At 67.4% G+C, this 57,671-nt stretch carries 51 protein-coding genes and 1 tRNA gene (2 of these 52 only partly in view); 23 read left to right on the forward strand and 29 right to left on the reverse strand.

What is annotated here, in order from left to right:
- The 5 genes in view from thrB to argS are tightly spaced (at most 53 nt apart) and all read right to left on the reverse strand, a layout consistent with a single transcriptional unit that may run on beyond the window.
- Nucleotides 1-528, reverse strand: the 5' portion of a protein-coding gene (gene thrB, locus ACLBYA_RS00305) for a homoserine kinase (RefSeq protein ID WP_447707364.1). The gene continues 426 nt to the left of window position 1, outside the view; 528 of the gene's 954 nt are visible here — the first part of the coding sequence; the start codon lies at nt 526-528; its stop codon lies off the left edge, out of view.
- Between the two features lie 4 nt (nt 529-532).
- Complete coding sequence (gene thrC / locus ACLBYA_RS00310; protein ID WP_447707365.1) at nt 533-1,636, reverse strand: threonine synthase; 1,104 nt, start codon at nt 1,634-1,636, stop codon at nt 533-535.
- Entirely contained in the window at nt 1,633-2,952 is a 1,320-nt protein-coding gene (locus ACLBYA_RS00315; RefSeq protein ID WP_447707366.1) for a homoserine dehydrogenase, read from the reverse strand. The genes thrC and ACLBYA_RS00315 overlap by 4 nt, the downstream gene beginning before the upstream one ends.
- Nucleotides 2,949-4,283: a diaminopimelate decarboxylase gene (gene lysA / locus ACLBYA_RS00320; protein WP_447707753.1), complete on the reverse strand. Its 1,335-nt coding sequence runs from the start codon at nt 4,281-4,283 to the stop codon at nt 2,949-2,951. Before lysA ends, ACLBYA_RS00315 begins: the two co-directional genes overlap by 4 nt.
- 53 nt (nt 4,284-4,336) lie before the next feature.
- A complete protein-coding gene (argS, locus tag ACLBYA_RS00325; protein ID WP_447707367.1) occupies nt 4,337-5,989 on the reverse strand; it encodes an arginine--tRNA ligase in 1,653 nt (550 codons plus the stop codon).
- A gap of 112 nt (nt 5,990-6,101) precedes the next feature.
- Between argS and ACLBYA_RS00330 the strand changes: the two genes are divergently transcribed.
- The 4 genes from ACLBYA_RS00330 (at nt 6,102) to ACLBYA_RS00345 (ending at nt 8,815) form a co-directional block, all read left to right on the forward strand.
- Nucleotides 6,102-6,174, forward strand: a tRNA-Arg gene (locus ACLBYA_RS00330).
- 244 nt (nt 6,175-6,418) lie between these two features.
- The gene (locus ACLBYA_RS00335) at nt 6,419-7,348 is read left to right on the forward strand and encodes a hypothetical protein (protein WP_447707368.1); all 930 of its coding nucleotides are present in this window, start codon (nt 6,419-6,421) and stop codon (nt 7,346-7,348) included.
- 110 nt (nt 7,349-7,458) lie between these two features.
- On the forward strand, nt 7,459-8,091 hold the full coding sequence (locus ACLBYA_RS00340; protein WP_447707754.1) for a TetR/AcrR family transcriptional regulator: 633 nt from the start codon (nt 7,459-7,461) through the stop codon (nt 8,089-8,091).
- A 79-nt stretch (nt 8,092-8,170) separates the two neighbouring features.
- Entirely contained in the window at nt 8,171-8,815 is a 645-nt protein-coding gene (locus ACLBYA_RS00345; protein ID WP_447707369.1) for a YncE family protein, read from the forward strand.
- Here the strand turns inward: ACLBYA_RS00345 and ACLBYA_RS00350 are convergent, their stop codons facing one another.
- From ACLBYA_RS00350 to ACLBYA_RS00360, 3 genes are all read right to left on the reverse strand, one after another.
- Entirely contained in the window at nt 8,816-9,574 is a 759-nt protein-coding gene (locus ACLBYA_RS00350; RefSeq protein ID WP_447707370.1) for a glutaminyl-peptide cyclotransferase, read from the reverse strand.
- A 46-nt stretch (nt 9,575-9,620) separates the two neighbouring features.
- Nucleotides 9,621-11,147, reverse strand: coding sequence for an NCS1 family nucleobase:cation symporter-1 (locus ACLBYA_RS00355; protein ID WP_447707371.1), 1,527 nt, complete (start codon nt 11,145-11,147; stop codon nt 9,621-9,623).
- A 104-nt stretch (nt 11,148-11,251) separates the two neighbouring features.
- Entirely contained in the window at nt 11,252-15,397 is a 4,146-nt protein-coding gene (locus ACLBYA_RS00360) for an Ig-like domain-containing protein (protein ID WP_447707372.1), read from the reverse strand.
- Nucleotides 15,398-15,587: 190 nt separating this feature from the next.
- On the opposite strand from ACLBYA_RS00360, the gene ACLBYA_RS00365 reads away from it, so the two are divergent.
- The 4 genes from ACLBYA_RS00365 (at nt 15,588) to ACLBYA_RS00380 (ending at nt 21,004) form a co-directional block, all read left to right on the forward strand.
- On the forward strand, nt 15,588-16,721 hold the full coding sequence (locus tag ACLBYA_RS00365; protein ID WP_447707373.1) for a serine hydrolase domain-containing protein: 1,134 nt from the start codon (nt 15,588-15,590) through the stop codon (nt 16,719-16,721).
- Nucleotides 16,722-16,867: 146 nt separating this feature from the next.
- Nucleotides 16,868-17,215 (forward strand): hypothetical protein, encoded by a 348-nt coding sequence (locus ACLBYA_RS00370; RefSeq protein ID WP_447707374.1) that lies wholly within the window; start codon nt 16,868-16,870, stop codon nt 17,213-17,215.
- A 179-nt stretch (nt 17,216-17,394) separates the two neighbouring features.
- Nucleotides 17,395-20,367: a PQQ-dependent sugar dehydrogenase gene (locus tag ACLBYA_RS00375; protein ID WP_447707375.1), complete on the forward strand. Its 2,973-nt coding sequence runs from the start codon at nt 17,395-17,397 to the stop codon at nt 20,365-20,367.
- A 277-nt stretch (nt 20,368-20,644) separates the two neighbouring features.
- On the forward strand, nt 20,645-21,004 hold the full coding sequence (locus ACLBYA_RS00380) for a hypothetical protein (protein ID WP_447707376.1): 360 nt from the start codon (nt 20,645-20,647) through the stop codon (nt 21,002-21,004).
- Here ACLBYA_RS00380 and ACLBYA_RS00385 read toward each other — a convergent pair whose 3' ends face one another.
- Nucleotides 21,005-21,910, reverse strand: a complete 906-nt coding sequence (locus tag ACLBYA_RS00385; RefSeq protein WP_447707755.1) for an LLM class flavin-dependent oxidoreductase — start codon at nt 21,908-21,910, stop codon at nt 21,005-21,007. It lies immediately after the preceding gene.
- A gap of 128 nt (nt 21,911-22,038) precedes the next feature.
- On the opposite strand from ACLBYA_RS00385, the gene ACLBYA_RS00390 reads away from it, so the two are divergent.
- From ACLBYA_RS00390 to ACLBYA_RS00400, 3 genes are read left to right on the forward strand one after another with little or no spacing between them, the layout of a single operon-like run.
- Nucleotides 22,039-23,346, forward strand: a complete 1,308-nt coding sequence (locus ACLBYA_RS00390; protein WP_447707377.1) for a sensor histidine kinase — start codon at nt 22,039-22,041, stop codon at nt 23,344-23,346.
- On the forward strand, nt 23,334-23,978 hold the full coding sequence (locus ACLBYA_RS00395; protein WP_447707378.1) for a response regulator transcription factor: 645 nt from the start codon (nt 23,334-23,336) through the stop codon (nt 23,976-23,978). Before ACLBYA_RS00390 ends, ACLBYA_RS00395 begins: the two co-directional genes overlap by 13 nt.
- Nucleotides 23,979-24,015: 37 nt before the next feature.
- Nucleotides 24,016-24,888, forward strand: coding sequence for a DUF4097 family beta strand repeat-containing protein (locus ACLBYA_RS00400; RefSeq protein WP_447707379.1), 873 nt, complete (start codon nt 24,016-24,018; stop codon nt 24,886-24,888).
- A gap of 11 nt (nt 24,889-24,899) precedes the next feature.
- On the opposite strand, the gene ACLBYA_RS00405 is transcribed toward ACLBYA_RS00400, so the two are convergent.
- Together ACLBYA_RS00405 and ACLBYA_RS00410 are read right to left on the reverse strand one after the other, a co-directional pair.
- Nucleotides 24,900-25,553 carry a maleylpyruvate isomerase family mycothiol-dependent enzyme gene (locus ACLBYA_RS00405; protein WP_447707380.1) on the reverse strand — a complete coding sequence of 218 codons (654 nt, stop codon included), beginning with the start codon at nt 25,551-25,553 and terminating at the stop codon, nt 24,900-24,902.
- The gene (locus ACLBYA_RS00410) at nt 25,540-26,442 is read right to left on the reverse strand and encodes an alpha/beta hydrolase (RefSeq protein WP_447707381.1); all 903 of its coding nucleotides are present in this window, start codon (nt 26,440-26,442) and stop codon (nt 25,540-25,542) included. The genes ACLBYA_RS00405 and ACLBYA_RS00410 overlap by 14 nt, the downstream gene beginning before the upstream one ends.
- Before the next feature lie 80 nt (nt 26,443-26,522).
- Between ACLBYA_RS00410 and ACLBYA_RS00415 the strand changes: the two genes are divergently transcribed.
- Nucleotides 26,523-27,152: a TetR/AcrR family transcriptional regulator C-terminal domain-containing protein gene (locus ACLBYA_RS00415; protein WP_447707382.1), complete on the forward strand. Its 630-nt coding sequence runs from the start codon at nt 26,523-26,525 to the stop codon at nt 27,150-27,152.
- On the opposite strand, the gene ACLBYA_RS00420 is transcribed toward ACLBYA_RS00415, so the two are convergent.
- Together ACLBYA_RS00420 and ACLBYA_RS00425 are read right to left on the reverse strand one after the other, a co-directional pair.
- Nucleotides 27,145-27,621, reverse strand: a complete 477-nt coding sequence (locus ACLBYA_RS00420) for an Rrf2 family transcriptional regulator (protein WP_447707383.1) — start codon at nt 27,619-27,621, stop codon at nt 27,145-27,147. The genes ACLBYA_RS00415 and ACLBYA_RS00420 overlap by 8 nt on opposite strands.
- A gap of 29 nt (nt 27,622-27,650) precedes the next feature.
- On the reverse strand, nt 27,651-28,388 hold the full coding sequence (locus ACLBYA_RS00425) for a GntR family transcriptional regulator (protein WP_447707384.1): 738 nt from the start codon (nt 28,386-28,388) through the stop codon (nt 27,651-27,653).
- Nucleotides 28,389-28,439: 51 nt separating this feature from the next.
- Between ACLBYA_RS00425 and ACLBYA_RS00430 the strand changes: the two genes are divergently transcribed.
- On the forward strand, nt 28,440-31,250 hold the full coding sequence (locus ACLBYA_RS00430; protein ID WP_447707385.1) for an FAD-binding and (Fe-S)-binding domain-containing protein: 2,811 nt from the start codon (nt 28,440-28,442) through the stop codon (nt 31,248-31,250).
- Here the strand turns inward: ACLBYA_RS00430 and ACLBYA_RS00435 are convergent.
- A complete protein-coding gene (locus ACLBYA_RS00435; protein ID WP_447707386.1) occupies nt 31,244-31,906 on the reverse strand; it encodes a pyridoxamine 5'-phosphate oxidase family protein in 663 nt (220 codons plus the stop codon). The two genes, ACLBYA_RS00430 and ACLBYA_RS00435, sit on opposite strands and share 7 nt — an antisense overlap.
- A gap of 42 nt (nt 31,907-31,948) precedes the next feature.
- The gene (locus ACLBYA_RS00440; RefSeq protein ID WP_447707387.1) at nt 31,949-32,524 is read right to left on the reverse strand and encodes a hypothetical protein; all 576 of its coding nucleotides are present in this window, start codon (nt 32,522-32,524) and stop codon (nt 31,949-31,951) included.
- Between the two features lie 39 nt (nt 32,525-32,563).
- On the opposite strand from ACLBYA_RS00440, the gene ACLBYA_RS00445 reads away from it, so the two are divergent.
- A complete protein-coding gene (locus tag ACLBYA_RS00445; RefSeq protein WP_447707388.1) occupies nt 32,564-33,025 on the forward strand; it encodes a DinB family protein in 462 nt (153 codons plus the stop codon).
- Here the strand turns inward: ACLBYA_RS00445 and ACLBYA_RS00450 are convergent.
- From ACLBYA_RS00450 to ACLBYA_RS00475, 6 genes are all read right to left on the reverse strand, one after another.
- Entirely contained in the window at nt 33,022-33,762 is a 741-nt protein-coding gene (locus ACLBYA_RS00450; protein ID WP_447707389.1) for a 3'(2'),5'-bisphosphate nucleotidase CysQ, read from the reverse strand. The genes ACLBYA_RS00445 and ACLBYA_RS00450 overlap by 4 nt on opposite strands.
- A complete protein-coding gene (gene cysN, locus ACLBYA_RS00455; protein ID WP_447707390.1) occupies nt 33,759-35,609 on the reverse strand; it encodes a sulfate adenylyltransferase subunit CysN in 1,851 nt (616 codons plus the stop codon). The genes ACLBYA_RS00450 and cysN overlap by 4 nt, the downstream gene beginning before the upstream one ends.
- A 1-nt stretch (nt 35,610) precedes the next feature.
- Nucleotides 35,611-36,540, reverse strand: a complete 930-nt coding sequence (cysD, locus tag ACLBYA_RS00460; RefSeq protein WP_447707391.1) for a sulfate adenylyltransferase subunit CysD — start codon at nt 36,538-36,540, stop codon at nt 35,611-35,613.
- A gap of 96 nt (nt 36,541-36,636) precedes the next feature.
- Nucleotides 36,637-37,965, reverse strand: a complete 1,329-nt coding sequence (locus tag ACLBYA_RS00465) for an MFS transporter (RefSeq protein ID WP_447707756.1) — start codon at nt 37,963-37,965, stop codon at nt 36,637-36,639.
- 115 nt (nt 37,966-38,080) lie between these two features.
- Complete coding sequence (locus tag ACLBYA_RS00470) at nt 38,081-38,422, reverse strand: 4Fe-4S dicluster domain-containing protein (RefSeq protein WP_447707392.1); 342 nt, start codon at nt 38,420-38,422, stop codon at nt 38,081-38,083.
- Nucleotides 38,419-40,041 (reverse strand): FAD-dependent oxidoreductase, encoded by a 1,623-nt coding sequence (locus ACLBYA_RS00475; RefSeq protein ID WP_447707393.1) that lies wholly within the window; start codon nt 40,039-40,041, stop codon nt 38,419-38,421. The genes ACLBYA_RS00470 and ACLBYA_RS00475 overlap by 4 nt, the downstream gene beginning before the upstream one ends.
- 155 nt (nt 40,042-40,196) lie before the next feature.
- Between ACLBYA_RS00475 and ACLBYA_RS00480 the strand changes: the two genes are divergently transcribed.
- The 8 genes from ACLBYA_RS00480 (at nt 40,197) to ACLBYA_RS00515 (ending at nt 48,405) form a co-directional block, all read left to right on the forward strand.
- The gene (locus ACLBYA_RS00480) at nt 40,197-41,243 is read left to right on the forward strand and encodes an ABC transporter substrate-binding protein (RefSeq protein ID WP_447707394.1); all 1,047 of its coding nucleotides are present in this window, start codon (nt 40,197-40,199) and stop codon (nt 41,241-41,243) included.
- Nucleotides 41,221-41,934 carry an IclR family transcriptional regulator gene (locus ACLBYA_RS00485; protein ID WP_447707395.1) on the forward strand — a complete coding sequence of 238 codons (714 nt, stop codon included), beginning with the start codon at nt 41,221-41,223 and terminating at the stop codon, nt 41,932-41,934. Before ACLBYA_RS00480 ends, ACLBYA_RS00485 begins: the two co-directional genes overlap by 23 nt.
- A 95-nt stretch (nt 41,935-42,029) precedes the next feature.
- Nucleotides 42,030-42,992, forward strand: coding sequence for a TauD/TfdA dioxygenase family protein (locus ACLBYA_RS00490; RefSeq protein ID WP_447707396.1), 963 nt, complete (start codon nt 42,030-42,032; stop codon nt 42,990-42,992).
- 92 nt (nt 42,993-43,084) lie between these two features.
- A complete protein-coding gene (locus tag ACLBYA_RS00495) occupies nt 43,085-44,155 on the forward strand; it encodes an ABC transporter substrate-binding protein (protein ID WP_447707397.1) in 1,071 nt (356 codons plus the stop codon).
- Nucleotides 44,152-44,970 (forward strand): ABC transporter ATP-binding protein, encoded by an 819-nt coding sequence (locus tag ACLBYA_RS00500; protein ID WP_447707398.1) that lies wholly within the window; start codon nt 44,152-44,154, stop codon nt 44,968-44,970. The genes ACLBYA_RS00495 and ACLBYA_RS00500 overlap by 4 nt, the downstream gene beginning before the upstream one ends.
- Nucleotides 44,963-45,823, forward strand: coding sequence for an ABC transporter permease (locus tag ACLBYA_RS00505; protein WP_447707399.1), 861 nt, complete (start codon nt 44,963-44,965; stop codon nt 45,821-45,823). The genes ACLBYA_RS00500 and ACLBYA_RS00505 overlap by 8 nt, the downstream gene beginning before the upstream one ends.
- A gap of 6 nt (nt 45,824-45,829) precedes the next feature.
- Entirely contained in the window at nt 45,830-47,173 is a 1,344-nt protein-coding gene (locus ACLBYA_RS00510) for an LLM class flavin-dependent oxidoreductase (RefSeq protein ID WP_447707400.1), read from the forward strand.
- Entirely contained in the window at nt 47,170-48,405 is a 1,236-nt protein-coding gene (locus ACLBYA_RS00515) for an MFS transporter (protein WP_447707401.1), read from the forward strand. Before ACLBYA_RS00510 ends, ACLBYA_RS00515 begins: the two co-directional genes overlap by 4 nt.
- On the opposite strand, the gene ACLBYA_RS00520 is transcribed toward ACLBYA_RS00515, so the two are convergent.
- The 8 genes from ACLBYA_RS00520 to ACLBYA_RS00555 form a co-directional block, all read right to left on the reverse strand.
- Nucleotides 48,392-48,886 (reverse strand): beta-class carbonic anhydrase, encoded by a 495-nt coding sequence (locus ACLBYA_RS00520; RefSeq protein WP_447707402.1) that lies wholly within the window; start codon nt 48,884-48,886, stop codon nt 48,392-48,394. The genes ACLBYA_RS00515 and ACLBYA_RS00520 overlap by 14 nt on opposite strands.
- Before the next feature lie 119 nt (nt 48,887-49,005).
- Complete coding sequence (locus ACLBYA_RS00525) at nt 49,006-50,886, reverse strand: ArnT family glycosyltransferase (RefSeq protein WP_447707403.1); 1,881 nt, start codon at nt 50,884-50,886, stop codon at nt 49,006-49,008.
- Between the two features lie 22 nt (nt 50,887-50,908).
- Nucleotides 50,909-52,129, reverse strand: a complete 1,221-nt coding sequence (locus ACLBYA_RS00530) for a glycosyltransferase (RefSeq protein ID WP_447707404.1) — start codon at nt 52,127-52,129, stop codon at nt 50,909-50,911.
- A 55-nt stretch (nt 52,130-52,184) separates the two neighbouring features.
- Nucleotides 52,185-54,041: an ArnT family glycosyltransferase gene (locus tag ACLBYA_RS00535; RefSeq protein WP_447707405.1), complete on the reverse strand. Its 1,857-nt coding sequence runs from the start codon at nt 54,039-54,041 to the stop codon at nt 52,185-52,187.
- A gap of 52 nt (nt 54,042-54,093) precedes the next feature.
- Complete coding sequence (locus ACLBYA_RS00540) at nt 54,094-55,656, reverse strand: sensor histidine kinase (RefSeq protein ID WP_447707406.1); 1,563 nt, start codon at nt 55,654-55,656, stop codon at nt 54,094-54,096.
- Nucleotides 55,653-56,357, reverse strand: a complete 705-nt coding sequence (locus ACLBYA_RS00545) for a response regulator transcription factor (RefSeq protein WP_447707757.1) — start codon at nt 56,355-56,357, stop codon at nt 55,653-55,655. Before ACLBYA_RS00545 ends, ACLBYA_RS00540 begins: the two co-directional genes overlap by 4 nt.
- 120 nt (nt 56,358-56,477) lie before the next feature.
- The gene (locus tag ACLBYA_RS00550) at nt 56,478-56,687 is read right to left on the reverse strand and encodes a hypothetical protein (protein WP_447707407.1); all 210 of its coding nucleotides are present in this window, start codon (nt 56,685-56,687) and stop codon (nt 56,478-56,480) included.
- 125 nt (nt 56,688-56,812) lie between these two features.
- Complete coding sequence (locus ACLBYA_RS00555) at nt 56,813-57,067, reverse strand: hypothetical protein (protein WP_447707408.1); 255 nt, start codon at nt 57,065-57,067, stop codon at nt 56,813-56,815.
- Between the two features lie 147 nt (nt 57,068-57,214).
- Here ACLBYA_RS00555 and ACLBYA_RS00560 point away from each other — a divergent pair, with 147 nt between their 5' ends.
- A protein-coding gene (locus ACLBYA_RS00560; protein WP_447707409.1) for an ABC transporter permease crosses the window boundary here: on the forward strand, nt 57,215-57,671 show its 5' portion. Its footprint extends 521 nt past the window's final position; 457 of the gene's 978 nt are visible here — the first part of the coding sequence; it begins with the start codon at nt 57,215-57,217; its stop codon lies off the right edge, out of view.

Consider the following 57,671-nt stretch of genomic DNA (forward strand, 5'->3'; position numbering starts at 1 on the left):
GGGATGCAGTTGCAGGTGCGCGGCGTCGTAGCGGGCCGGATCGCTGCCGTCCACGGTCCAGGACACCACGGCGCCACCGAGGACGGCCGCCGCGGCGTTGTCGGGGTGCCCTTCGAACTCCGAGGACAACTGCACCAATTCATCGCGGGTCAGCTCAGGTGAATTCAGCTGCGCCGCAAACCCATTCGCGACGGCAAGGCCACCGACCACGGCAGCTGCCGAGGAACCCAGTCCCCGTGAATGCGGAATCACGTTGTGGCAGTGGACCTTCAGACCGCTCGCGCGCAGGCCCGCGGCCTGCATTCCTACCGTGATCGCCTTCACCACCAGGTGGTCGGCGTCCAGCGGCACCTGGCCCGCACCCTGCCCCTCGACATCGATGATCAGCCCGGAATCCGTTGTCTCGACCTCGATCTCGTCGTACAGGCTGAGCGCGAGGCCCAGGCTGTCGAAGCCCGGGCCCAGGTTGGCGCTGGACGCCGCGACGACGGCGCCGGCGCGCAGGCCGGCCGGCAGGGTGTGGGTCACGCGGTCAGCCCAGGTCCAGCGCAGCGACGACGGCGGCCGGGTCGACCGGGATCGGCGTCACGTCGGGCATTGTCTTGAGCGCGGTGTCGGGATCCTTGAGACCGTTGCCGGTCACGGTGCAGACGACGGTCGAACCCGGCTTGACCCAGCCGTCCTCGATCGACTTGAGCAGACCGGCGATGCTGGCCGCCGATGCCGGTTCCACGAACACACCCTCGGCCTTGGCGACCAGACGATAGGCCGCCAGGATCTCGTCGTCGGTGGCGGCCAGGAAACGGCCGTCGGACTGCTGCTGAGCCTCGACGGCGGTGTTCCAGGAGGCCGGTGACCCGATCCGGATGGCGGTGGCGATGGTCTCCGGATTGGAGACCGGTTGGCCGGACACCAGCGGGGCCGCGCCGGCGGCCTGGGTGCCGAGCATGCGCGGCAGCCGGTCCGACAGTCCGTCGCGGTGGTATTCGCGGTAGCCACGCCAGTAGGCGGTGATGTTGCCGGCGTTGCCGACCGGCAGCGAGTGCACGTCCGGTGCGGTGCCCAGCGCGTCGACGATCTCGAACGCCGCGGTCTTCTGCCCTTCGATGCGCACCGGGTTGACCGAGTTGACCAGCCCGATGGTCGGGTAGTCGGCGGTCAGCTTGCGGGCCAGCTCCAGGCAGTCGTCGAAGTTGCCTTCGACCTGAATGATCTTGGCGCCGTGCATGACCGCCTGGGCGAGCTTGCCCATCGCGATCTTGCCCTGCGGGATCAGCACTGCGCAGGTCATTCCCGCCACGGCGGCGTACGCCGCAGCCGAGGCGGAGGTGTTACCGGTGGAGGCGCACAGCACGGCCTGCTGGCCGCGGGCCAGCGCATCGGTGACGGCCATGGTCATACCGCGGTCTTTGAAGGACCCGGTCGGGTTCAGACCCTCGACCTTGAGATGCACCGTGCAGCCGGTCTGCTCGGACAGTCGCTTGGCGTGGATCAGCGGAGTCCCGCCCTCCAGCAGGGTGATCGGGGTCCAGTGGTCCTCGATCGGCAGCCGGTCCCGGTAGGCGGCGATCAGGCCGGGCCACGGGCGGTGAACCGCACTCTTCCCCGTCGCTTCGCTCGCCCCTGAGTTGCTCATGCGGTTGCACCTTCCATCCGGAGCACGCTGTTGATCTTCTGCACGACATCGAGTTCGGCCAAGGCCTTGACTGTGTCCGACAGCGCGGCGTCGGTGGCCTGGTGGGTCACCACGACGATCCGGGCGCCGCAGGGCTCGCCCTCGTGATCGGTCATACCCTCCTGCCGCACCTCGGCGATACTCACCTCGTGCCGGCTGAATTCCGCTGCGACAGCGGACAGTACGCCCGGCTGATCCTTGACGTTCATGTTGACGTAGTAGCGGGTCGGGATCGCCCCGATGGATGCGATGGGCAGCTTGGCGTACTTGGACTCGCGCGGGCCGCGGCCGCCCTGGACCCGGTTGCGGGCGGCCATCACGAGATCGCCCATCACCGCCGACGCGGTCGGGGCGCCACCGGCACCCTGGCCGTAGAACATCAGCCGGCCGGCGGCCTCGGCCTCGACGACGACCGCGTTGAAGGCGCCGTTGACGGTGGCCAGCGGATGATCGAGCGGGACCAGCGCCGGGTACACCCGGGCCGAAACCCGCTGCTTGCCTTTGCCACTGGTGAGTCGTTCGCAGATGGCCAGCAGCTTGATGTTGCAGCCCAGCGCCTTGGCCGAGGCGAAATCCTCGGCACTGACCTCGGTGATGCCCTCGCGGTAGACGTCGTCGGCGGTGACCCGGGTGTGGAAGGCGATGGAGGCCAGGATCGCGGCCTTGGCGGCGGCGTCGTAGCCCTCGACATCGGCGGTCGGGTCGGCCTCGGCGTAACCCAACGCGGTCGCGTCGGCCAGTGCGTCTTCGTAGGTGGCACCGGAGTCGTTCATCGCCGACAGGATGTAGTTGGTGGTGCCGTTGACGATGCCGGCCACGCGCAGCACCGAGTCACCGGCCAGCGACTGGGTCAGCGGGCGGATCACCGGGATGGCGCCGGCGACGGCGGCCTCGAAATACAGGTCGGCGCGCGCCTTTTCGGCAGCCTGGGCCAGCTCGCCGGTGGACTGCGCCATCAGGGCCTTGTTCGCGGTCACCACAGACTTGCCCTTCTCCAGGGCGGCCATGATGGCCTTGCGGGCCGGTTCGACCGGTCCCATCAGCTCGACGACGATGTCGACGTCATCGCGTGAGACGAGCTTGTCGATGTCATCGGTGAGCAGGTCGACCGCGACGCCCCGGTCCTTGGCGACTCGGCGCACACCGACACCGCGCAACTGCAGCGGTGCTCCGATTCGGGCCTCGAGGTCGGCCGCGCTCTCCTCGATGATGCGCACCACCTCGGTGCCGACATTGCCCAGTCCGAGAACGGCTACACCGATCGGCTTTTCACTCATTTACTTACCTCCAAGCTCAGAAGATCCTCGACGGTTTCCCGGCGCAGGATCAGCCGCGCGTTTCCGTCCTTCACTGCGACCACGGCGGGGCGTGCCAGCAGGTTGTACCGACTCGACATCGAGTAGCAGTAGGCGCCGGTGGCGGCGACCGCCAGCAGGTCACCCGGAGCCAAGTCCTCGGAGACCCAGGTGTCGCGGACGATGATGTCCCCGCTCTCGCAGTGCTTTCCGACGATGCGGGCCAGTACCGGGCCGGCGTCGCTGAGCCGGGACACCAGCCGGGCATCGTACTCGGCGTTGTACAGGGCGGGCCGGATGTTGTCGCTCATGCCACCGTCGACGCTGACGTAACGGCGGTGCTTGTCGGCGGAGACCGCGACATCCTTGACGGTGCCGACCTCGTAGAGGGTGATGGTGCCGGGCCCGGCGATGGCGCGGCCCGGTTCGACCACCAGCGTCGGGGTCGGCAGTCCGACCGCGGCCGACTCCTTCTCGACGATGACCTTGAGCTTGTCGGCCAGGTCCTTCATCGGCGGAGGATTGTCATGAGGCAGGTACGAGATGCCCAGGCCCCCACCGAGATCGAGGATGTTCATCTGGGTGGTCTTCTCGACGCCGAACTCGGTGACGACATCGCGCAGCAGCCCGAGCAACCGGCGGGCGGCGATCTCGAAGCCGGACACATCGAAGATCTGCGAACCGACATGGCAATGCAGCCCGACCAGACGCAGGTTGTCGGTGGCGAAGACCCGGCGCACCGCCTCCAGCGCGGCCCCACTGGCCAGCGAGAGCCCGAACTTCTGGTCCTCGTGTGCGGTGGAGATGAACTCGTGGGTGTGCGCCTCGACACCGGGTGTGACACGAACCAGGACGTCCTGCACGACACCGGCGGCGCCGGCGACTGCCTCCAGGCGTTCGATCTCGATCTCGGAGTCCACCACGATGTGCCCGACGCCGGCTTCAACCGCGGTGGTCAGTTCGCCGACCGATTTGTTGTTGCCGTGCACGGTGATTCGTTCAGCCGGAAAGTCGGCGTGCAGCGCGATCGCGAGTTCGCCGCCGGTGGCCACGTCCAGCGACAGACCCTCCTGGTGCACCCAGCGAGCGATCTCGCTACACAGGAACGCCTTGGATGCGTAGTGCACCTGCTCGCCGCCGCCGAAGGCCTGCGCGATCTCGCGGCAGCGGCCGCGGAAGTCGTCCTCGTCGATGACGAACAACGGAGTGCCGAACCTGACCGCCAGGTCTGCGACGGAAATGCCGGCCACCGACACCATGCCATCGGCGTCGCGGGTCAGGTTCTGCGGCCACACATTCGGGGCGAGCAGCATGATCTCGTCGGCGTTCTGCGGCTTGGGCGGCACGCCACTGCCAGGTTGCGCGCTCACATCCGCTCCGGGGCGCTGACGCCGAGGATGGCCAACCCGTTGGCGATGGTCTGGCGGGTGGCCGCGCACAGCGCCAGGCGCGCGGCGTTCAGGTCACGGGCCGCCTCGTCGCCCTGCGGCAGCACCCGGCAGGAGTCGTAGAACCGGTGGTAGTCACCGGCCAGGTCTTCCAGGTAGCGGCACACCCGGTGCGGTTCCCGCAGTGAGGCAGCGGTTTTCAGGACCCGACCGAACTCCCCCAGGTTGCGCATCAGGGTGGCTTCCCGCTCGTGGGTGAGCAGATCCAGGTGGGTGGCGTCGGCGGTGAGGCCCAGTTCGCCGGCGCTGCGCGCCAACGCTGACAGCCGGGCGTGCGCGTATTGCACGTAGTAAACCGGGTTTTCGTTGGACGCGCTGGCCCACAGCCCGAGGTCGATATCGATAGGGCTGTTCACCGAGGACCGGATCAGGACGTACCGGGCGGCGTCCACGCCGATGGCGTCGACCAGGTCGTCGAGGGTGATGACGGTGCCGGCACGCTTGCTCATCCGGACCGGCTGCCCGTCGCGGACCAGATTGACCATCTGCCCGATCAGCACCTCGACGGTGTTCGGGTCGTCGCCGAGTGCGGCGGCGGCGGCCTTGAGCCGGGCGATGTAGCCGTGGTGGTCGGCTCCGAGCATGTAGATACACAGGTTGAAGCCGCGCTCCCGCTTGTCCAGGTAGTAGGCGAGGTCACCGGCGATATAGGCCGGGTTGCCGTCGCTCTTGATGACCACGCGGTCCTTGTCGTCACCGAATTCGGTGGTGCGCAGCCAGGTTGCGCCGTCCTTCTCGTAGATGGCGCCGTTGTCGCGCAGCCTCTGGATCGCCTGGTCCACCCTGCCCGAGGTGTGCATCGAGTCTTCGTGGGTGTAGACGTCGAAATCGGTGCCGAATTCGTGCAGGGACTTCTTGATGTGGGTGAACATCAGGTCCACGCCGATCTCGCGGAACGTCTCCTGCTGCGCCTCGGCGGGCAGGCTCATCGCATCGGGCGCCTTGGCGAGCACCGCGGCGGCGATGTCGTTGATATAGCTGCCGGCGTAGCCGTCCTCGGGAGCGGGCTCGCCCTTGGCTGCGGCGACCAGCGAGCGGGCGAACCGGTCGATCTGCGCGCCGTGGTCGTTGAAGTAGTACTCCCGGGTGACCGCGGCACCCTGGGTGCTCAGCAGTCGTCCCAGCGCGTCTCCGACGGCGGCCCAGCGGGTGCCGCCGATATGGATGGGTCCGGTCGGGTTCGCCGAGACGAACTCGAGGTTGATGACCTGATCGGCCAGATCGGTCGAGTTGCCGTAGGCGGCGCCGGCGGTCAGCACGTTGGTGACGACGACACCCTGGGCGGAGGCCTCGATGCGCAGGTTGACGAAGCCGGGGCCGGCGATCTCGGCGGCGGCGATACCGTCGGCATCGGCCAGCGCGGTGGCCAGCCAGCCGGCCAGTTCGCGTGGGTTGACCCCGACCTTCTTGCCGAGTTGCAGCGCGATGTTGGTGGCGTAATCGCCGTGCTCAGGGTTGCGCGGCCGCTCGACGGTGATGGTTTCGGGCAGCGCGCTGGTGTCGAGGCTGTGCTCGGCCAGCACCGCGGCGGCGGTGGCCTTGAGCAGGGCAGCCAGATCGGCAGGTGTCACGGGTGTCCATCCTATGGTCTGGCATGGTCGGGACCCGAATCCATTCCGATTCTCGGGTCGGTCGGCGGATGCGCTAGTCTGACCAAGCCCTTATGGCGCTGAGTACCACAGCGCCCCCGTAGCTCAGGGGATAGAGCGTCCGCCTCCGGAGCGGAAGGCCGCAGGTTCGAATCCTGCCGGGGGCACTCACATCACTCCAGCTCAAGAGCTGTTTTTACATTCTAGCTTCGGTCGTGTGACCTATGCCTACCGTCGTCATCATGGGGCCGATGATTGCACCGAAGCACTCCGGGTGTCGCTGAGCAAGGGAGTGTCGTACGCGCGTGATTCACTCACGCCATGCGTTCGGGGAGTAGACACTCGCACCTATGGCGGATCCGTACCGCGCTGTATGTGCCAAAGGCGAGCGAATCGGGTCCGGACGGGCGCATGCCGGAAACAATTGTGTTCCAGAGTAGGTTGCCGGCTCAGCTCAAGGTGTATGGCGACATTAAAGTAGCCATCCGAAAGCCGTCATTGGAGATTCCCCACCCTGCTCTGGGACCGAATCCTCGGATCGAGCACATCGAGCTGGTTGCTGACGTTCCCGCGGATGGTGACGATCACATGGCTGTCGACAGGTTCGCCCCGGTGTTTGTTGCGGCCGTTGACCTGTTGTCTTTCCAAATGGCGACGACAATTTATTCGGGCCAGATGGAAATCTTCGATGTCACTCCGCCGATAAAGGTCGGCGAAGAGAGGCCGCATTTCATGTGGTCATCGCCTCCATTTGACCGCCAGCGTTTCATCGAGATGTTAGCGATTCGGGGTAATCTTCTGGGCGCGCTGCCCGAGTCTGTCGACCTGAAGGATTCGAAAACGGCAGCGGTGCTGAGGTGGTTTGTAAAGTCGCTATCAACCGATGTTCTGGTGGACCAGTTCATGTTCCTCTGGATCGCACTGGAGATCCTTTTTGATGCATCTGCGATTCGAGTTGAAGAGCCGTATCGCGGTAGATGCCAGCACCTCATCGCGCATTGTCCCGAGTGCGGTGAGAAAACCACGAGAATGGTCAGAGGTTCGTCGCTGAAGGCTTTCCTACAGGCGCATGAAGGTATCACCGAGGAACACGCGACTGGTCTCTGGAGAATCCGCCAGTTGATGCACGGTCATATACCTTTTGATTCGAAGAAACTTGAGAACCTGCCGGCGCTGATGAACCCGCTCCGCTCGGTCGTCGCAGCGCAGCTCAAAGACAAACTTGGCATGTCTCAGACCGAACCACCGTTCTTCGCATTGTCTGGCTCGTGGGTTTTGCCAGCAATGGGAACCGCTGGGACCGGCGTCGTTGAGGACATTGATGTCCAACCGTTGGTGTAATCCGACACAAGGCACTAGGCGCGGGCGCGGCATTGTCTTTCGCGCAACCGCGCCGATCTCGCCCCCGCGACGCCATCGACAGTAGATCCGCTGCGGTCGATCGGCCGGTTATCCGCAAGAGATTCACGTTCAGCGAACCGCCACCTACCCAGAAACAGCAACAGGGCGCGGACTCGCGTGAGCTGATCCTCGATGCCACCGAGAAGCTGATGGCCACTCAGGGTTACGCGGCCACCTCCATCAGTCACATCCGCCGCGACACCGGCCTGCCGGCCAGTTCCATCTACTGGCACTTCGGATCCAAGGAGGGCGTCCTGGCTGCCGTCATGGAGCGCGGCTCCCAGCGCTACTTCGCGCAGATCCCCCGGGACAGCCCCGATATCGAAACCCAGCGCGCCGCAGCCGCGAAGCTCATGGTGGCCAACCCCGACTTCTTCCGGCTGACCTACATGTTGTCGCTGGAACGCAGCGACGATCCCGCAGTGGCCGCCGCGATCCGACGGGTCCGCGACACCGCCATCGACGGCTTCGGCGTCGTAATCCGCCGGATGCTGCCCGACGACGTGGCACCGCGTACCGCCGATCGCGTCGTGGCCGAACTGTCCGCCGTCGCCACCGCGATGTCGGACGACATCTTCGTCGCCGACCACCTCGAACCCGACACCACCGATGTCGACCGCATGTACCGCCGGCTGGCCCAAGCCATCGCCGCCTTGATCCCAATCCTGTTGGAGGAGAGATGAACACCCGATCGGTCATCATCACCGGCGTCAATGCCGGACTCGGCCTGGAATGTGCCCGTGCCATCCTCGCCACCGATTGGTGCGCGTGATCAACGTCGAGAACCCGCACAACCCGTACCTGGAGCCGGGACAGATCATGGTGGGCTACACGCCCACCGACATCGCGTTCAGCCCCGACGGCAAGTATGCCTACGTGCTCAACGGAATCGATGACGGCTACAACCGGATCATCCTCGGCGTGAACCCGTACGGACCGGGACGGCGGATGGGTGTCACCATCATTCGCACCAGCGATCGGGCGGTCATCAAGACGGTGGCGGTCGATGACAGCGGAGACGCGTCGAGGTTCGCGTTGAGCCCGGACGGCAGCACGCTCTATGTGGCCGGGTACGGCCAGGCGAACACCCGGTTGATCAGTGTCATCGATATCCCGGAGGATCCCGAGAGCGCGATGCTGCGCACCGGGACCCGGCTGGACAACGATGTCGACTACGGGTTCGACGTGGTGATCGAAGCCTTGGTGTTCAGCGCCGACAATTCGGTTGTGTACGGGCTCAGCGGAAGACAGCTGTACGCCATCGACGCGGCAACCTGCACCATCATCAGTTCGGTGGAGTTGCCCGTCGCGGTGCAGCCGTCAGATATCCGGGTGATCGGAAATCAGCCGGTGCTGTCCACCACCACCAACGGTGACGTGGTGGAAGTGGACATCATCACGCTCTGATCAGAACCGCACCCGGTAACTCTGCGGCCAATCCTTACCGCTGAGCAGGTATTCCGAGCCGCCGATGTGGGCGATACCGCTGACCACCTGACGACTGGTGTTGCGTTCGGGGGAATTCCACAGCGAGGACACATCGGCAACCAGGTTCACCGTGCCGGTGCCGGGATCGATCCGCACGAAGCTGTCGTTGGGCCAGGCCGCGGCCCACACCTGCCCGTCGACACATTCGAGTTCGTTGAGCCCACGGGCAGGCTGACCGTCGCGGGTCACGTTGACGGTGCCGATCTGAGTGAAATTCGTGTCGTAGAAGCGCAGCCGGTCGGTACCGTCGCTGACGATGAACCGTCCACCGTCGAAACACAGGCCCCAGCCCTGCCCCTCCAGCGGTAGCTCCCGGATCGGGGTGAGGGACGCCTTGTCCCACTCGATGACGACACCATCCTTGTAGGTCAGCTGCCAAATGCGGTCGCCGACGACGGTGATGCCCTCGGCCCAGTAGTTGTTCGGCAGCGGTACCGCACGGATCACCCCACCGGTGGCCGGGTCGACCTGGCGCAGCTCGGATTTACCCACCTCACCGGTCGCCTCGTACAACGCCGGACCGTCGAACTCCAGCCCTTCGCTGTAGGCGCCGGGGTCGTGCGGAATGACACCGACGATGGTGGGTTCGATGATCGGCACCGGTTCGGCGTGCGCCGACGGGGCGATCATCACCCCGCCGATGAACATGGATGCGACCACAGCCCCGAGACGCCTCATGGTTCCGTTCTACCTGGCATCGTCGCCGATGCACAGTTACGCGCCGTCAGGCCGGTGTCAGCGTCGAGCCACTGACCGACTGGTTGCGCATGACCAGCCAGTGCAGGGCCGCGCCGAGAATGGCCCCGAGGATCCAGGAGAACCCGGCCAGCGAATGCAGCACAGGCACCCAGACCGCAGCGACCGCGAACACCGCGGCAACGGCAAATGCCCACAGCGCCCGGACATTCCAGCCCTTGGTGAAGTAGTAGATGCCACCCTGATTCAGGGTATACAGATCCTGGATCTCCAGCTTCTGCTTCCGGATCAGGAAGTAGTCGGCGATCATCACGCCGTACAGCGGGGCCAGCACCGCGCCGAGCGTGTCGACGAACTTCGGCAGGCCGGCATTGCCGATCACCGATACCCACAAGGCACCGATGACAAAACCGGCCGCCGCGGTGATGAACCCGGCGATCTTGAAATTCAGCTTGTCCGGCTTGAGATTGACGATGTCATAAACCGGCGGGATGAAATTGGCCACCAGGTTGATACCTACGGTCGCCACGAAGAACGTGATGGCCGCGATGATGCTCAGCCACACGTTGCCGGTCTGGCCCACGATATCGGCGGGGTTGGTCAGCGGGTCGCCCTGCCCGTCCTGGTAGACGATGTAAGCCCCGGCCGTGATGAACAGCGACAGAAACGTGAAGAACGCCAGGCTCACCGGCAGGCCCAGCAAGTTGCCGAGTTTCATCTCCTTCTCGCTGCGGGTGAAGCGGGCGAAGTCACCGAAGTTGATGATGACCGCGGCGAAGTACGCGATCATGGTGCCGACCACACCGACGAACGCACTGACCGCCGCGATACCGGACTTCTCCCCGGCGAACAGATCGCCCACCGCGCCCAGCAGACCCGACCCGGCCTGCCACCAGATCGCCACCAGCAGCGCGATCATCACGACGTAGACGGCCGGCCCGGCAAAGTTGAGGAACTTCACGATGCCGTCGAGACCGCGGACGAACAGCCAGATCTGGAAACCGGCGACCACGGTGTAGGACACCCAGTCGACCCAGGTCATGCCCAGGAACTTGCCCTCCGGCGCCGATCCGAGGATCGCATTGATGGCCAGTGCGACGGCCGTCGAGGCGAAATACGTTTGGGCTCCGTACCAGAAGATCGCCACGATGCCGCGGATGGTGGCGGGGAACATACCGCCGCGTACCCCCATCGAGGCGCGGGCGATCACCGGGTAGGGCACCCCGTACTTGACGCTGGGCTGACCGGACCAGTTGACGAACACCATGACCAGCGCACCGGCCAGGATGATTGCGGCGATGACGAACCATCCGTTGATCCCGGCGGTGATGAACAGGCTGGCCGCCAGGGTGTAACCGGCGAGGCTCTGTACATCGTTGGTCCAGACGTTGAAGATCTCGAACCAGCCCCATTTACGTTGTGACGGCGGGGTGGGCGCGAGTTCTTCGTTGTGCAGGCTGCCGTGACCGTCGGTGATCACAAAATCCTGATCGACGATCACCGCTGCCGGAGACGAGGCGACGATTCCGGTTTCCGGAGTGTGCGGTTCGGTCATGAGGGGACCCTTCCGATCTGGGACTGGCCCTAAAATAGGCAGCCGCTGTTTCGGGGAGGTGAGCCGGGCGTTGCGGCAGGGTCACCGGCGAAACATGCATCCGGTCACACGGCGTTGATCGCCGTGTTCTCCGCGATCACCTGGGCCACCACTGCCACCACCGGCTTTGGCGTCCAGTCCGCACGGAACAGGCCCATGGTCGCCTGATCGGGATAGTCGTGCGGATAGTCGGCGATGGTGTGGATGAAGGCCGGTCCGGCGAATTCGAGTGTGCGCCAGGCACGCAGGAAGTCGCCGACATAGGCGGCCTGGGTCGCCTCGCCGCCCTCGGAGGCGGGCTGGCCGTATTCGGTGGCCCAGATCTTCTTGTGCCCGTCCCCGTTGGCCACCATCACCGCGTACAGCTGCTGCGCCTGGGTGAACGGCACCCCGGCGTGGCCCTGTTGCACCGAGAACGGCACCGAGTACAGGTATGGATGGAAGGCCAACGCGTCGAAGTAGCCCGCCGCGCCCGCGGCATACATCTGCGACAAGTAGGTCACCGGGTTGACGCCGGGACCGCCCGGCCCTTCGGCCACCGCCGCCACCGACCCGCCGATCACCGTCGCGTCCGGGTCCGCGTTCTTGATGGCGGTGTAGGCGATCCTGAGCAGAGCGGTATAGGTGGCCGCGTCCGGGGTCGGCGCCCAGAACCCGTTGTAGTTGGGCTCATTCCAGATCTCGTAATCGGCGATCCTGCCCTGATACCCGGAGGCGACCGCGGATACGAACTCGCCGAAGGCCACCACATCGGCCGGGGCGCCGGCGTAGGGCGGCTGCCCCGGGACGGCGGCCCAGTCCGGTGTCGAATTGATGGTGGCGAGCACCTTGATCCCGTGGGCCTTGGCGCTGTCGACCATCCGGTCCACCGCACCCCAGTCGTAGCTGTCGTTCTGCGGTTCGGCACCGGCCCACGGCAGCATGATCCGGATGGTGTCGACCCCGGCGTCCTTGAGCAGGCCGAGCGCCTTGTCCGTATCCGCCTGGGAGTAGAAGTACATCTGCTGGGTGTTGACGGCCACGGTGGTGGCGCGTTGGTCGATCGCCGCCGGTGCGGGCGGCGCGATGGCGACTGCGACTGTCGCGGTGGTGGTGCCACCGAAGTTGTCGGCGACGGTGACCGTGAAGGTATCGGTGTCCTCGTCGTCGGTGATCAGTGCCCGGTACCGCGCTTCCACGGTCGGCGTGTAGGTGAAAGCGCCTGTGCGACTCAGCGTCACGACACCGTGCGCCGGGCCGGTCTTCAGCGTATAGGTCAGGGTGTCCCCGTCGGCATCGTCGGCGTGCACGGTTCCGGTGACGGTACCGATCGCGGCCGAGGAATCCTGTTGGGTGTCATGGCCGTTGGTCGGGGCGCTGTTGGTGAGTGGGTTGGGTGCGATGGCGAGTTTGACCGACGCCGTGGTGGTGCCGCCGAAGCCGTCGCGCACCGTGATGGAGACGGTCTCGGACTTGGTGGCCGCGCTGGCACCCTTCTTCGAGGCGGCTGCCCGGGCGGCGGCCGTCGGAGTGTAGCTGAAGGTGCCGTCGGCGTTGATGGTGATGGTGCCCTTGGTGGTCTTGCCCGCGGTGTAGCTGACCGGGTCGCCGTTGCCGTCGGTGGCCGTGAACACGCCGTCGATGAGCCCGGAGCGCGAGTTCGGGATGCCCGTCACGGGAGTGGCCCAGACCGGTTTGACGTTGGCGGCGCCGATCCGGACGTTGACGGTCACCGGCACGACACCGCCGAACCCGTCGTCCACGGTGACGGTGAACGAGTCCATCCGGGCGGCATAGGAGGCGCCGGGCGCCAGTGCTGCGGCGCGGGCGTCCGGTGTCGGGGTGTAGGTGAAGGCCCCGTTCGACGCGAGGGTGACGGTACCCCTGGCAGGGAGAGCAGAGACGGCAACGGTGCGTTTGTCACCGTCCCCGTCGGCGGTTTTGATGGCTCCCTTCACCACACCCGCCGATCCGCTGGGATTACCCACCGCGGTGGTGACCGTCGGCACCTTGTTGGCCGGGGCGATGGTCACCGTGATCGTCTGGGCCAGTGTGCCGTTGCGGCCATCGGAGACCAACACCGTGAAGGTGTCGGTCGCCGCGGCGGCACCGGCCTTCGCGGCGGCATGCCGGGCGGCGGCGGTGGGCGTGTAGACGTAGGTGCCGTCGGCGTTGAGCGTCAGCTTGCCCTTGGTCGGTTTGACGGTCAGAACATGGGTCAGCGGGTCGCCGTCGAAGTCGACGACACCGACCTTCCCGGTCAGTGCGCCGGTCGCAGGATTGCTGACCTGATACACGGGATCGTTGGAGAACGGTGCGATGTTCGGCGGTACCAGCGAGATGACCCGGACGGTGCCGGACACGGGATCGGTGACCAGCAGCTGGGTGCCGTCCGGACTCACCGTGAGGGCGGGATGGGCTGTGGTGGTGCCGATTCCGGCGACACCCAGGATGGCGCCGTCGGCGGTGCCGAGCGCCGCGACCATGCCCGATCCGGTGGTGACGAGCACCGCGCTGCCGTCATTGGTGATCGCCAAGCCTGAGAGCGGTTGACCGATCGGCACGACGCCGGCGATCTTGGTCACCGTGTCGTAGACGGTGAGATTGCCTGCGGCATCGGTGACATAGGCACGCTGCAGCGCCTGACTGAATACCAGACCTGTTGGCGCCGAGCCGGTATCGGCAAGGCGGGTGGCGACGCTCGCCGATGAACCGAACATCGCGAGCTCGCCGCCGGAGCCGTTGGCCCCGGCGACGAAGATCCGTTTGCCGTCGGCGCTGACGGTGAGCTCGGTCGGTGTCATCCCGGCCGACAGCCGGACGGTGCCGGCGGTTTTGTTGTTCCACGTGCTGATCTTGGTGACGGTTCCCGCGGCGCCGTTGGCGACGTAGACGGTGCTGCCGCTCGGGTTGATGGTGATGGCGGTCGGGTTGGCGATGGTGAGCGTGCCCTTCAGCACTCCCGTCTTGGCGTCGATGACGGTGACCTTGTTGCCGGTGGAACTCGACACGTACAGCCGGGTGCCGTCGCGTTTGGCGGTAATGCCATCGGGGTTGACCAGCCCGGCCTGGTAGGTGGTCAGCAGGGTGTTCTTGACCGTGTCGTACACCGCGACCGTGCCGGTCGCCCGGTCGGTGACATAGGCGCGGGTGCCGACGACGGTGAGCGCGGACGGATCGTCGGCGATCAGGTTGCCGGCGAAGAAGAACGGGGACGGGCTGACCGGGATGTGGGTCGGTACGTCGACGGCGGTCACGCCGTCGGTCACCCGGAGCGTGATGGTGACCGTGTCCTCGGGGGTCGCCGACGCCGAGGCGGCGAACCGTTGTGCGGTGGTCGGGGTGTAGGTGATGACGGCGGACTTGGCGTTGTAGGCGAAGGTCCCGGGGATCGCATTGCCGGTCACGGTGACGGCGACTTTCTTGCCCTCGGGGTCGGTGGCGAGGAGCTTGCCGACGACGGTGCCGGTGGTGGCATCGGGTCGGCCCCACACCACGGTTGCCGTCGGGGGTTGATTCGCGGCGGCGACGGTCGCAGCCCGGACCTGCGACCCGTCCGGTTCGGGCAGTCCGAGCTGACGGCGCGCCGCGGCGACCAGCGCCCAGGCCAGCGGGGACTGCGCCGACCAATCGTCGAGCACCCCGAGCAGCGAAGTCAGCAGGGGCCGTACCGCGGCGGCGAACAACGCTCCGACGGCCTGGATCGGGTTGGCGACGACGGGTTTCGCCGATGCCGCCGGGATGTCGATCACCGGCTGCTGAGTGGGCGCCACCGCAGCAACCGGGGTGTCGGGCGGCGCGATCGCTTCGTCGATCCGGGCGGAGGTGTAGGTCGCGGCCGGCGGGGCCTCGTGGCGGAGTGCATCGGGCCCGGCGGTGCGGACGGTGCGGGCCTTGCGCTTGCGGGTGGGCGCGGGCTCGTTCTCGGGGCCGAGCTCGCCGTCGTCGGGTGCGGCGGCAGTGTCGGGTGCCGACTCGTCGTCTTCGGTGTCCACCGGGTCGGTCGGTGCAACGGTGTCGGACTCGTCGGCGTCTGCCGGCTCGGAGCCGACGGTATCGGTCGCGGTTTCGGTGTCGGTATCGGTGTCGCGCGTGCTCTCGCTCGATGTGGCTGTGGTGTCCTCGGGAGCCGCCGACACCACCCCGGCCGGGGCGGCCACCGCCGACCCGATCCCGAGCGCGACCGCCAGTGCTCCGATACGTCCGACGTATCTGCCGTACCGCAGGTGCATGTTCACTCCCACTCGCCGGCCGACTTTGCCGAACTTTGCAATCGCTGCGCAGTGTAGGCCGCGGGAGCGGGCCCCGTTGTCACCTTTGTCAATTTGCTGAGACCTCGCAGGCAACCTGCGCGACCTGGCCGAACCCGCTTCCGCGCGGCTATGCTCAGGCCACTTCCCGGACATGCGGAACGAGGTCGCTGTGGGCATACGTCGACGTACCGTCAGCCTGGTTGCCGTGCTCGCCGTGATCGGGGCTTCGGCGGCTCCGTCGGCCACCGCCGAACCCGACCTGTCCAGCCGTCTGGACCAGGCGATCACCGCCCTGGTCGACGAGATGGGTGTGCCGGGTGCACTGGTGTCGGTGGTGGTGCCGGGCACCGTCGACTACCAGTCCGCCGTCGGTGTCGCGGACACTGCCACGGGCGAGCCGCTGACGTTGCAGCACCACACCCGGATCGGGAGTGTCACCAAGACCTTCACCGGGACCGCGGTGCTGCAACTGGTCGATCGAGGCCGGCTCCGGCTGACCGATCCGATCAGCAAATACGTCGCCGGAGTACCGAATGGCGATGAGATCACCCTGGACATGCTGGGCCGGATGCGCAGCGGCCTCTACAACTACAGCGATGACGAGGAATGGGTCGCCGATCTGATGGCCCAGGCCCCGGCGGGACCGGACGCATTCGCCTATACCCCAGCGCAATTGCTCGCGGTGGCCTTCGCCCATCCGCCCAACTTCGCACCCGGGGCCGACTATGAGTACAGCAACACCAACACGGTACTGCTGGCGCTGGCGGTCGAGAAGGTGAGCGGACTGCCGTTCGGGGAGTACTTGCGGCAGAACATCTTTGCCCCCGTCGGACTGAACCAGACGTCCTACCCACCCAACGGTGCGCTGCCCACCCCGTTCGCACACGGCTATGTCGAACCGCCGACCGGCGGGATACTGGATGCGACGTTCTGGAATCCGTCCTGGGCCGACGCGGCCGGCAAGATCGTCTCCACCACGGCTGATCTGAGATCGTGGGCCAAGGCACTGGGGACGGGCACACTGCTGCAGCCCGCCACCGCGGCCCAGCGGTTGGCCGATCCGAGCCCGGCCGCCCCCGGTGTCGGCTACAGCTTCGCGATCTTCGACACCCACGGGTGGCTGGGCCACAACGGCGACATCCCCGGCTATACGACGGTGCTCGTCTACCTGCCGGTGCGCGATGCGACGCTGACCGTCTCGGTGAACTCCGACATTCCCGAGAACCACGCCGCCGGGCAGATCGCGAGGGCGATCACCGCGATCGTGACACCGGACCATCCCTACGATCTCGCAGCGTCCTGACAGCTTTCCCCGGTTGTCTGGGGACTGGTCTCCGGTTTGCTGTGAGGTCGTTGGGAACGACTCCTCCGACCCGCCACGGAGCGGATTTCCGCCGTAGCGTCTTCGCCATCAGTCCCCCCGGACTGCATGATGAAGGGACACCGAACATGTACGGCACCACCAAGATCACGGCCCTGGGCCTGGGGTCGATCGCCGCCGCCGCGGCGTTGATGAGCCTCGGCAGTGCCGTCGCGAGCGCCGACGTCACCGAGGTCGCCCCCTCCCCCGCGGTCACCAGCCGCCAGGCGCTGCTGATCGACGAGAACGCACTGCGGTCAGCCGATTACGGCGAGGCCCGAGGACAGGGCGAGACCCGCCTCGCCGATGCCGGTGAGATCAGCGCCCAGGGCGAGGTCCGCGATACCACCAAGGCCGTCGTCGGATCCCGCGCCGCCCCGTTCAACCTGGAGAGCAACGGATCGTTCGTCTTCGATCCGCCGATCTCGGACTGGTGATCCGCCGGCGGGCCGCCGGATCACGGCGGGCTGCCGCCCATCGGAGTCCACTTCGCGACACGTCCGGTTAACCTTTTGGCAATTCATGCCGAACTAACTCACATATGTCCGACCCCTGGTGCAGAATCTAAGTCTGCACCTCAACTGGTGCGTTCACACGATCTCCGGGGGTCTTTGGGGTGGGTTCTGTCCTTTCGCGCCGTAGTTGCCTGCACGTCAGCAACAACGGCGATCTTCCTTCTGCAACAACGTACGCCAAGTACGTCGGCCGCGTCGGGGCGCTGGCCCTCGCGCTCGGGGTGTTCGGCGCCGTAGCGAGCAACGGCGGCGTCGCCTGGGCCGACACCACGGGCGGCACGACATCAACCTCGTCGAGCAGCGAGTCGACCGGTGGTGACACCACCGGGACCGGCACCGGCACAGGCACTTCGGGCGCCGGTACGGGTAGCGGAACGGTCAATACCCTCGGCACCGATGACGAGGACGATCTCGAATCCGAGCCCGAGGACGAGGACGAGCCCGAGCCCGAGCCCGAGCCCGAGCCCGAGCCCGAGCCCGAGGACGATACCGGCGAGGGCGAGGGGACCGAAACCGGTTCCGGGGGCGGCACACCCACCGAACCCACGACACCCGCAGAGCCCACGGAACCGGTCATGCCGACCGAACCCGAGTCCCCTGTCGACACCCTGCCCGAGTCGGCCGGTCCCACCGACCACGCCGAGGACACCACCACTGCGCTGACGGTCACCCAACCTGAGGCCGGCGGGCCGGACACCACCGGCCCGAACACCATGGCCGCGATGGTCACCCCGCTGCACGCCGCCGGCGCCGCCGCGCCGAATTCACTGGCGGACTGGGGCAAGGCGATCGGCACGGCGCTGCATCTGCCGACCCCAAATCAGGTGTTCGTGGGCACTCAGCGGGCCGTCATCACCTGCGCCTGCACCCTGATCAACGGCGCCCTGGGCTTCCTGAACAATCTGATGAACCCGGCCACCGCCACCGGCACCGCTCCGGCCAACCCTCTGCAGAACACTATTTTGTGGACGGTGCTCGGCTGGGCGCGCCGGCAGGTCGACTACGCCGTGGCCGCATTCAACCGCTCACTGTTGGGTCAGTGGGTCAACCAGGTCACCACAAATGCGACGCAGTGGGTCGCCGATATCGGCAATTCGCCGTGGGGACGCAACATCTCGGCTCAGGTGGGCGCATTCCTCGCCGAATGCCAGGAGCGGGTCGGCCTGCCCGACGAGTTCGACCGCACCACGCTGATCTCCGGGTTGCAGGAGCCGACGGATTTCGAGCTGATCACCCACGACGGTGACGACAGCCATGTGCATCAGATCCTGATCACCGAGAAGGGCGGTGCGATCAAGCTCTACGACACGCACACCCGCACCTTGACCACACTGACCAACCTCTCGGTGGTGACCGCGAACGGCGAGCGCGGCCTGATCGGCATCGAGGTCGACCCGAACTTCTGGGACAGCACCGCCGAGGGCTATCAGACCATCTACGTCGCCTACACCAACGCCCAGAACTACGATCAGCTGTCCAGTTTCAAATTGGTCGGCACGGTTTTGTCCGACGAGCAGACACTGGTGGAATCCACCTTGCTCGCCAACGATTTCCACCACGGCGGCGAGCTCGAATTCGACCCGACCGGCCAGTACCTCTACTGGGCCGTCGGCAACAACACCCGACCGAGCGAGAACTCGCAGGACCTGACCAACATCCACGGCAAGATCCTGCGCATCAACCGCGACGGGTCCGGTGTCGTCGACAACCCGTTCTACGAGGTCGGCGGCGACCCGAACACCAACCGCATCTACGCCCTGGGGCTGCGCAACCCGTTCCGGTTCGCCGTCGACCCGGAGAACGGCGCCGTGCTCGTCGGAGATGTCGGCGAGGCCGACTGGGAAGAGCTCAACCTGATCAAGCCCGGCGCCAACTACGGCTGGCCGTTGACCGAGGGCGCCGAACCCGGAAGTGGTTTCGCCGATCCGCTGTACGCCTACCCGCATGCCGAGGGCGCCGGGAACGGGTCCATCACCGCGGTCATGGTCTACGACGACGGCAACCCGGTGGCCGGCCAGAAGAAGGTGTGGATCGCGGACTACTCACTGGGCTGGATCCGGGAGCTGACCTTCGACGACGAGTACACCAGTCTGATCAGTGAGCGCACCCTCGATACCAGTGCCGGTTCGGCGGTCAAGCTGACCCAGGGTCCGGGTGGTGAGATCTACCAGCTGACGATCTATCCGGGCACCCTGTCGATCATCACGCCGTCCGGCGGCAACCGGACTCCGGTCGCGGTGATCGGTGCGTCGGCAACTTCGGGGGTTGGCAGCAGTCTCACAGTCAACTTTGACGCCGGCGGCTCCACCGACCCGGACAACGACACCCTCACCTACTCGTGGGACTTCGGTAACGGCCAGTCCTCGACCGATGTCGATCCGACCGCCACCTTCACCAACACGGGTTCCTACACGGCCTACACCGTCACCCTGACGGTCACCGACGAGGGCGGCAAGCAGAGTGTCGCCACCCAGCAGATCGTGGTCGGCAGCACCCCGCCGGTCGCCGATTTCGACGTGCCGGCCGGCGAGGACTACAAGTACAACGCCGGGGACACCGTGTCGTTCAGCGCCATCGGCACCGATCCGCAGGACGGCGATCTGGCGGACAGCGCGTTCTCCTGGAAGGTGGTCTTCCACCACGCCGATCACACCCACCCGTTCATCAACGAGGTCACCGGGCCCGACCTGAGCTTCGACATCCCGGTCGACTTCCACCAGCTGTCGAACACCTGGTACAACGTGGTGCTCACGGTGACCGACAGCAGCGGCCTGAAAACCGTGGTGGAGAAGGAGATTCACCCGAACCTGGTGACACTGACCTTCGGCTCGAATGTCCCGGGCGGTCGGTACACCCTCGACGGCATCCCGCACACCGGTACCTACACCGAGCAGGCCGTGGTCGGCGTGGAGCGGACACTGGGCGCGATCTCACCGCAGACCATCAATGGGCAGCAGTACGTGTTCGGCACCTGGGACCACGGCGGCGGCGCCACCCAGACGATCACCGCACCGGGCACAGACGGCAGCTTCACGGTCAACTACGTGCTGTCCCCCGCGGTGCTGCCCGTCTGATCCTGGGTGCGTTGGGATGCCGGCCGACGTCGGCCGGCATCCCGGCGCGCATTTGCCAAACTTTCCGGCGCCGATCCAGTCAGACACAGTACCGATCGCAATTCGCAGGTCACACAGCTGATGCGAAGCTCAGCCACAGATAACTAGGGATATCTGAGGTTTTGCGGTCGGCTTTGTGCGAGGTGGTTGAAAACGGCCGTTTCAGCTCGCGGCGGGCCCGATCGTCTCCGTACCGTCACGTCATCAATTCCGATGACAACGACGAACGGACCACCCGATGACCGTCACCAGATCGCTCACCCTGACCGCGCTCGGCATGATGGCCGCCACCGGCTTGATCAGTCTCGGCGCCGGCGTGGCCAACGCCGACATTGCCGAGATCTCCCCGACGCCGGAGGTCACCATCGACACCCCGGCGCACGACGGTGACAACGCCGTACGGGCCGCACCGTACGGCGAAGTGCAGGCCCAGGGTGTCGTGCGCGACTGCAAGATGGACGTGGTGTGCGCTCAGGGCAAGGTCGCCGACTCCATGGAGGCCATCCCGGGCTCCAAGGCGGCACCCTTCAACCTCGAATCCGATGGAGAGTTCATCTTCGATCCGCCGATCGGCGACTGGACACCGCTGGCCCCCTGATCACCCCGTGCCGGTCGCCGCCTGCGACTGCAGTTCGGCGACCACCTCGGCGGCGCGGTGCACCTGCCCGATGTCATCCGATGTCGGGATCAGGTGCACCTCGTCGGTGCCGATGGCGGCGAACCCGCGCAGGGTCTGCAGCAGTTCGTCCTGACTGCCCGACCATCCGGTCGTCGGGGCGATGGCGTCGACGAACTCCGCCGGAATCCAGTTCATATAGCGCAACAAGTGCCGATGCACCTGGGCCCGAGCGGCCTCGGGTTCGCCGATCGCGAACCAGAATGACGTCGCCAGAACAGGTTTGGGCTTGCCGGCGGCGGCCCAGGCGTCGCGGGCCACGTCGTAGAGTTCGTTCTGCTTGTCCAGATCGAGGTCCAGTGTGGTGCCGGCCAACCCCGAGGCCCAGCCGGCCGCGCTGCGCAATGTCTTGGGGCCGATGGTGCCGACCATCAGTTCGGGGCCGCCCGACTGCACCGGCGGCGGCCCGACCGGCAGCACCGAGTCGGTGACCTTCTCCCCCGCCCACACCCGCTGCATCACCGCCACCCGCTCTGCCATCCCGCGCATGGTCTGGGTCGCCGGATCCGCACCCGCGGCGTGGTAGTCCTCATGGCGGCCACCCACACCCAGGCCCACCGTGAGCCGGCCACCGCTGATCAGATCGCCGGTGGCCAGTGCCTTGGCCAACGCCACCGGGTGGTGCAACTGCGGGACGATGACCGTGGTGACCAACCGCACCCGGTCGGTCCAGGCGGCCAACGCGCCCAGCAAGGTCAGCGAGTCCGGATTGTCGAAAGCCATCCGTTCTCCCCAGCACAGCGCCGAGAACGGTCCGTCGTCGATCACCTTCGCCCAGGTCCGCAGGGTTGCCGCGTTCAGGTCCGGTTCCATCACCGGCATCGTCATTCCGACTCGCACGTCGGCGATTCTGACATGCACGCGGGCGCGGCCCGGGCATTTGCGGGGGTTATCCCCCACCAGGCTCGCGGGGAAACGCGGTGTCGCAGGCCGCTCCCGGTCCATAGGTTGGTCACATGGTCGCAATCACGTCCGATCCACCAGTCACCGTCACCTCAGATCAGCCGGCACGCCGCCGCATCGAGCACATCGGTGTCGTACCCACCGCGTCGATGGTCACCGGCGCCTTCCTCGCCGTGGTGTGGTTCTGGATTCCCCTGTCCATACTGATCATCGGGGTGTCGTCGATCTTCTCGATCGTCGGTTTCCTGATCGCCGCCGTGGTGTTCATCTACCTGATGCGCGGTGTGGAATGGGTGGAGCGGATCCGCAGCGAGGCCGTGTTCGGCATGCAGATCGCGGTGCCGCGCCGCCGGCTGACGCACTACACCGGCTTCCAGGGCTGGGCACACCAGCAGTGGCTGGACGCCGGCAGCGCCCGCTTCTGGAAATCGACGGCCCATCACTTCCTACGGATGACCTACGACATGCTGGCCACCGGGTTGGCCGTCGCGTCGCTGGTGTTTGTGTTCCTCGGCCCGGCCGCGGCCCTGGCGATCCGGCGCAGTGATGACGATGCCGGTCTGCGGTTCATCTCGCCGGCGCTGACCGGGGTGCTGGCGGTACTCGCCCTGGCGGTGGCCGTGACGATCCTGATCTTCGCGCCCGCATTGGATGCCAGGATCGACCGGTGGCTGTTGTCCGCGTCGCCGACCACGGCGCTGCAGCATGAGGTGAGCGCGCTGTCGCAGGCCCGCGAGGGTGCGCTGACCTCGGCACAGACCGAACGGCACCGCATCGAACGCGATCTGCACGACAGTGTGCAGCCGCGACTGGTGTCGCTGGCAATGACGATCGGGCTGGCGCAGACCAAACTGGACAGCGACCCGCCCGCGGCCCGCAAGCTGATCTCCGAGGCACATACCGAGGCCATGAGCACGTTGGCCGAACTGCGAAATGTGGTGCGCGGTATCGCCCCGACCATCCTGGCCGACCGCGGCCTGGACGCCGCGCTGTCGGCCGTCGTGCAGCGCACCGAAAACGCAGGGGTCCCGACGAAACTCGACATCCATCTGCCCGCCCGACTGCCCGCCGAGGTCGAGGCGTGCGCGTACTTCGTGGTGGCCGAGGCGTTGACCAATGTCGCCAAGCACGCCGGCGCCAGCCAGGCGGTGGTGACGGTCCGCGCCGACGAGGCGTCGAACTCGTTGTATGTCACGGTGTTCGACGACGGCCGCGGCGGTGCCCATATCGGTACCGACGAGGACGCCACCGGCCTGCGCGGGCTGGCCGAACGGGTCCGCGCGGCCCGCGGCACGTTCGAGGTGTCCAGCCCCGCAACCGGCCCCACCATCGTGACGGCGGTACTGCCATGCGCATCGTGATCGCCGAGGACTCGGCGCTGCTGCGCGCCGGGATCGAACGCATCCTGACCGACGCCGGACACGAGATCGTCGCCGGTGTACCCGATGCCACCGGTCTGCTGCGGATCGTCAACGAGCATCACCCCGAACTGGCAATCCTGGACGTGCGGATGCCGCCCACCTTCACCGACGAAGGGATCCGCGCCGCCGCGCTACTGCGTTCGCAGAATCCCGAATCACCGGTGCTGGTGCTCTCCCACTACGTCGAGGAACGGTATGCCGCGGATCTGATCGCCTCGGACACCAAGGGTTTCGGCTATCTTCTCAAGGATCGGGTGGCCGATGTGCCGGCGTTCCTCGATGCCGTCGAGGTGGTCGGTTCCGGGGGCACGGTGCTCGACCCGGAGGTGGTGTCCCAGATCCTGGTGCGCTCCCGGCGCCGGGCCGCCCTGGATGCTCTGACCACCCGCGAACGCGATGTGCTGCAGCTGATGGCCGAGGGTAAGACGAACTCGGCAATTGCTGCGGGCCTGCATATTTCGGTGGGGTCCGCCGAGAAGCACATCGCGTCGATCTTCACCAAATTGCAGTTGAGCCACGATGACAGCGAGAACCGGCGGGTGCTTGCCGTGTTGCGCTTCCTGGAATCCTGACCCCGCCGAACCGAGAGGCACACTCGTGACCACCGTTATGAACGAACCGTTTCCGCCCGCCGGCCCGCCGCCGCTGTCCCCGGGTGGACGCACCGCGGTCCGCGCCGCACTGATCGTGGCCGGGGTGGCGGTCATCGTCATCACGCTCGCGCTGCTGACCGCCGCCGCGGTGGGACTCAGCGCCTTCCGGCTGGTGACCGACCACCACACCCTGCCGGCCACCATGCGGACGCTGACCGTCGACACCGCCGCGTCACCGATGGCGGTACGGATCGTCTCCGACAGCAGTGCCACCGAACCCCGGGTGGACGTGCGGATGGTGACCACCGACCGTCGCGAGCGAGAGGAGTTGACGGTCACCAATGACGCCAACGGCACTCTGGTCCGGGTGGCCGCCCAGACCGGCTTCCTGGCCTGGGGCGATCCCGGCGAGGTCACCGTCACGGTCCCGCCGGAGCTGGGCCGCCAGTTGGCGGTGACCGTCCGGCAGGAGACCGGGGTGTTGCTCGCCGAGGCCGACCTGGACGAGCTGACCGCCACCACCGCCGACGGTTCGGTGCTGCTGCGCGGTGCGGTGCGCCGCATCGAGGTACGCGCCCAGGACGGCGATATCCGGGCCCGCCAGCCGATCTCGGTGGGTGAGTCGTTCATCGCGTCCACCCTGGACGGCGATGTGCAGGTGCGATTCTCGGACGCGCCGGCGCGCATCGATGCCAGCACCCGCGACGGTGACGTGTCCATCGCGCTGCCCCCGCCCGGGCCGTACCTTGTGCGCGCTCAGTCCGGTGAGGGCACCGCCCTGGTGCGGGTGCCCGAGACCACCGACGCCGCGCGCGCCGTCGCCGAGGTCACCGCCCGCTCGGAGAACGGCGAGGTGTCGGTGGAGACGAACCGGGCCGTCGGGCGCTGATCTGTGCGGGGCTACCGCCTCGGTACCTGGGCATCGAGGCGGTGGCGCAGCACCGCGACCCCGTCGCCGTGTAGCCGCGCCAGCACCGCGGGTCGGTGCCCCAACACCGTCACCAGTTCGGCGGCTCGGCCCGAAACGCCCGGCCCGCGGTTGCCATGCGACCAGTCCGCATCGGTGGCGCGAAGGCGCAGGCCACGGCTGTTGCGGAAGGCCGGCACGAACGGATTCGGCAGCGTCACTTGGGTGTTCAGCACCGCGACAACATCCTCGACCGGAATGTCGGGCTCGCGACCGAGTGCATAGAGCATATCGAGCTCGTGGGTGATGTGGTCGCCGAGCAGTAACCACTTCGGGAACAGCACACCCAGCCCGCGGGGTTGTGCGACCAGGCGGTGGAAGTCGTCGAGCAGTTCCCGCGGCGGACGGGCAGCGGCCAGTGTGGTGGCCAACGTGGTGTTGGCCGGGTCGAATGCCCAGCGGTGGCGCCGTAGCTCGGCGACGAAAGCCGCTACCCCGGTGCTCATTCCGACAACCAGGTGGGCGAGGACCTCATGGTTGGTCCACTCGTCGCACAGGCTGGGAGCCGCCCACTCGGCGGCATCGAATGTCGAGAGCACCTTGAGCAGCCGGGTGTCGTTGCGGCGCAGCCGGTCACGAACGGACATCGAGGTGCTCGCGCAGGAAGGCGATCTGGTCGGCCAGCACACCGTCGACCAATGGCGGATGGTAGATCGCGAAATGGTCCGACGGATACCGCTTGACCGTGCCGTTCGGGGCGTTCTCGGCCACCCGGATCGCGTACGCCGGGTTCATCAGGGTTTCTTGGTCACAGGCGCACACCAGGATCGGCGCCGCAACACGGCGTGCCGCCGGGAGTGCGGAGGTGGTGATCATCGTCAACGCATCCGAGGCGGTGATGCGGTTGTCGAACTCGCCGCCGGCCGGCACGGTGGAGTTCCATCCCTCCAGCGCGCCGGGCACCGTGACCAGCGCCGAGGTGCCGGGCGGCCCGACGATCGGGATGTGCCGGCGGCCGCGGCGGACGGCCCGGCGCAGCAGGTCCTCAAGGATGAACGGCGTCAGCCGCAGGGCGTGCCGGACACCGAGGCGCCGCGCGGCCCCCGGCCCGGACACGATGGGGCACTGGATGATCGCGGCCGCCACCTCGGGGTGGCCGGCCGCGGCGCGCACCACGTTCATCGCGCCCAGGCTGGTCCCCCAAAGCCCGACCCGGCGGGCGTCGATGCCCGGGTGCGCGGTGAGCCACGCAAATGCCGCGCGCACGTCGTCGCACTGCGCGGGGATCGAGATGCGTTGCCGTGGTTCACCGCCGGAGGCACCGGTATGTCGGTAGTCGAAGGCCAGGGTGGCGATTCCGGCGGCCGCAAAGGCCTGTTCGTAGGTGGCCAGCATCATGTCGTGGGTGGCACCGAGTCCGTGTGCGAGCACCACGGCGGGGTGCCGAACGGCATCCGGTGGGATGGTCAGCCAACCCGCACACCGTATACCGCGGGAGAGGAAGTCGATTCGTCGAGTGGGGATCGAGGTCAACATGACACCTACCTAATAAGTACGTTGTACGTATGAGGTAGATTCCAACACGTACGTCGTACTTGTCAAGAGGTCAGGTGATCATGCGCGCACGGTTCACCGCGGACGAGATCGCCGCGACCGCGTTACGCATCGTCGACGAGCAGGGACTCGGCGCCCTGAGCATGCGGGCGCTCGCCACCGCCCTGGGCACCGGACCGATGACGGTCTACAACTACGTCGCCGACAAGACCGGCCTGGAAGAGCTCGTCGTCGCCGCGGTCGTCGCGGACGTTTCGATCCCCGCTCCCACCGACGACTGGCGCGCCGATGTCCACGCCGTCGCCCATGCGATGTGGCGGGGCGTGCGCGCCCACCCCGCGGCGTTGCCGCTCGTGCTGACGCGGCGGATGTCCTCGGCGACCGGGTTCGCGGTCGCCGACGCGCTCGTCGCGGCGCTCAACCGCGCCGGCCTGTCAGATCGCGATCGGCTGGCCGCATTCCACGCCGTGCTGGGTTTGGTCACGGGCGCGGCGCAGGCCGAACTGGCCGGTCCACTCGGCCGGGGCGCGACCTCGGCACGGGAGGCCGCCGAACATATCGGGACGTTGGCGGGCAACGAGTTTCCGCATATCGCCGAGCTGGCAGGCGTGGCGATGGAGACCCCGGTCGAGCAGGATTTCGACCGCGGACTGCAGATGCTGGTGGCCGGGATCGCCGCAGCGGTCAGCTAGGCGCGTGTCCGCGATCGGACTCCTGGCCCAGATAATCGCGGGCAAGTGCGCCGACGTGATCCGGCAGGGCCCCACTGGCGACATCGGCCAGGCTGGTCTCCTCCAGCACCGACCGCATACTGGCCCGCAGGGCCCGCCAGACATCGGTAAGCGCCGCCGTCGGACCGGAGTACGGCAGATCGCCCAGTCCGATATCGCGGACGCTGGCCAGCGGGCCGTCGATACAGCGCAGGACATCGGCAATGCTGATCTCGGCCGCCGGCCGGGCCAGTTCGTAGCCGCCGTCGCGGCCGCGGTGACTGCGTACCAGCCGATCGGTCCGCAGATCAGACAGGATGTCGACCAGGAACTGCGCCGGGATGCCCTGCGCCTTGGCCAGATCATCGGTTTTCACCAGGTCACCGGGCGCGGCGGTGGCCAGCTGGACCATGGCGCGGACGGCATACTCCGCCTTCGCCGACATCCGCATACCGCGAATTCTGCCATTGCCCGCGGTCGTTACGGTGCAGCGCCGACGGCATCGGCCCAGATCTGGTCGGCTTCGACGTCATAACGCTGATCATGCACGGCCTGGGCGACCAGCAGCCGGCCCGTCGAAGTCAGGTGAGTTCGCATCGCGTGCAAGGCATCCGGTGGCCGGTTGCCGATGATCGCCGCGATGATCGGCCGGTGCTCGGCATCGATCTCGGCCATCGTGCGTTGCGTCGTGGCACCGAGCAGCCGCGTCGATTCGCGCATGGACCGCACGATGACCCGCGCCCGGGCATTACCGGCGGCGGCCAGGATGTCGTCGTGCAGCAGTTGGTCCTGCGCGGCGAAGGTGCGTACGTCACCGGCTGCCGCCGCAGCCTGAATCCTCTCCATCCGCTGCTGCAGCCGGGTCGCCAGGTCGCCATCGCAGCGCTGGGCCGCCCGGGCGACCGCCGGCAGCTCAAGGGCCAGTCGGATGGCGAAGATATCGGCGATCTCGCGTGGATCGGGCAGTTGGATGCGGAATCCCTGGCGCGCCTCGAAGCGGATGAGGCCGACTTCCTCCAACCGCAGCAGCGCATCCCGCACCGGGGTGCGCGAGATGCCCAGCGCGGCGGCGAGTTGGTACACCGAGTACTTCACGCCGGGCTGCAGGACGCCGGTGTCGAGGGCGGCACGCACCGCCTCCATGACCTGCTCGGTACGCCTGCCGTCCGCGGCGGGCAGGGGCGCCAGCTGCAGCGGGGCCTCCTCCGCCGTGCTCATGGCCGCACTCTAGCAATGTCGGGGCGTTTGTAGCATGCTAGGGTTTGTAGCATGCTACGTTCGGCGGCGGTGGACTCGCTTCGGGATGCGCTCCATGTGGCGGGCCTCGGTGACGTCCGCGTCGACGCCACCTCGCGGGCGGCCTACTCCTCGGACGCCTCGCTGTACCGGGTCACCCCCAAGGCAGTCGTCTTCCCCCGCGATGCGGGCGAGGTCGCGGCGGCACTGTCGGTCTGCCGAGCCGAGGGCGTCCCGCTGACCGCACGGGGTGCCGGCACGTCGATCGCCGGCAACGCGATCGGTGCCGGGGTGGTGCTGGACTTCAGCCGCTACATGAACACCGTCATGTCGGTCGATGCCGAGACCCGCACCGCCGTCGTACAACCCGGTGTCGTGCAGGCCGCCCTGCAGCGTGCCGCCGCACCGCACCGCCTCCGGTTCGGACCGGATCCGTCCAGCCACACCCGCTGCACCATCGGCGGGATGATCGGTAACAACGCTTGTGGGTCAAGGGCTCTGGGTTATGGACGCACCTCGGACAATGTCGTCGGTGTGCGCGCACTGACCGCATCGGGTGCCGAGTTGACGCTGGGCTCCGGACGTCCGGTGTCGCCGCTGCTCGATGAGTTGGAGGCACTGACCCGCACCGGACTCGGCACGATCCGCACCCAGTTCGGCAGGTTCGGCCGCCAGGTGTCCGGTTACGCACTGGAGAACCTGTTGCCGGAGCACAAATTCGACGTCAGCCGGTTGATCGCGGGTAGCGAGGGCACCCTCGCCGTCCTGACCGAGGCCACCGTCCGCCTGGTCGAGGAGCCCGCCCACCGCATGCTGGTAGTGCTGGGGTATCCGGATATCGCGGCGGCCGGTGACGCCACCCCCGCCATTCTGGAACACCACCCGACGGCGTGCGAGGGCATCGATTCGCGCATCGTCGATATCGTGCGGGAGCGCAAGGGCGTTGCCGCCGTGCCGCCGCTGCCCGACGGCGGCGCGTGGGTGTTCATCGAGGTGGTCGGCGACACGCTGGCGCAGGCCCGGGACCGCGCCGCACGGGTCGGGACGACCTGCGCCGCAATGGATTACCTGGTGGTCGAGGACTCCACCCGGGCCGCGGCGCTGTGGCGCATCCGGGAGGACGGTGCCGGCCTGTCGGCGCGCAGTGCTCGGGGCCGGCCCGCGCACGCCGGCTGGGAGGATGCCGCCGTCCCGCCGGAGCGTCTGGGTGACTACCTGCGTGACTTCGACGCGCTGATGGCCGATTTCGACGTCACCGGGATGCCGTACGGGCATTTCGGCGACGGGTGTATGCACATCCGGATCGACCTGCCGCTGGACCGCCCCGGCGGGACCGCGGTGTTCCGTGAATTCCTGTTCGCGGCGGCGCAGTTGGTCGCCGGTTACGGCGGGTCACTGTCCGGCGAGCACGGGGACGGTCGGGCCCGGTCGGAGTTGCTGCCACTGATGTACTCCCCCGAGGCGCTGGCCCTGCAGTCCGCGGTGAAGCAGACCTTCGATCCGGAGAATCTGCTCAACCCGGGGGTGTTGGTGGACCCGGCACCGTTGGACGCCGATCTGCGGATCCCGGCGGCGCCGTCGATCCGCCGCGATCTCGCGCTGGCATACGCCCATGACGGCGGTGATTTCACCCAGGCCGTGCACCGCTGCACCGGGGTGGGACGGTGCCGGGCCGACAACATCACCACCGGTGGGGTGATGTGCCCGTCGTATCTGGCCACCCGGGAGGAGAAGGACTCCACCCGCGGCCGCGCCCGGGTGCTGCAGGAGATGATCAACGGCACCGATGTCACCGGCGGCTGGCGCTCCCCCGAGGTGCATGAGGCGCTCGATCTGTGCTTGTCCTGCAAGGGATGTGCCTCGGACTGCCCGACCGGGGTGGACATGGCCTCCTACAAATCCGAGGTGCTGCACCAGAGTTACATGGGCCGGCTGCGTCCGATGTCCCACTATTCGCTGGGCTGGTTGCCGCGCTGGGCAATGCTGGCCGCCGTCGCACCCCGCGCTGTCAACGCGGTCACGCGGCGGGTCGGCGGCATGGGGCTCACCGCCGCGGGTGTCGATGCCCGCAGGCACATCCCGCCGTTCGCGCGGCAGACGTTCCGGTCCTGGTTCGCCGCCAACGTCCCTGCCGACAGTCCCGGTGACGAGGTCGCACTGTTCGTCGACTCGTTCACCAACTACTTCACCCCCGAGGTCGGGATCGCCACGGTGCGCGTCCTGCAGCACGCCGGTTATGCGCCGCGGCTCACCCACAAGCAGCAGTGCTGCGGATTGACCTGGATATCAACCGGTCAGCTCGACGCAGCGCGGCGCATCCTGGGCCGCACGGTCGATGCGCTGCGGCCCTTCGCCGACCGTGACGTGCCGATCGTGGGTATGGAACCCTCGTGCACCGCGGTGTTGCGCGCCGACGCGGCCGAACTGATCGGGCCCGCTGCGGCGCCGGTGGGTGCTGCGACGCGGACGTTGGCCGAACTGCTGACCGCGCGTGGCTGGCAGCCGCCGTCGCTGGCCGGCGAGCAGGTCGTCGCGCAGCCGCACTGTCACCACCACGCGGTGCTGGGCTGGAGTCCCGATGCCGCGCTGCTGCAGGCCGCCGGCGCCGAGGTCACCAAGCTCGGCGGATGTTGTGGCCTGGCAGGTAATTTCGGTGTCGAGAAGGGACACTACGAGGTGTCGGTCGCGGTGGCCGAGCAGCAGTTGCTGCCGGCGGTCCGTGCTGCGGGTGCCGAGACGGCGGTGCTGGCCGACGGGTACTCATGCCGGACACAGCTCGACGATCTGACCGACCGGCACGGTGTGCACCTGGCGCAGCTGTTGGCCGCGCGGCTGCCTCAGTGAACCCAGCTGCGCAACGGACCCGTCATCGACCGCACCGATGCCGGCTCCGGTATCCCCGGGTCGCAGTCCGGTGCCCGCTGCGGGTTGCCGTATTCGACCGTCAGCGGCACCACGCCCGCCCAGGCCCCGGCCGCGATGTCCTCGTCCGGGTCCTCGGGCCAGCCGTCGCTGACCTTCAGCGACCAGTTGTCGGCGGTGATCGGCAGCCGCAGCGCCAGGCTGGCCGACAACTCGCGGCGGGTGCTGGGGCGTAATTCGCCGACCCGGCCGGGGATGAAGGCGTCGGTCAACGCCTCCAGAGACTTCGGTTTGTCGGACACCGTCTCGAACACCCCGAACAGGGTGGCGCTGCGATAGTGGAACGAGGACTCGAACCCGCTGCGCGCCACCACGACTCCGTCCAGCGTCGTCACCGACACGGCGGCCGGCGCGCCGTCGGCGAGCGCCCGCAACCACGGCGAGCCGGTGGAGCCGTGGATCACCAGATCGTCACCGAGGCGGGCGAACCCGATCGGGAAGGCGACAGGATGTCCGTCGCGGATCAATGCCACCGTCGCCAACGGCGTGCTGTCCAGCAGCGCGTCCAAGCCCGCGCGATCGGTTTGTTGCTTCTCCCGCAGACGGGTCACCCGAGTTTGTGGCTGTTCGGTACTCACGGGTGACAGCTTGGTCGGTCGCGGCGTCTTTCGCACCGCGTTTTACCGCAGCGTCGGCGGTGCCGTGAGCTCGGTGTCGGTCCATCGGGCCGCCGAGGCGTGCCCGAGCAGCAGCTTGCCGTAGAAGACCGGCGCGAACCAGGGCATCGCGCTGGACGGCCCCAAAGCCCGATCCAGCGCGATACCGCCCACCGTGCCGGCCACACCCAGCAGCCGACGGTACCGGGGCACCGACCGGATCAGCGCGGTGGAGGCGAGCAGGTAGGCGTAGTGCGCGGCGGCCCAGACGGCCCTGCCGTCGCGCTCGCCGCGGTCCACCCAGGCGATCGCGGCCGGGTGCAGATGGGCGGCCGCGAACTTCAGATGGTCCCGGTCGGTCTGCCCCGGACGTTCGTACCACCGGGCGCAGGCCCGGGTGTTGTTCGCCCACAGTCCGCCCCACAGGTCACCGGCCAGAGCATCGACCACCAGTTCGTCGCCGGTGCCGAGCTTGTGCCGGGACAGCCGGTGCGCGGCGAGGCTGCCCACCGCGCCGAGGGTCAGGGTGATGGTGTTGTCGGTGCGAGTCGCCTCGGGTCCGACGAAGTCATTCCACTGTCTGCGTAGCCACGTGCGCACGGCTCCATTGTGCCGACGCCCGGCTGCCACACTGGTGGCATGGCTGACACCCCGCCCCCACGTACCGGCGGCAGCGAGGTCGAGACCCTGCGCGGTTTTCTCGACTACCTGCGGAACTCCATCGCGGCGAAGGTCGACGGGGCACCGGAGACGCAGGTGCGCACCGCGCTGGTGCCGTCGGGAACCAATCTGCTCGGCCTGCTCAACCACGTCACCGTCGTCGAACGGTGGATCTTTCTCGGCGCTCAGATCACCGACTGGCCGGCGACCTTCCGGGCGGCCGACGGGGACAGCGTCGCCGATATCGTGACGCGTTACCGGGAAACGGTGGCGCGGGCCAACGAGGTGCTCGATCACTGCACCGATCTGTCCGAGCCGGTGCCGGGCCGCAGATCGCCCAGTGTCCGTTGGGCGCTGACCCACATGATCGAGGAGACCGGCCGGCACGCCGGACACGCCGACATCCTGCGCGAGTTGATCGACGGCGCGACCGGACGCTAGTGCGCGGTGGTGACCGCCAGGACCGCGTCGGCCAGTTCCGGCCGGCACACGATCAGGTCGGGCAAGGAGACGTTGTCCTGGTTGTAGACCAGCGGCGACCCGTTGATGCGCGAGGTGAACAGGCCGGCGGCGCGGGCGACGGCGACCGGGGCCGCCGAATCCCATTCGTACTGCCCGCCGGCGTGCACATAGACATCGGAAATGCCCTGCACCACGGATGCGACTTTGGCTCCGGCCGAACCCATTTCGACCAGGGTGCCACCGAGCGCGTCCTTGACCGCCAAGGCGAGCGCCGGTGGCCGGGTGCGCGACACCACGACCCGCGGAGCCCCCGGCGCGGCCGACGGGGCGGCGACGGTCGGTGTGGCCAGGGTGATGCCCTGCGCTGGCAACGCGACGGCGCCGGCGATCAGCTCGCCGGCCTCCCACAGGGCCACGTGCACAGCCCAGTCCTCGCGGCCCAGCTCGGAGAACTCACGCGTGCCGTCCAGCGGATCGACGATCCAGACCCGGTTCGCCCGCAGTCGGGCCTTGTCGTCGGCCCCTTCCTCGGACAGCACGGCATCACCGGGCCGGTGTTCGGCGAGGGCGGCCATCAGGAAATTGTGGGAGCTCTTGTCCCCGGCCGCCTTCCGGTCGGCGGCCTCGGCGTCGGCGAACTCGACCCGCACCCCGAGCAGGAGTTCACCCGCTTCGGTGGCGAGTCTTGCCGCCAGCTCATGGTCGTTTTCGCTCATGACCGCTTGCTTAACAGGTCGACAACCTCCTGCGCCAACTCCTCACACGGCCGGTCCGGCGTCAGTCGCAGATCCGGGTTCTTCGGCCGCTGGTAGGGGCTGTCGATACCGGTGAAGTGGGTGATTTCACCACGGCGAGCTTTAGCGTAGAGACCCTTGGGATCGCGGCGTTCGCAATCCTCCAGCGGGGTATCGCAGAACACCTCGTAGAAGTCGAATCCCTGTTCGGTGTGCACCGTGCGGGCCAGCTCGCGATGCGACTCCAACGGGCTGATCGCCGGGACCAGCACGATCTGCCCCGAGTCGGCCAGCAGGGTCGCGATATGGGCCAGCCGGCGCAGGTTCTCGGCGCGGTCGTCCATCGAGAAGCCCAGATCGGCGTTCAGGCCGTGCCGCAGATTGTCCCCGTCGAGCACGTACGCCGGGCGACCGGCTGCCAGCAGCTTCTGCTCGACGAGCATTGCCACCGAGGACTTTCCGGATCCGGACAGACCGGTGAACCACACTGTGGACCCCTTGGACAGCCGGTCGTCGGCGGTCACCAGGTTCTGGTGGCGCACCGCATTGGGACTGGCGGCCCGATTGGCGGCGGGTTCGGTGTCACGCACCATGCCGGCGGCGACGGTGCCGTTGGTATCGGGGTCGATCAGGATGAACGATCCGGTCGCCGGGTTGCGGGAGTACTCGTCGAGCAGCAGCGGCACCTGGGTGCGCAGGGTGACGCGGCCGAGTTCGTTGAGCTTCAACGCCGTTGCGCTCTTGTCGCGGTGCAGCGTGTTGACATCGAGGCGGTAGTCCAGTGCGGTCACCCGGGCCCTGGTGGTGCGGGTGGTGTGCTTGATGACGTAATCGCGGCCGGGTTCCAGTGCGGCTCCGTCGGCCATCCAGCAGACGGTGGCGTCGAACTCACTCGTGACATCGGGCTGGTTGTTCGGCCGGGCGATCATGTCGCCACGCGAGATGTCGATATCGTCGGCGAGGCTGATCGACACCGCCATCGAGGCGAACGCCTCGTCCACCGGCCCGGACGGCCCCGCAATCGCGGTGATGCGGCTGGCTTTTCCGGCAGGCAGGACGACGACATCGTCGCCGATGCGCATGACGCCGCCGGCGACGGTACCCGCGTAGCTGCGGTGATCCGCATGCTCGTGGGTCTGCGGCCGGATCACGTACTGCACCGGGAAGCGGACATCGACGAGGTTGCGGTCACCGGCGACATACACCTCTTCGAGGTGGTTCAGCAGTGCCGGGCCCTCATACCAGGGCGCCACATCGGATTTGGAGACGACGTTGTCGCCGTTGAGCGCCGACAGCGGAATGGTGGTGACATCGTGGATGTCCAGACGGGCCGCAAACTCGTGGAAGTCGTCGCGGATCTTGTTGAACCGCTCCTCATCCCAGTCCACGAGATCCATCTTGTTGACCGCCAACACGATGTGCTGGATACCGAGCAGCGAGGCCAGGAAGGCGTGCCGGCGGGACTGTTCGAGCAACCCGTGCCGGGCGTCCACGAGCACGATCACCAGCTGCGCCGTCGAGGCACCGGTGACCATGTTGCGGGTGTACTGCACATGGCCCGGGGTGTCGGCGATGATGAACTTGCGCTTGGAGGTGGCGAAGTACCGGTAGGCGACGTCGATGGTGATGCCCTGTTCGCGTTCGGCGCGCAGGCCGTCGGTCACCAGAGCCAGGTCGGTGTAGTCGTTTCCGCGTTCCTTGGAGGTCCGCTCGACGGCGGCCAGCTGATCCTCCATGACGGCCTTGGAGTCGAACAGCAGCCGGCCGATCAGTGTGGACTTGCCGTCGTCGACGGAGCCTGCGGTGGCGATTCTCAGAAGCGTTGCCATGTCAGAAATACCCCTCGCGCTTGCGGTCTTCCATCCCGGCCTCGGAGATCCGGTCATCGGCGCGGGTCGCGCCACGTTCGGTCAACCGCGACACCGCGGTCTCGGCGATCACCTCGGAAACGGTGCCCGCCAACGATTCCACGCAACCGGTGCAGGTGACATCGCCGACGGTGCGGAATCGCACGGTCTTCTCGATCACCGGCTCGTCCTTGCGCGGCTGCAGGAATTTGTGCACCGCCAGCAGCATGCCGTCGCGCTCGAACACCTTGCGCTGATGTGCGTAGTAGATGGACGGCAGCTTGATCTTCTCGGCCCCGATATAGGACCAGATGTCGAACTCGGTCCAGTTCGAGATGGGGAACGCCCGGATGTGCTCCCCCTTCTTGTGCCTGCCGTTGTAGAGATTCCAGAGTTCGGGGCGCTGCGCCTTGGGGTCCCACTGGCCGAACTCGTCGCGGAAGCTGAACACGCGCTCCTTGGCGCGGGCCTTCTCCTCGTCACGGCGCGCGCCGCCGAACGCGGCGTCGAACTTGTTCTCCCGGATGGCGCGCAGGAGCGTGAAAGTCTGCATCGGGTTGCGCGACGGAATGGTCTCCACGACGCGGCCGGCATCGATGTCGTCCTGCACCTTGGCGACTACCAGGCGCACCCCACTCTCGGCCACCAGCTCGTCGCGGACCTGCAGGACCTCGTCGAAGTTGTGACCGGTATCGACGTGCATCACCGGGAACGGCAGTCGGCCGGGCGCGAACGCCTTCACGGCCAGATGCAGCATGACGATGGAGTCCTTGCCGCCGGAGAACAGCAGCACCGGCTTCTCGAACTCCGCGGCGACCTCGCGGATGATGTGTATGGCCTCTGCCTCCAGCGCACGCAGATGGCTCAGCTCGTACCGGGCGGCTGCGGGGTCGAGATCGGCGGAGGCCGTCATCGCATCTCCATAAAGTTGGTAGATATGACCAGAATTGCAATCATGGTTGGGTATTAAACCGGCGGAGCTGCCCCGATGTCAATGAAACGGTCGTCGTCAGCGGCCGGTGACGTGCGATCCGGCGCTGCCGGGCAGCCGCAGTGACTCGATCAGCGTCACCGCCAGCAAGCCACCGAGCACCAGGAATGTCACCGAGTAGGACGCCAGCAGGCTCACCAACAGGGCCGCGATCGCGATACCGAGTCCGGCGGCGAGTTCCTGCACCGAGGCGTTGAGGGTGTTGGCGTGGGTCAGGTCGTCGCCGTCGACATCGGAGAAGGCCAGACTGTTGTAGGCGGTGAACCCGATCGAGCGGAGCGCGCCGCTGACGTAGAGGATCACGGCGATGACGGCCACCGGCATGCCGGGCTGCACGAATGCCAGCAGACCGAAACACCCAACCGAGACGATGCCGTTGACCACCAGCACCGTGCGGATGCCGAAGCGGCGCATCAACGGGGTGGTCGCCGGTTTGATGGTCAGGTTGCCGATGAACAGTGCGGCCACCATCAACCCGGCCTGAAACGGCGTCCACCCGAACTCCAGGACGAACATCAACGGCAGCAGGAACGGGACCGCGGTGATGACCATCCGATAGAGCGACCCCGCGGTGACGGTGATCCGCAGCGTTCGGACACGCAACACCGGCAGCTTGATCAGCGGTGCCTCGGTGCGCAGCAGATGCCGTAGTGCCAGTCCCAGCAGCACCACACCGCCCAGACCACACGCACCGACCAGCACCCAGTCGGTACCGGAGATGCGGATGCTCTCCAGGGCCATCAGCGCCGCGGCGATACCTCCGCTGAGCAGCAGCATGCCCGACCAGTCCAGTTTCCGGGTCGATGCCACCGGGGCACCACGAACCAGCTTGAGCGCCAGGACAAATCCGAGGATGCCGAGTGGGATGTTGACGATGAATATCCACCGCCAACTGCCCACTGTCGCGATGGCCCCGCCCAGTACGGGCGCCAGCACCGGTGCTGCCAGCGCCGGCCAGGTGAGCAGGGCGATGGCCCGCACCAGATCGGTCTTCGAACTGTTGCGCAGCACCGCCAGCCGCCCGACCGGGACCATCATCGCGCCACCGATGCCCTGGGCAACGCGCATCCCGACCAGCATCGGCAGCGAGGTGCTCATCGCACAGCCGATCGAGGCGAGGGTGAACACGGCGATCGCGGCGAGGAACACCCGCCGGACACCGAACCGGTCGGCCATCCAGCCGGTGGCCGGGATCAGCACCGCAACCGTCACCAGGTACGCCGAGATCGCGACGTTGACGTCGACGGGTTGGACGCCGAACGAGGTCGCGATCAGCGGGATGGCCGGCGCGATGATGGTCGCGTCGAGGATCTCCATGAAGAAGGCCCCGGCGACCAGGAGCGCCATTCCGCGCGGGAACGGGGTCGGGTTCTGGGGCGCTGACACCGCAGGCAATCTAGTCCGGGACCGGCGATCTGCGCACATCCGGTAACGCTGAGCGTTACCGGATGTGCGTAAATCACTAACTGATCAGCGGCGGCGTGCCGGGTTTGAGGGCGGGCCCGATGGCCGTGCCGGCGCCGGGGGCCCGTCCCCTGCCCCAGCCGATCCGCTCCCGGTAGCTGCCCAGCAGGCCGCGACGGACCAGGTCCTGCTCGTCGGCCCCGGACTGCGGGGTGACGTACGGGGAGACGAACAGCGCGTCGACGGGGCAGTTCGCCTCACACTGGAAACAGGTCTGGCAGTCGTCCTGCCTGCTGATCACCGGGATGCCCGCACCGTCCCGATCGAAGACGTTGGTCGGGCATACGTCCACACATTTGTCGCAGGCGATGCAGCGCTGCGCGGAAACCAGCTCGATCATCGCGTGACTTCCCCCGTCGCTTCGCTCGCCCCAGCGGCCACCGGCCGCCCGGTCACGGCGGTGGGCCGCACCCAGATGTCGTCGAGGCCGCCGGTGACGAGGCGGTGGTGCTGTGCCGGGTCCTGGCCGGGATGATCCAATCGCTTGGCCATCCCCCGTGTCTCGGGACGCGCCAGCGCCGTCCGGTACATCCACCGTGCGTGTGCGACCATCGCCGCGGCCTGCCGGTTGCGCACCGTGACCTCGCCCGTCCCGCCCACCGATCCGCGGATATCGGACCAGATCTCGTCGAGGGCGTCGACGGCGGTGGTCAGCACGGCACCGCGGCGCAGATAGTTCTTGTCATACGGCAGCACCTCACGCTGCAGCGCGGCGATGACCTCCCGGTGATCGGCGCCGCGGCCGCCGGAGTGCGGCCGAATGCCTACCGTACCGACACCGGCCACCGGCCGAACCGCTGACGGTCCGAGGTCACGCGTGTACCGGGCAGCGCCCCGTCCGGCCCAGTTGCCCGACGAGATCGCCCAGGCGGCATTGTGGCTACCGCCTCCGGTGAACCCACCACAGATCAGCTCACGGGTGGCGACATCGCCGGCGGCGAACAGGCCGGGCACCGTGGTGGCGCACTCGTCGTCGACGATGCGGATGCCACCGGTGCCGCGCACGGTGCCCTCGGCCAGCAGGGTCACCGCGAATCGCTGGGTGAACGGATCGACACCCATCCGGTCGAAGGTCAGGAAGAAATTCGGTTGAGCGCGCCGCATTGCCGCCTGGTTGTCGGCGTCCGCCCGGTCGATCTGACAGAAAACCCTGCCCCGCAACAGTTCCGCGGCGATCGGTGACCGGTTCTGTCCACCCGCGCCCTCCAACACGCTGCCGTCCTCGCGGTAGAAGGTGGCGAACTGGTAGAAGGCGGTCTTGGTGACCGAGGTGCCTTCCGGGGCGATGCCGTACGCGTTGGAGAACTCCATTCCCGACAGCTGGGCACCCGCCTCGACGGCGAACAGCGTGCCGTCACCGGTGTTCACATCGCAGCCCAGCGCCTTGGACTGGAAGGCGCATCCGCCGGTGGCCAGCACCACCGCGCCGGCGCGCACACGATAATCACGGTCGTGCCGGCGCCGGTATCCGGTGGCACCCGCGGCAGCACCGGCACGGTCGACCAGTAGTTCGGTGACCGGACTGTGGTCGAGTATCCGGACCCCCGCGCGGCGCACCAGAATACGCATCCGGCGCATGTATTCGGGGCCCTGCAGTCCGTTGCGGAGTTGCCGGCCGTCGGGCCCCACCGGGAAGGGGAAGCGGGCGGCGTGTGCGAACTCGTTGATGCGGTCGTAGGTTTCGTCGAGCACCCGTGATGCCCATCGGTGATCGGCCAGCTCGCCACCCAGCGCATCGCGGCCGTCGATCGCCTGCGCCCGCAGCTCCGGATCGGGCGGGACGTACCAGACACCGGTACCTGCCGACGCCGTCGCACCGCTGGTGCCGCAGTAACCCTTGTCCGCCAGCACCACATCGGCACCGTCGCGGGCGGCGCGCAGCGCCGCCCAGCACGCCGCCGGCCCCCCGCCGGCGACGAACACATCCGCGGTGAACTCTTCGACATCTGCTCCGGACACAGCGAAACCCCCTGAAAACGACCATGTTCGAGTGCGGGATAGGACTCACCGTAGGACGGTGACCCACACACGGCCACGTCTGCGATCGTGCCGATTAAAATCGCCGCTCTCGGAAAGCATTGTCGCCGCGCCGTCGCGCTCACAGGATCGCTGGAATGAAGATTCGCGCATTGGCTCTGGCCGTCTCGGCGCTGCTGCTCGCGGCGTGTGGGTCGTCCTCGGAGACCGCGAGCACCGCTGACGGCCGCACCATCGTCCGCTACCAGGGCTGGGCCAGCCAGGTCACCTACCCCGAACTCGCAGAGAATCTCGGCTATTTCGAGAAGATCAAGCTCAGCTGGGTGGGCAACACCACCAGTGGACCGCAGAACATCCAGGCCACCGCCACCGGCGATATCGACGTCGGCGGCGCGTTCAACGGCGCGGTGGTGAAACTGGCTGCCGCGGGCGCGCCGATCACCTCGATCATCGGGTACTACGGTTCGGACAAGGAGAATTTCACCGGTTACTACGTGCTGGAGGACAGCCCCATCCGGTCGGCCCGCGACCTGATCGGCAAAAAGTTCGGCATGAACACCCTGGGTGCTCACCAGGAGTTCGTGATGCGCGAATGGCTTGACCGCGAAGGTCTGTCCGCCGAGGAGATCAAGCAGGTCGAACTGACGGTGGTGCCGCCGGTGAATGCCGAACAGACACTGCGGCAGGGCAATATCGATGCCATCGCACTGTTCGACATCTGGCGCGACGAGGCCGTCGCCCGCGGCGGGATCCGTCCGCTGTTCACCGACGGATCGTTGTTCGGCGATTTCACCTACGGCACCTACATCGTGCGAAACGATTTCCTGGAACAGAACACTGAGGCCGTGGCCGATCTCACCCAGGGCACCGCGCGGGCCGTCAGATGGGCGCAGGTGACCCCACGCGAGCAGGTGATCATCAAGTTCAAGGAGATCATCAACCAACGCGGCCGCAACGAGAACGCCGAGAAGGCCGACTACTGGAAGAGCACCGGTGTCGCCGAACCGGGCGGGGTCATCGACCCGAAGTCGCTGCAACTGTGGATCGACTGGCTGGTCCGCAACGGTGAGCTCGAGCAGGGCACACTCACCCCGGAGGACTTCTACACCAACGAGTTCAATCCCTATGCAAACGGGACCTATCCCGGCGATGCGGGCCCTGATGGCCAGGCCCTCGGCAGGTGATGCGGCGCCCGGTCCGCAGGTATTGCACCGGGCCATCGCGATCCTCACCGCGGTCGGTGAGTCCGCCGACCAGTTGACGCTGACCTCCATCTCGGCTCGGACCGGCCTGCCGCTGAGCACGGCATACCGGCTGAGCCAGGCATTGGTGCACGGCGGCCTGCTGGAGCGTTCGGCCGACGGTGACCACTACCGGGTCGGCGCGGGCATGGTCGCGCTGGCAGCACCGGCCCTGCACCGGCTCAATGTGCAAGCCCTTGCCCCGCATCTTCATTCGCTGGCCGGTGATATCGACATCACCGCGAATCTGGGCGTGCCGGAGGACGATGAGGTGGTCACCGTCTGCTCCGCACGGCCGGTGCACAGGTTCTGCGGGAATCAGCTGCCCGGGGCCCGGCAGGCATTGTCGGGCAGCGCCATGGGGATGGCAATGCTGGCCTTTGATCGTGGTGTCAACAACAGTGCGATGGAGCAGGTACGCCGCCTTGGTTACGCCGAGAGCACCGGGCCGCAAGGCGCCCATGTGCGTGCCATCGCGGTGCCGGTTTTCGGCGGGGACGGACGGGTATGGGGCTCGGTCGGGGTTCAGGCGCTGCGACGCCGGCTGACCGACGACGTGGTGCGCGACATTCTGCCGGTGATGCGCCGGCACGCGCGGCACATCGGATCCCGCCGGAACTTAAGTTCACCCTGATCCTCTCTCACATCGTGAAAGGCGCATTTCGGGTGCGTTCGGCTGCTGTTGATCATGAGACGGTACCCAGCCCGACTGCCAACAGGGGGATCACGATGAGCATCACCGTCGAAAAGCACAGTGCACCAGCAGGTTCGGAGACACTACGGTTCACACCCGTCGCCGGTCACATCGGCGCCGACGTCAACGGCATCGACCTGCGGCATCGACTCACCGCACAGCAGGTCGACGTCATCCGAACCGCGCTGCACCGGTACAAGGTGCTGTTCTTCCACGATCAGCAGATCGAGCATGCCGATCAGATCGCCTTCTCGGCGCGATTCGGTGCCGTCACCCCGTCGCACCCCTACGATGACGAGGCGCCCCAGGGGTTTCCGGAGATCCTCGCGGTCGACAGCCGTAAATACGCGCGCCGATTCGGCAAGGTCAGATACAGCTACGACAACAAGTGGCACACCGACGTCACCGCGCTGGTCAACCCACCCGCGGCGACGATACTGCGGGCCGATATCGTGCCCGACCATGGTGGCGACACCCAGTGGACCAACCTGGCCGCCGCCTACCGTGGATTGGCGGAACCGTTGCAGCGCCTGGCCGACGGACTGCGCGCCGAGCACCGTTTCGGCGGTCGCCACCCGCAGTGGGCCTACGACAGCAGCTACGCCGAGAAGACCCGCTCCAACCCCATCGTCACCGAACACCCGGTGGTGCGCGTACATCCGGTCACCGGGGAACGTGCGCTGTTCGTGACACCCGGGTTCACCGCGCGCCTGGTCGGACTGTCACCGGCGCAGAGCGACCGACTTCTCGACCTGTTCTTCGACGAGGTCACCAATCCGGCGTACACGGTGCGCTTGCGGTGGCGTGCGGGCACGGTCGCCTTCTGGGACAACCGCGCCACCGCCCATCTGGCGCCGACCGATCTCGATGATGTCCAGACGACCCGGGTGCTCTACCGCACCACCCTGGAGGGTGAGGTGCCGGTGGGCCCGGACGGACTGCCATCGGTGTCGATTGCCGGGGCCGAATTCCGGGGCGCGGAATCCGCCACGACCTAATTCATCGGATTGGATTCGGGCGGAGGCAAAGGGTTCACCGCGTGCTGCGGCGCTGCCAGCATGGGCTTCGATCTGATTCAGGGGGATGAAAGATGCGACGTAGAAGATCCACATGGAGCGTCACCACGGCTCTGGCCGCGGTGGTCATGTTGTGCCTGGCCGCGTGCGGGTCGTCCGATGACGGCACGCAGACCGCCGACGGCCGCACGGTACTGCGTTATCAAGGCGCCACCGGCGAGGTGAAGATGCCAGAACTGGCTGAGGCACTCGGCTACTTCGAGAACGTACAACTGCAGTGGGTCGGTGATACCACCAGCGGCCCGCAGGACATCCAGTCCGCGGCCACCGGTGATGTCGAGTTCGGCTCGGCGTTCAACGGCGCCGTGGTGAAGCTCAACGCAGCGGGTGCCGATATCACCTCGGTGCTCAGTTCCTATGGTGCCGACGAGCAGGAGTACACCGGCTATTACGTCCTGGAGGGTAGCCCGATCAGGACGGCGCGGGACCTGATCAACAAGAAGGTCGGCATGAACACGCTTGGGGCGCATCATGAGTTCCTGACCCGGGAATGGCTGGCCAAGGAGGGTCTGACCAACGAAGAGATCAAGTCCGTGGCGTTGACCGTGGTGCCGCCGGTCAATACCGAACAGGCGCTGCGCGACGGGCAGATCGATGTCGCGGCGCTCAACGACATCTACCGGGAGAGCGCCCTGGAACGCGGTGGCATCCGCCCGCTGTTCACCGACAAGTCGTTGTTCGGTGCGTTCAGTTACGGAAGCTATGTGCTCCGAAACGATTTCATCGCCGACAACCCGGAGGCGACCGCCGATTTTGTGCAGGGCACCGCCCGGGCCACCCGCTGGGCCCAGGTCACTCCCCGCGACCAGGTGCTGGAGAAGTTCCGGGAGATCGTGCACGGCCGGAAGCGCAACGAGAACACCAAGGCCGTCGATTACTGGCGCAGCACCGGCATCCCGGTGGCCGGCGGGGTGATCGCCGAACGCGAGTTGCAGACCTGGATCGACTGGCTGGTCCGCAACGGTGAGCTCGAGGACGGCTCGCTGCGCGCCGCGGACCTGTACACCAACGAATTCAATCCGTATGCCAACGGGAACTTCCCCGACGGCAGCGGCCCCGACGGACAACCATTGGCGACGAAATGACCCCGAAACTCAGCCTGCAACACGTGACCAAACAGTTCCCGATCCGCGGCGAGCAGACCGCGTTCACCGCGATCGAGGACATCACCATCGACCTGGCGGCCGGGGAGTTCCTGGTCCTCGTCGGGCCCAGCGGCTGCGGCAAATCCACCTTGCTGGACCTGCTCGGCGGTCTGACCACACCGACCTCGGGGCAGATCCTGCTCGACGGCCGGCCGATCACCGGCCCGGGCCTGGACCGCGGCATCGTGTTCCAGCAGTACGCCCTGCTGCCGTGGCGAACGGCCCGCAAGAACATCGAGTTCGGTCTGGAGGCCAAGGGATTACCGGCGGCCGAACGCCGGGAACGCGCCGAGCACTATCTCGATCTGGTCGGACTGGCCGGTTTCGCCGATCGGTATCCGCACGAGCTGTCGGGAGGTATGAAACAGCGCGTCGCGATCGCTCGCAGTCTGGCCTTCGACCCCGAGGTGCTGCTGATGGACGAGCCGTTCGCCGCACTCGATGCCCAGACCCGGGAATCGTTGCAGGACGAACTGTTACGCATCTGGGAGACCACCGGGAAGACCATCCTGTTCATCACCCACGGCATCGACGAGGCGATCTACCTGGGCCAGCGGGTGGCGGTGCTGACATCGCGGCCCGGCCGCATCAAGAACATCGTCGACGTCGACATCGATCGCGGTGTCGACGATATCCGCTCTGGTGCGCAGTTCCGAGAACTGCGCCACCACATCTGGACGCTGTTGCATCACGAGGTCGAGCGTGCCCGCTCGCAGGAACTCGCCGCCGAGGAGATCGAGGTCGCCCATGTCTAGCGCCATCGCCGCCCCGGCGCAGAGCACCACAGCGCCGGTCGCAACGACGGACCCGACGGCACAGACCCCGTCGCGCACCCTCGGCAGGTCCGCGGGCAGCATCGCCTGGCGGATCTTCAAGCCGGCGGCGGCCATCCTGGGATTCCTGGCGATCTGGGAGATCGCCCCGCGGATCGGCTTGGTGGACAGGGTCTTCCTGCCGCCGTTCAGCCAGGTCGCCACGACCTTCGTCGAACTGATCGGCAACGGTCAACTGACCGAGCACGTGTCGGCCAGCCTGTCGCGTGCGCTACTCGGGTTCGTCATCGCCGTCGCCGTGGCGATTCCGCTCGGTATCGCGATCGCCTGGTACCGGCCGGTGGCCGAGTTCCTGAACCCGATCCTGGAGCTGTTCCGCAACACCGCCGCGTTGGCACTGTTGCCGGTGTTCATCCTGATCCTCGGTATCGGTGAGACATCCAAGGTCGCACTGGTGGTGTACGCCTCGACGTTCCCGATCTTGCTGAACACCATCTCCGGTGTGCGCACGGTGGACCCGCTGCTCATCAAGTCGGCACGCTCGCTGGGACTCTCGCCGATCCGGTTGTTCCAGAAGGTGATCCTGCCTGCGTCGGTGCCGACCATCTTCACCGGCCTGCGCATGGCGGCCGCCTCGTCCATCCTGGTGCTCATCGCCGCCGAGATGGTGGGCGCGAAGGCTGGTCTCGGCTATCTGATCACCGCCTCCCAACTGAATTTTCAGATTCCCGAGATGTACGCCGGCATCGTCACCATCGCCCTGGTGGGTCTGGCATTCAACGGTGTGCTCGTCGCAGTGGAGCGCCGGCTGTCGCGCTGGCGCACAGAGAACTAGGTGGTCATGTCGAAGAAATTGCACCTCAATGCCTTCCTGATGGGTGTCGGTCATCACGAGGCCGCCTGGCGACACCCACGGACCAATGCGCAGAACCTGTTGGACGTCCGGCATTTCCAGACCCTGGCGCGGATCGCCGAGCGGGGAAAACTGGATTCGGTGTTCTTCGCCGATGGACTGGCCGTCGGGCCCCGGATCAAGCACAACACCCAGGCGGTGTTCGAGCCGATCACCCTGCTGACCGCGATCGCCACCGTCACCGACCGGGTCGGCCTGATCGCGACGGCCTCGACCGGTTATCATTCGCCGTACACGCTGACCCGCAGCTTCGCCTCGCTCGACCACATCAGCGGCGGGCGGGCCGGCTGGAACATCGTCACCTCGGCCGGCGCCGACGAGGCCGCCAACTTCGGCTTGGATACCATCCCGGATCACGCCGGGCGGTATCGGCGCGCCGAGGAGTTCGTCGATGTGGCCACCGCGCTGTGGGACAGCTGGGATGACGACGCGGTGGTGCTGGATGCGCCGAGCGGGATCTTCGCCGACCCGGACAAGGTCTACCCGATCGACCACGCCGGCCCGCTGTTCCGGGTGCGGGGCCCACTGAATTCCCCCCGTTCCCCGCAAGGCAGGCCGCTGCTGGTGCAGGCCGGATCATCGGAGGCCGGAAAGGATTTCGCCGCCCGACACGCCGAGGCGATCTTCACCGCGCAGCGCTCGGTCGCCGACGGGGTGGCCTTCTACCGAGATGTCAAGGCCCGGGCCGTCGCCTACGGCCGCAGCGCCGACGAGATCAAGATCCTGCCCGGCATCGTGGCCTATATCGGGCCCACCGAATCCGCGGCCCGGGAATTGGAACAGGAGTTCACCGAGCTGATCTCGCCCGAGTACTCGTTGCGGCAGCTGTCCAACATGCTCGGTGTTGATCTGACGGCGCACGCTTTGGATGCCCCGCTGCCACCGTTGCCGCCGATCGACCAGATCCAGGGCAACAAGAGCCGGTTCCAGCTGGTGAAGGATCTGGCCACCGAGGAGTCACTGACGGTGCGCCAGCTGATCGCCAAGCTCGGTGGCGGCCGCGGCCACCGCACGTTCGCCGGCACGGCCGAGCAGGTCGCGGACAATCTGCAGGAATGGTTCGAGGCCGGTGCGGCCGACGGTTTCAACGTGATGCCGCCCTACCTGCCCGGTGGTTTGGACGACTTCGTGACGCAGGTGGTGCCGATCCTGCAGCGCCGCGGCCTGTTCCGCACCGAGTACACCGGGACCACCCTGCGAGACCACTACGGTCTGCGTCGACCTGTGAGCCGATTCGCACCGACGGCATCCGCCGCCGAATCGAGCGCATGACGACCTGGGTCGCACTACGTCCCTTCGTCACCAGCGTTTTCATCCCGTCCGTGGTGTTCGGTGTCGGCCAGGGTGCCGGCATCCCAGTGCTGGCTCTGCTGGCCCGCGAACTCGGCGCCTCGGTCGGGGTGGCCGGGCTGATCGTCGCGTTCGTCGGCCTGGGGTCGGTGCTGGGTGACCTACCTGCAGGCCGACTGGTGGCCCGGTACGGCGAGCGACGGGCGATCATCGTCGGCTCCGGGGTCGGCAGTCTCGGTGTCACCCTGGCGATCGTCGCCTGGTCCCCCGCTGTCCTGGGCGTCGGCGCGGTGCTGACCGGCCTGTCGACCGCGGTGTGGGGACTGGCCCGACAGAGCTATCTGGCCGAAGCGGCACCGGCGCCGGTACGGGCCCGCGCGATGGCCACCTTCGCCCTGATGTGGCGGGTCGGCATGCTGCTCGGACCATTCATCGGAGCGGCCGCGATCCTCGCGGTCGGGCTGCGCGGCGGGCTCACCGTGCAGGTCGTGGGCATTCTGGTGTCCGGGTTCCTGCTGGCGCGGGTGCCCGATCCCGTGCGGGCGGCCGATGCCGTGCCGGGAGGCGCTCCCGTGCTGGCGGTGCTGCGTGGTCATCGAGTGTTGTTGTCCACCTTGGGTGCCGGATCCATGCTGATGGGTGCGGCACGTGCCGCGCGCGATGCCGCGCTGCCGCTGTGGGCCGACCATATCGGGCTGGCCGCGGCGACCGCGTCACTGGTGTTCGGTATCGGCGCCGCTTTCGACCTATTGTGTTCGTATCCGGCCGGGCAGCTGATGGATCGCTACGGTCGACGCGCGATCGCCGTGCCGTCGCTGGTGATCATCGCGGTGTCGTTCGCCGCGCTGCCGTTCACGCATTCGTTGGCGACCATGGCGGCTGCGGCGGTCGTGATGGGAATCGGCAACGGGTTCGGTAATGGCGTGATCATGACCCTGGGCGCGGATGTCGCGCCGGCGGCCACCCGCGCCGAATTCCTGGCGGCGTGGCGGCTGACCCATGACATCGGCATGTTCGCCGGCCCGTTGGCGTTGGGTGCTGCGGCGGTGGTGGCACCGCTGAGTGTCGGGGTGGCGGCGCTCGGGGTGATCTCGGCCGCCGGTGCGGCGACCATGTGGCGCTACATCCCGCGGTACGTGCCCTGGCCCCCGGCGACTTTCGCACATCCAGTAACGCAGGGCGTTACTGGATGTGCGCAAATCAGTAGGGAGTGACTTCATCGAGACGACCGGTGGCCACGTCGAAGATGAACCCGCGCAACGATTCGTGCTTGGTGACGAATGGGCTGGACTCGATACGGCGCAGCGATTGCCGCACATCCTCGGCCAGGTCGGGAAACGCCTCGGCCGCCCAGTTCGGCTTGAGCCCGGTCTCATCCTGGATGGCGCGCTTGAAGTCGTCGTCGGTGAAGGTCAGCATGCCGCAGTCGGTGTGGTGGATCAGGATGATCTCCCTGGTACCGAGCAGTCGTTGGCTGATGGCCAGCGAACGGATCTCGTCATCGGTGATCACCCCGCCCGCATTGCGGATGACGTGCGCCTCGCCGTCGCCGAGACCGAGGATGCGGTAGACGTCGAGACGGGCGTCCATACAGGCGACGACGGCCACGTGCTTGCTCGGCGGCAGCGGCAGCGGACCGGTGAAGGTCTTTGCGTACTGCTCATTGTTGGCCAGGTACTGATCGGTGACAGACATGTGCCGGACCCTAGACCCCGCTGCTGCGGTGGTCCCCCTTTCCGCGCGAGCAGACGCAAACTTGCGTATTTCCGGGTCAAATCAGCAAGTTTGCGTCTGTTCGCCGGAGGGCTGGAGGGTCAGGGCTGCAGGTCGTAGACGGCCGTCCCGCCGATATCGAGCTTGGTGAAGTTCTGCTGCACCCACTCGGTGATCTGCGTCCCGGCGCCGTCGCGCTGATGTCCGGGCGGGCCGAACCGATCACCGGCGATGAAGTACCGCACCTCCCCCGCCTCGACATAGGACTGGAACTGCTGCAGTGTCGGCGAGTTGTCGCCGCCGGAGAACCCACCGATCGCCATGATCGACGCGCCGGTCTTGAGTTCCAGATCGCCCGCCATCATCGAGCCGACCGTCGCGGCGGCCCAACGATTGTCGAGTCCGGTCACCAGTTCGGCCAGTGCGGCATCATCGCGGGCACCACCCGGCCGGCCGGGACCACCGGCACCCGGCGGACCGAAGTCGTGCTGCTGGGCCGGACCCGATGTCGCCATCGGCCCGCCGCCGCCACCATCGACGACCGTGGCAACCGCCCAGGCGGCGCTGCCCCCGGCACCCGCCAGTAACGCGGCCGCCAGCACCACACCCGTTGCCCGCCCGAGCCGCTGTCCGCCGACGGCGATGACCGCGGCGACGAGCACCGTGGCGATCAACACCGTCCAGCGCACACCGGGCCACCACTCGGCATGCCGCGACAGCAGGACGAAGGCCCACACTCCCGTACCGGCCAACCCGATCGCCAGCGCGATGCGAGCCGCGAGATGACTCCGCCGCCGCCACAACTCCGCGCCCGAAATTCCTACCAGCGCAGCCACTGCCGGTGCCAGCGCCACCGTGTAATAGGGGTGGATGATGCCGCCCATGAAGCTGAACACCACACCGGTGACCAGCAGCCAGAGACCCCACATCAGCGCCGATGCCCGCACCATGTCGGTGCGCGCCGCGCGACGGGTCAGCCACAGCACGGCGCCGAGCCCGAGCAGCGCGGCCGGCAGGAACCAGGATGCCTCGGCACCCATCGATGCTCCGAAGAGCCTGCCGATCCCGGGATCGCCGCCGAAGAACAGGTTGCCCCCGGGCGGCCCGCCACCGGGACCACCCTGCCCGGGCATACCCCCGCCGCCGGGCTGGCCCTGGCCGACGATCCGGTCGATCCCGTTGTAGCCGAAGGCCAACTGCAGCAAGCTGTTATCGGTCGATCCGCCGATGTAGGGGCGGGCGTCGGCCGGCCACAGGTCGACCAGCGCGATGTACCATCCCGCCGACACCACGGCGCTCGCCGCTGCCGCCAGCAGTGAGCCGAGCCGGCGCCACAACGAGGTCGGCGCGGCCACCAGGAACACCACACCCAAGGCCGGCAGCACCAGGAAGGCCTGCAGCATCTTGGTCAGGAAGGCGAAGCCGATGGCGCAGCCGGCCAACGCCATCCACCGCGTGCCACCGCGTTCGGTGGCACGCAGGGTGCAGTACCCGGCGACCACCAACAGCAGGACCAGCAGCGCGTCGGGATTGTTGTAGCGGAACATGGCCGTGGCCACCGGGGTGATCGCCAGCGCGGCACCGGCGATCAGGCCGCCGCCCGAACCGCTGTACCGGCGTACCGCGAAGTTCAGTACCGCCACCGCGCCGACGCCCATCAGTGCCTGCGGCAGCAGCATGGTGAACTCGCTGAAACCGAAGATCCGGCCGGACAGTGCCATCACCCACAGCGAGGCGGGCGGCTTGTCGACGCTGATCGCATTCCCGGCATCCAGCGAGCCGAACAGCCAGGCCTTCCAATCCTGGGTGCCGGCCTGCGCCGCGGCGGCGTAGTAGCTGTTGGCCCAGCCTGCGGAGCCCAGACCCCACAGGTACAGCACGGCGGTGCCGGCCAGCAGGGCGAGCAAGCCGGGTCGTTCCCAACGCGGCCGGTTGGCACCGCGCACCTCGTCGGCGGTCGGGTTCTCGATGAGCATGGTCATGATCTTCCTCAAACTCGGTTTCTCAGCGGCGGGGGTGAAACACCCAGCCGCGCAACAGGACGAAGCGGGCCGCGGTGGCCACCAGATTGGCACCCACCAGCACGGTGGTCTCGACCAGTTGGCCGGGGTGATCGGTGATCGAGTGCAGGCCGGCCAGTGACCCACTGGTGATGGCCAGCGCGACGGCGAAGACGATCAACCCCTCGAAATGGTGCCGGGCCACACTACCCGTGCCCCGGACCCCGAAGGTGAACCGCCGGTTGGCCGCGGTGTTGCCGACCGCGGTGATGAGCAGCGCCGCCAGATTGGCCAGCTGCGCCCCCAGCAGGCCGTGCAGGGTCAGGAACAACACCAGATACGCCGCCGTCGACAGCACCCCCACCCCGGCGAATCGGACCACCTGACGCAGCAGCGACCGAGGTGCCGCTGACTGACGCGAACCCACCTGTGCGGCAATGGTGTTGATGGGTATCGAACCGTTTACGAAACCGCGCAGCAACCGACCGATTCCCAGCAGGTCGGCCTTCGCGGTGGCCACGATGTCGACCCGGCTGTCCGGATCGTCGACCCAGTCGACCGGAACCTCGTGGATGCGCAGGCCGCTGCGTTCGGCGAGCACCAGCAGTTCGGTATCGAAGAACCACCCGGTATCGGTCACATACGGCAGCAACTCGCGGGCGACATCGGCACGGATCGCCTTGAATCCGCACTGGGCGTCCGAGAACCGGGCGTGTAGCGTCGATTTCAGAATCAGGTTGTAGCACCGCGAGATGAACTCGCGTTTTGCCCCGCGTACCACCCGGGAACTGCGGTTCAGCCGGGTGCCGATGGCCACGTCGGAATGTCCGGAGATCAGCGAGGCGATCAGCGGGGCCAGCGCGGCCAGGTCGGTCGACAGGTCGACGTCCATGTAGGCCAGCACCGGCGAGTCCGACAGCGGCCACACGTGGTGCAGGGCGCGGCCACGGCCCTTCTCCTCCAGTCGCACCACCCGCACACGGTCGAGTTCGGCGACCAGTTCAGCCGCGATCCGCGGGGTGTCGTCGGTGCTGGCGTTGTCGGCGATGGTGATGCGCACGCTGAAGGTGAAGCTCTCCCGCAGGTGCCGGTGCAGGCGACGCACCGAGTGCGCCAGCGCGGCCTGCTCGTTGTAGACCGGGACCACGATGTCGACCACCGGGGTGCCGGCGGCGCCTGCGACCTGGACGGCGTTGGGGCGGGCGGCGAAGGCGGTGTCTGTCATGGCTCCATCGTCGAACTGCAGCGTGTGCCGCCTGTGGGTCCAACCTGTGCGCACGCTATGAGTCGGAGAGGTCGTAGACGACGGTCCCGCCGACGGTGCGGGGCACGAATCTGTTCTGCACCCACGCCGCGATGTCGGCGGCATCCCGGCTACCGGCATGGTCTCCCCGTTGACCTGCCATGATGCGGGAACCGATGAACCAGTGGATTCGGCCATCGGCGACTAATTGCTGGAAACCCGCGAGTGTGGGTGCCGGGTCTGTGCCGTTGAAGCCACCGACGGCCATCACCGGCACATCGGCGGCCAGTTGATAACCGGCGGCGTTGTTGGACCGCACCACCGCCGCAGCCCAGGTGAACCGTGCGGCGTCCTCGGTCAGCAGCGCGACGAGTTCGGCTGTGGGCCGGGGTGCGTCGAGCAGGCCGGCACCGAACGGCGGCCCGCCCTCGGGGCCACCCGCCGGTGGCCCGCCGGGACCGCGGTGCGGACCTCCGAAGGGTGGTGGGCCGCCCTGGGCGAACCCGCCATGGGCAGGACCGGACGACGGGATCGCGCCGGTATGCGGTGTGGTGACGGTGACCAGCGTGTAGGCCGTCGGCGCGGCCAGCGCAATGACCACCGCCAGCGTCGCCGCCACGACGGCCGCCGCACGGGCCACGATCAGGATGGCGGCGGCGACCCCCACCACCACGATCACCCAGCGCAGCCAGGGCAACCAGTCGGATACGCGGCTCAACATGACGAAGGCCAGCACGGCGGTGCCGAGCACCGTACCCGCCAGCACCAGCGCACAGCGTCGGTCGGTTCGGTTGCGCCACAACAGGTCACCACCGATCGCCAGGCAGGCCGCGATGGCGGGAGCGAGCGCGACGGTGTAGTAGGAGTGCACGATTCCGTTGGCGTAGCTGAGCACCACTGCCGTCACCACGAGCCAGCCGCTCCACAGGATCAGTGCCGCCCGCACCGGATCGGTGCGCGGGGCCCGACGGGTCAACACCAAACCGCCGACCGCGCAGACGAGCGCCGCAGGTAGCAGCCAGCCGATCTCGCCGCCCATTCCCGCGCCGAACAACCGGTCCCAGCCCGCATCGAAGTTCAGGTTCCCCAGCCCGCCTGCCTGCGCACCGGTCAACCGGCTGACGCCGTTGTAGCCCAGGGCCAGTTCCACGATGCTGTTGTGTTGGGAGCCACCGATATACGGCCGCGCCGATTCCGGCCACAGCTCCACCAGCAGCAGGTACCAGCCACCGGCGATCACCAGCGCGCCCACCGCGGCGACCAGTCGGATCAGTCGGGTTCGCAGTGGCGCGGCGGCGCACAGCAGGTAGGCGGCCGCGAACGCGGGCAGCACCAGGAAGGCCTGCAGCATCTTGGCCAGGAACGCGAATCCGGTCAGGGCACCGGCACCGATCAGCCACCACTTTCCGGCATCTGGCGCGCATGCCCGTTGTACGCAGTAGGCCGCCGCCACCAGCAGGAGCACCAGCAGTGCGTCAGGGTTGTTGAACCGGAACATCAACGCGGCCACCGGTGTCACCGCCAGTACCGCGCCGGCCAACCAGGCCGGACCGGGGCCGCTGACCTGCCGGACCGCGGCGTACAGCAGCGCCACCGCGGCCACCCCCATCAGCGCCTGCGGTGCCAGCACCGACCACGAGTTGAATCCGAACAGCCGGGCCGAGAGGCTCATCACCCACAGCGCCGCCGGGGTCTTGTCCACCGTGATGGCATTGGCCGGATCGCTGGAACCGAACAGCCACGCCATGGTGTCCTGGCTGCCGGCCTGCACCGCGGCGGCGTAGAAACTGTTGGCCCACCCGTTGATCGACAGGTTCCACATGTAGAGCACACCGGTGCCCACCAGCAGCACAGCCAGGGCCAGGCGTTCACGCGAAATCCGGACAGCAGTCATCTCCGCCATCCTTCCCGGCGCAGCTACGCCGGGCATTTGACCGGGCTGTGTGTCAGCTGTGACCGGGGAACGTGATCACGAACCGGGTATCGCCTGGGGCACTGTGCAAGTCGATGCGACCACGGTGTGCCTTCACGACTGCCGCCACGATGGCCAACCCAAGGCCGGTGCTGCCGCCGCGACGTGACCGCGACGAATCACCGCGCGCGAACCGTTCGAACACCTCGGGCTGCAGCGTTTCCGGGATTCCGGGTCCGTCGTCGGCGACGGTCAGCACCGCCGTCCGATCGGATCCGACCGCCACCGACGTGGTGACGGTGGTCCCGGCCGGCGTGTGCACCCGTGCGTTGGTCAACAGATTCATCAGCACCTGGTGCAACCGTTCCCGGTCACCGGAGATCTGTACGGGATCATCAGGCAGGTCCAGCGTCCACTCGTGATCCGGGCCGGCGGCATGTGCGTCGCTGACGGCGTCGAGTACCACCTGGGCCAGGTCCACCGGGGCGCTCGCCAGCGGTCTGCCCTCGTCGAGGCGCGCCAACAACAGCATGTCCTCGACCAGGGTGGTCAACCGCGCGGTCTCGGACTCCACCCGGCTCATGGCGTGTGCGACATCGTCGGGCAGCTCGGCGCTCTTACGTTGGGCCAGTTCGGTATAACCGCGGATGGCGGCCAGCGGGGTGCGCAGTTCGTGGCTGGCATCGGAGACGAACTGCCGCACCCGGGTTTCGCTATCGTGGCGCGCCGACAGGGCCCCGGCGATCCGGTCCAGCATCCGGTTGAGCGCGGAGCTGAGCTGACCGACCTCGGTGTGTGCGCTGACCGGGTCGACGGGCACGATCGGGGTCGGCAGCCGGACCTCACCCTTGTCGAGTTCCAGATCGGCGACATCGCGGGCTGCCGCTGAAACCCTTGCCAGCGGCGCCAATTGGCGACGGATGATCCAGGTGCCGACCAATGTGGCGGCGGTCAGCGCCACCGCGGAGACGATGCAGAACATCACCAGTACCCACAGCAGGGTGTCGTCGACGACGGCGGTCGGTAACCCGACGATGACCGTCCGCGAGCTGTGCCGCATCTGGTCGGCGATGACCCGGTAGGAGCCCAGTCCGTCTAGATAGAGGGTGACCGGGGTGCGGGTGGTCGGCACCTGAGCTAGCTGTGCCGTTGCCGCGGCGCTGATGTCGGCGGTGGCACCCTCGGCCGTGATGACGCCCGCGTCTATGTTCATCCCCGGGTCGCTGCGCTCCTGCCCGCCGGTACGCCCGGCGGGCCCGATGACCATCCCGACGGTGCGGATGGCCTGCCCCGGTGCGTTGAGAAAGCCCGGCCCGGGTCCTTCCTCGGGGTCGAAGCGGAACCGCACCGGCGGACCCGGTGCGAGGTGGCCCGGTCGGGGCGGCGGAAGATGTAGCGGCGGAGGCAGTTCCATGATGCCCGCCGACCGGTTGACGGCCTCGACCACCTGACTGTCCAACTGGCTCATCAGGAAGCGTTGCAGCGCAAACTCACTGACGACGCCGATGGTCAGACAGAGCACGGCAAGCAGCGTGACCACGCTGACGACCAGACGCGTGCCCAGCGACCAGGCTCGCGGAGTGAAGACCCGGCTCATCGGGGCGGGCGCAGGACGTATCCGGCGCCACGCAGAGTGTGGATCATCGGTTCGCGACCGCTGTCGATCTTCTTGCGCAGGTAGGACACGTAGAGTTCGACGATGTTGGACCGGCCGCCGAAGTCATAGCTCCACACCCGGTCCAGGATTTGGGCCTTGCTCAACACCCGCTTGGCGTTGCGCATCATGAATCGCAGCAACTCGAATTCGGTGGCGGTCAATGTGATCGGATCGCCGCCACGCGTCACCTCATGACTATCCTCGTCGAGCACCAGATCTCCGACGATGAGCTGGGCGTCGCTGGCATCGTTGGCCACCCCGGTGCGGCGTAACAGCGCCCGCAACCGCAGCACGACTTCCTCGATGCTGAACGGTTTGGTGACGTAATCGTCGCCTCCGGCGGTCAGACCGGCGATCCGGTCCTCGATCGAGTCTTTGGCGGTGAGCAGCAACAGAGGTAACCCGGGCTGGATCTCGCGGAGCCTGCGTAAGACGTCCAGCCCGCTCATATCGGGCAGCATCACATCGAGCACCACGACGTCCGGTGGGTTGTCACGCGCGAGTTCGATGGCCCCGGCGCCGTCGCCGGCGGTGACGATGTCCCACCCCTCGTACCTCAGGGCCATCGACACCAACTCGGCAAGCACCGGCTCGTCGTCGACAACCAGCACCTGGATCGGTTTACCGTCGGATCTGCGCATCACTGCGCGCACCGGAACGTCGTGGGCCGATCCGCCGGCTGAGGGGGACATGCTTTCCATTATTGGCGCTCGTGTGGGCGCAGCATGTGCCGTTCCTGTGAGCCGGCTATGGATATCGGGCTAACCGCCCGACTCGGCTGATTCGGGCTCCGTCGTGGTGGTGGTGACCGGGGCCGGCTCAGTCGGTGAGTAGGTCTCCGACGGCAACGTCGGCTCCGGCAGTGCCGGATCCGCGACGGCCGTGCTGTTCACGACAGTCAGGCCGGCCATACCCACGACCGCACCGACACCCGCGCTGGCAAAGATCACCTTCATTTTGTTAGATGTCATGCCTTTCTAGTACCCCCAGCGTTCGACATCAAACACCTGCCCAAAACCTTCTGAATTCATCGTCGCAGGTCAGAGACAGCGGAGGACCGGACGGGCGCGCCCGTCCTGTCCTCCGTTCGATGTGATCAGGGCTCAGGCGTCACCGTGGTCGTCGTCACGAACTCGGGTTCCTCGGCCTCCTGCGGCGCCGTCGTCGGCTCAAGGGCGTCGCCGGGGGCCGCCGGTTCCGCGGTCTCCGGTACGGTGGTTCCCGGGCCGGGTCCCGGCGGCAGCGGATCGGCCGTGACCGAGGTCGTCCCGACGGCGGTCAGCCCGCCCATCACCACGACGGCACCGACGCCCGCGCCGGCCAACATGAGCTTCACTTTGTTCGATGTCATGACGGTCGGTTACCCGCGGCGCGGACGGCAGGAAACCGATCGGCAGGTGAACATTGGGTTGCGCCGCGCCCGGGACGTGCGCAAACGCGCCTCAACAGGGTTGATCTCCTAACCTGTCCGCATGCAGCCCCGCGGCGGACCCACCGTATGACCCGGTTCCTGACGCGCCGACTGCTCAACTACGTCATCCTGCTGGCGCTGGCCTCGATCCTGACGTTCACGCTGACGTCGCTGACCTTCTCGCCCCTGGACACCCTGCTGGAGCGCAACCCGCGCCCACCCCAGGCGGTGATCGACGCCAAAGCCGCCGAGCTGAACCTCGACAAACCCATCCCCGTTCGATACGCCGACTGGCTGGCCGGGGCCGTCCGCGGCGATTTCGGCACCACGGTCGCCGGTCAACCCGTCACCGAGGAACTGTGGCGCCGCATCGGGGTGAGCCTGCGGCTGGTGCTCATCGGGGCCGTGCTGGGCACCGTGATCGGTGTCGTCGTCGGCGCCTGGGGGGCCATCCGGCAATACCGGTTCTCCGACCGCGCCATCACCGTGGCCTCGCTGCTGATCCTGAGCGCACCGACCTTCGTGATCGCCAACCTGCTGATCC

It is taken from the genome of Mycobacterium sp. C31M (genome assembly GCF_053345865.1).

Bases quoted from the DNA above. Each gene is read 5' to 3' on its own strand.
- ACLBYA_RS00540 (WP_447707406.1), bottom strand. From the start codon at position 55,656: ATGAGCCGGGTCTTCACTCCGCGAGCCTGGTCGCTGGGCACGCGTCTG.
- ACLBYA_RS00350 (WP_447707370.1), bottom strand. From the start codon at position 9,574: ATGAGGCGTCTCGGGGCTGTGGTCGCATCCATGTTCATCGGCGGGGTG.
- ACLBYA_RS00315 (WP_447707366.1), bottom strand. From the start codon at position 2,952: ATGAGTGAAAAGCCGATCGGTGTAGCCGTTCTCGGACTGGGCAATGTC.
- ACLBYA_RS00415 (WP_447707382.1), top strand. From the start codon at position 26,523: ATGCGCGCACGGTTCACCGCGGACGAGATCGCCGCGACCGCGTTACGC.
- ACLBYA_RS00425 (WP_447707384.1), bottom strand. From the start codon at position 28,388: ATGAGCACGGCGGAGGAGGCCCCGCTGCAGCTGGCGCCCCTGCCCGCC.
- ACLBYA_RS00530 (WP_447707404.1), bottom strand. From the start codon at position 52,129: ATGACAGACACCGCCTTCGCCGCCCGCCCCAACGCCGTCCAGGTCGCA.
- ACLBYA_RS00400 (WP_447707379.1), top strand. From the start codon at position 24,016: ATGAACGAACCGTTTCCGCCCGCCGGCCCGCCGCCGCTGTCCCCGGGT.
- ACLBYA_RS00545 (WP_447707757.1), bottom strand. From the start codon at position 56,357: ATGCGCAGATCCGACGGTAAACCGATCCAGGTGCTGGTTGTCGACGAC.
- ACLBYA_RS00505 (WP_447707399.1), top strand. From the start codon at position 44,963: ATGTCTAGCGCCATCGCCGCCCCGGCGCAGAGCACCACAGCGCCGGTC.
- ACLBYA_RS00490 (WP_447707396.1), top strand. From the start codon at position 42,030: ATGAGCATCACCGTCGAAAAGCACAGTGCACCAGCAGGTTCGGAGACA.
- ACLBYA_RS00430 (WP_447707385.1), top strand. From the start codon at position 28,440: ATGCTACGTTCGGCGGCGGTGGACTCGCTTCGGGATGCGCTCCATGTG.
- cysD (WP_447707391.1), bottom strand. From the start codon at position 36,540: ATGACGGCCTCCGCCGATCTCGACCCCGCAGCCGCCCGGTACGAGCTG.
- ACLBYA_RS00395 (WP_447707378.1), top strand. From the start codon at position 23,334: ATGCGCATCGTGATCGCCGAGGACTCGGCGCTGCTGCGCGCCGGGATC.
- ACLBYA_RS00465 (WP_447707756.1), bottom strand. From the start codon at position 37,965: ATGGCGCTCCTGGTCGCCGGGGCCTTCTTCATGGAGATCCTCGACGCG.
- ACLBYA_RS00360 (WP_447707372.1), bottom strand. From the start codon at position 15,397: ATGCACCTGCGGTACGGCAGATACGTCGGACGTATCGGAGCACTGGCG.
- ACLBYA_RS00390 (WP_447707377.1), top strand. From the start codon at position 22,039: ATGGTCGCAATCACGTCCGATCCACCAGTCACCGTCACCTCAGATCAG.
- ACLBYA_RS00335 (WP_447707368.1), top strand. From the start codon at position 6,419: ATGCCGGAAACAATTGTGTTCCAGAGTAGGTTGCCGGCTCAGCTCAAG.
- ACLBYA_RS00470 (WP_447707392.1), bottom strand. From the start codon at position 38,422: ATGATCGAGCTGGTTTCCGCGCAGCGCTGCATCGCCTGCGACAAATGT.
- ACLBYA_RS00355 (WP_447707371.1), bottom strand. From the start codon at position 11,147: ATGACCGAACCGCACACTCCGGAAACCGGAATCGTCGCCTCGTCTCCG.
- ACLBYA_RS00380 (WP_447707376.1), top strand. From the start codon at position 20,645: ATGACCGTCACCAGATCGCTCACCCTGACCGCGCTCGGCATGATGGCC.
- ACLBYA_RS00525 (WP_447707403.1), bottom strand. From the start codon at position 50,886: ATGACCATGCTCATCGAGAACCCGACCGCCGACGAGGTGCGCGGTGCC.
- ACLBYA_RS00450 (WP_447707389.1), bottom strand. From the start codon at position 33,762: ATGAGCGAAAACGACCATGAGCTGGCGGCAAGACTCGCCACCGAAGCG.
- ACLBYA_RS00510 (WP_447707400.1), top strand. From the start codon at position 45,830: ATGTCGAAGAAATTGCACCTCAATGCCTTCCTGATGGGTGTCGGTCAT.
- ACLBYA_RS00420 (WP_447707383.1), bottom strand. From the start codon at position 27,621: ATGCGGATGTCGGCGAAGGCGGAGTATGCCGTCCGCGCCATGGTCCAG.
- ACLBYA_RS00535 (WP_447707405.1), bottom strand. From the start codon at position 54,041: ATGACTGCTGTCCGGATTTCGCGTGAACGCCTGGCCCTGGCTGTGCTG.
- ACLBYA_RS00500 (WP_447707398.1), top strand. From the start codon at position 44,152: ATGACCCCGAAACTCAGCCTGCAACACGTGACCAAACAGTTCCCGATC.
- ACLBYA_RS00515 (WP_447707401.1), top strand. From the start codon at position 47,170: ATGACGACCTGGGTCGCACTACGTCCCTTCGTCACCAGCGTTTTCATC.
- ACLBYA_RS00385 (WP_447707755.1), bottom strand. From the start codon at position 21,910: ATGACGATGCCGGTGATGGAACCGGACCTGAACGCGGCAACCCTGCGG.
- ACLBYA_RS00405 (WP_447707380.1), bottom strand. From the start codon at position 25,553: ATGTCCGTTCGTGACCGGCTGCGCCGCAACGACACCCGGCTGCTCAAG.
- ACLBYA_RS00495 (WP_447707397.1), top strand. From the start codon at position 43,085: ATGCGACGTAGAAGATCCACATGGAGCGTCACCACGGCTCTGGCCGCG.
- thrC (WP_447707365.1), bottom strand. From the start codon at position 1,636: ATGAGCAACTCAGGGGCGAGCGAAGCGACGGGGAAGAGTGCGGTTCAC.
- ACLBYA_RS00445 (WP_447707388.1), top strand. From the start codon at position 32,564: ATGGCTGACACCCCGCCCCCACGTACCGGCGGCAGCGAGGTCGAGACC.
- ACLBYA_RS00520 (WP_447707402.1), bottom strand. From the start codon at position 48,886: ATGTCTGTCACCGATCAGTACCTGGCCAACAATGAGCAGTACGCAAAG.
- ACLBYA_RS00485 (WP_447707395.1), top strand. From the start codon at position 41,221: ATGGCCAGGCCCTCGGCAGGTGATGCGGCGCCCGGTCCGCAGGTATTG.
- ACLBYA_RS00550 (WP_447707407.1), bottom strand. From the start codon at position 56,687: ATGACATCTAACAAAATGAAGGTGATCTTTGCCAGCGCGGGTGTCGGT.
- ACLBYA_RS00555 (WP_447707408.1), bottom strand. From the start codon at position 57,067: ATGACATCGAACAAAGTGAAGCTCATGTTGGCCGGCGCGGGCGTCGGT.
- ACLBYA_RS00480 (WP_447707394.1), top strand. From the start codon at position 40,197: ATGAAGATTCGCGCATTGGCTCTGGCCGTCTCGGCGCTGCTGCTCGCG.
- cysN (WP_447707390.1), bottom strand. From the start codon at position 35,609: ATGGCAACGCTTCTGAGAATCGCCACCGCAGGCTCCGTCGACGACGGC.
- ACLBYA_RS00410 (WP_447707381.1), bottom strand. From the start codon at position 26,442: ATGTTGACCTCGATCCCCACTCGACGAATCGACTTCCTCTCCCGCGGT.
- ACLBYA_RS00370 (WP_447707374.1), top strand. From the start codon at position 16,868: ATGTACGGCACCACCAAGATCACGGCCCTGGGCCTGGGGTCGATCGCC.
- lysA (WP_447707753.1), bottom strand. From the start codon at position 4,283: ATGCTGCTCGCCCCGAATGTGTGGCCGCAGAACCTGACCCGCGACGCC.